The organism is Bradyrhizobium sp. Rc3b, assembly GCF_900114915.1.
Taxonomy (GTDB): Bacteria; Pseudomonadota; Alphaproteobacteria; order Rhizobiales; family Xanthobacteraceae; genus Bradyrhizobium.
On the sequence record NZ_FOUS01000010.1, the window covers coordinates 1 to 56,892 of the forward strand.

Sequence of the window (56,892 nt, forward strand, 5' to 3'; positions counted from 1 at the left end):
CGGTTGAAAGCGGAAGGCAAAAAGCCCCGCATCGCGTTCCGTCCCAACAGACATCATCCGGAACTGCCGCCAAGGCTCAAACGCTACAACCGCCTCATCGCACGCCGGCGAGCCCAGGTCGAGACCACCTTCGCCACTCTCAAACGCCGCATGCGACTGACTTGCATCCGCTACGTCGGTCTGATGAAGGCAAGCGGGCAGGTCCTGCTCGCCTCGATCGCCTTCAACATGAGGCGGTGGGCCACGATCGCGGCCTGAACCGCCCGCCGAGGGCGAACACTACAGACCTCGCTGGCAATTGCCGTAACCACGCCCCTCTCTCCTCATGTCCTCAGCCTCCAAGACCGATAACGCAACAGGCCCCTTGTGGGAGAAGGTGGATCGCTGACGCGAAGCGGCAGCGAGACGGATGAGGGGTCTGTCTCCGCGGATAAAGCCCCCTCATCCGCCTTCCCTTCGGGAAGGCACCTTCTCCCACAAGGGGAGAAGGAAGGTCACCGCGTCCTGCGAAACGTCAGATTGATCCGCTTCCGCCCCAGCAGCGCATGCTCACCTTCCGCGAGCGGCGCGACGCCGTGATAGGCAAGCCGGCTAGGTCCGCCCCAGACCACGACATCGCCATGCACCAGGCGGAAGCGGCACGGCTTGTCGGCGCGCGCCAGGCCGCCGAACAGGAAGGTCGCCGGCAATCCGAGCGAGACCGAGACGATCGGCGCCGAATAATCCAGCTCGTCCTTGTCCTGATGCAGCGACAGCCGCGTGCCGGGCTCGTAGCGGTTAACGAGGCAGGCATCGGGCGCGAAGTTTTGAAAGCCGCCCTGCTCCGCCGCGCGGCGGGCGAGATCGCGGAGCACCGGCGGCATTTCGGGCCATGGCGCGCTGGTGCGCGGATCGATGGGGTCGTAGCGATAGCCGGTATGATCGGTGATCCAGCCACGCTCGCCGCAATTGGTCATCGCCACCGACATCAGATGACCACCGGGCGTGGTCATGCGACGGAACGGCGACTGCGCCACGATCGCGCGCACGGCGGCGATCAGCTCGGTCTCGATCGGCTTGACGAAGCCGCGCAGCAGCACGGCACCGTCGGCGATCTCCTCGCGCGACGGCTGCGCCTCGGCAACACTGTCGAACAGATCAGCCGTCAATCGCAGCACTCATTTGGCATCGTGGAAAATTACACCCAACGTGTGGCGCTGGCCGGACCTGATGCGGCTGACGCCATGGCGCAGATTAACGCGGTAAGTGCCGCGTGTCCCCTGTACCGGGCGGTGATGCACAGCGAAGGCGACGGCGTCGCCCTGCGCCAGCGGCACCACCTCGGCCCGCGACTGCATGCGCGGCCGTTGCTCGGTCAGCACGAATTCGCCGCCGCTGAAGTCGCGGCCCGGCTCGGAGAGCAGGATCGCGACCTGCAGCGGGAACACGTGCTCGCCATAGAGGTCCTGGTGTAGGCAATTGTAGTCGCCCGCCTCATATTGCAGCAGCAGCGGCGTCGGCCGCGCCTGCCCCGCCTCGTGGCAGCGTTTCAGGAACGCCGCATGCGCGGCGGGATAGCGAATGTCGATCCCCATCGCCTCGTTCCAGCGATTGGCGACGCCTTGCAAATGCGTGTAGAGCGCCGGGCGCAGCTGCGCGATCAGATCGGGCAGCGGATAGGAGAAATATTTGTACTCGCCGCGGCCGAAGCCGTGGCGGCCCATGACGATGCGGCTGCGAAACTGCGTGTCGTCCGGGTAGAGCGCGGCAACGGCGCGGCACTGGTCCGGCGTCAACAGGCCCTTCAGGACGGCGCAGCCCTGGGCCTCCAGTTCGGCCGTGATCTGAGGCCAGTCGAGGGCGTCGACGTGGGCGGTGAGATCGGGAGCGGATCGTTGGTCTGATTTTCGTGCGGTCATTGTCATAACAATCACCTTCGCAGCCGGACGTTCACTCCGCCACCCGATTTCCGATAGCTCTCTCCGCGTCATTGCGAGGAGCCCTTGCGACGAAGCAATCCAGACCGGTTCCGCAGAGAGATTCTGGATTGCTTCGCCTCGCTCGCAATGAAGCGGAGAGAGCGACGCTGCAACGACGGAGGAGAGTTAGGCGCGACGGCGGAGGTCAAGCAGACCAGTTTCGTAGGGTGGGCAAAGGCGCTCTTGCGCCGTGCCCGCGTCTTGGCAAGACGTGGGCACGCTTCCGCCGTCGCTCTTCGAGCTATGGCGGACAAGTCGCTTTGCCCACCCTACGGGACCATCGCTTGTGGAGCTAGCCTCTCACCGGCAACGTCGCCACGTCATAGCCATGCCTGATCGTCCGCTTCAGCACGGGGTCTTCCAGCTCGAAATCGAAGCGCTCCGCCGGGCGGACGCCGCCCTTGGCTGCAAACGTGCCGCCGAACATGGCGCAACCGTCGGGGAATTTTCCTCCTTCGAAGCCGCGTGCGATCAGGTCGTTCACCGGCAGCATCGCGTCCAGCGTGCCCTCCTGGTAGAGCACGCGCTCGCCCTTGATCGTGGCATAGGAGCGCAGGATCATCTTGTCCCAATGGCCGATGACGTCTTCGAGCTCCCACAGCGTGGAGGCGATCGGTTTGTCGCACATCTGCTTGGACACGGTGACGTTGTAGGCCTCGACCTTGCGGTCGGTGTGGTCGGAGCCGCAACCGACGAAGATGCGGCCCTGCCAGCCGATCAGCACGAACTCGACCTCGCCCGAGGAATCCCCGCCGGTGCATTCGATGCTGTCTTCCTGGGTCAGCCGCCGCGCCGAGGCGCGGTAGTAGATCGGCGTCGAGGCCGGCGGCGCGATGCCCATCTCCTGCAGCTCTTTGATGTGCTTGTCGCGCGCGACGGGGTCGCGGCCGGTCCAGCCGGCGATGACCATCTGGTCGATCGCGAGTGTCAGCGGCGTGGTGGTATCCTGGGCATCGACGGTGAAAGTCAGGTCAAACACGAATGACGGCCTCCATGCCGGCAGCAAGTTCGAAAATACGATGGTCCGTTCCGCCAGCGCCCGCCAGCATCAGGCCGACCGGGACGTCGCCCTGGCGATGCGCCGGCAGCGAGATGGCGCAGCCGTCGATCATGTTGATCAGGGTGCAGTTGCGCAGTGCGCGGATGTTCTCGCGCGTGAACGCCTTGTCATCGGCAAGGTCGGCGATCTTCGGCGGCGTGTTGGGCGTGGTCGGTAGCACCAGCGCATCATAGGGCGCAATGCGCGCGTTGACGCGGGCGATCAGCGAGCGACGCTCGTTGAGGAGATCGATGTAGTCGGCCGCGCTCTGCGCCTCGCCGCGCATGATGCGGACCGAGACAAGGGGGTCGTAGACGTCGCCCTTGGCCGTGATGAGATAGCGGTGCCAGGCGTAGCTCTCGGACGCGGCAAAGCCCCCCTTGGCATTCATCGGGCCGATGTCATGAAACTCCGCCATCTCGATGCGCTCGATGATGGCGCCGTGATCGGAAAGCGTTTTCAGGGCGCGTTCGAACGTCTCGGCCACCTCAGCGTCGAGATCGTCGAGCGCGATTGTGGTCGGCACCGCCAGTCGCATGCCCTGGATCGGACGCGGCTTCAGCGGGGCGATCGGCTCGTTCGCGAGCACGGCGTCGAGTATGGCACAGCAACTGACCGATCGTGCCAGCGGCCCGATGCTGTCGAGCGAGAACGACAGCGGCACGGAGCCATCGAGCGGCACGCGCCGCTGCGTCGGCTTGTAGCCGACGATGCCGTTGAAGGCGGCCGGAATCCGGCAGGAGCCGCCGGTGTCGGTGCCGAGCGCGCCGTGTGCCATGCCGTCGAGCACGGACACCGCCGCGCCCGCGGAGGAGCCGCCCGGCACGTGGCCTTCGGCCCTGTTCCAGGCCCCCTTCGGCGTGCCGTAATGCGGATTGATGCCGATGCCGGAATAGGCGAACTCGGTCATGTTGGTGCGCCCGATCACGACGAAGCCGGCCCTGCGCAGCCGCGCCACCGTCGCCGCATCCTGCTCGGCCGGCGGCGAATCGTCGAGCGCGCGCGAGCCGGCGCGCGTCACCTGGCCCTTGATGTCGAACAGATCCTTGATCGAGATCGGGATGCCGGCATAGCGCGATGGCGCCGCCTTGGCCTTGCGCAAGCCGTCCATCGCGTCGGCCGCGGCGAGCGCGGCGTCCTTATCGACATGGAGGAAGGTGCGCTGCCCCTCCCCGGCGGGATCGGCGATCCTGGCGATGCAGGCTTCGACCAGCTTGCGGGCGGTGGTGCGGCCGCTTTCGAGGTCTTCGGCGAGCTTCGCCAGCGTCGGAAATTCGGGCATGTCTGTCTCACGGAATATTGTCGCGCGCAATCTATAGCGCTGCCTCAGTTCGACACAAGCATTGTGCGCATGATGGCATGCATGCGTATTGCTGGACCGTTGACGCCCCATGGTCGATTGTCGCATCAAGATCGAAACGGGCGGGCGTGAAGCCTGCCCTATCAAGATTTGCTTTCTGGGAGGGCGTTCCGACATGGCCGAACCGCAGCGCGCGCGACCAAAACCGACGCCGGAGACCCAGCATTTCTGGGACGGCACGAAGGCGGGCGAATTGCGCCTGCAGCGCTGCGACGCCTGCGCGCATGTCTACTTCCCGCCGCGCCCGTTCTGCCCGTCCTGCGCCTCGCGCAAGGTCAGCATCTTCAAGGCGAGCGGCAAGGGCTTCCTCTACAGCTACGTGATCAACCACCGTCCGGCCGCGCCAGGCTTCACGCCACCTTATGCGATCGCGGTGGTGGAGCTTGCCGAGGGACCGCGGATGATGAGCAACATCATCGATTGCCCGCAGACGCCCGAGGCGCTCGAGCTCGACATGAAGCTCGAGGTCGCCTTCCAGGCACTCGACGACAAGATCACCCTCCCCGTGTTTCGTCCGGCGAAGGGGTAGACCATGCGCAGAAACCAGGTTGCCGTCGTCGGCGCGGCCGAGACCACCGAACTTGGCGTCGTCCCGAACGCCTCGCAGCTCCAGCTGCACGCGGATGCGGCGCTCAACGCCATCGCCGATGCCGGACTGAAGCTCTCCGACATCGACGGCTTTGCCACCGCGGTCGAGACGCCGCAGCAGGTCTGCCACTATCTCGGCATCAAGCCGACCTGGGTCGACGGCACCTCGGTCGGCGGCTGCTCCTTCATGCTGCACGTTCGGCATGCCGCGGCGGCGATCGAGGCGGGCCTGTGCAAGACCGTGCTGATCACGCACGCCGAGAGCGGCAAGTCGATGATCGGCAAGGCGCCGCGCTCGATCCCCGCCGACAGCCTGCAAGGCCAGTTCGAGGCGCCGTTCGGGGTCTACGGGCCGCCGAGCATGTTCCCGATTCCCGTGCTGCGTTTCATGAAGACCTACGGCATCACGCATGAGCAGCTCGCCGCGGTCGCGGTGGTGCAGCGGGAATGGGCCGCGAAGAATCCGCGCGCGATGATGAAGGATCCGATCACGGTCGCCGACGTGCTCAATTCGCGCATGATCGCCTATCCGTTCCGCCTGCTGCAATGCTGCCTCGTCACCGACGGCGGCGGCGCGCTGATCCTGACCTCGGCCGATCGCGCCAGGGATTTTCCGCGCAAGCCCGTCTACATCATGGGCACCGGCGAGAGCGTGGAGACGCCGATGGTCAGCCAGATGGAGACCTTCAACTCCTCGCGCGCGTTCAAGACCGCAGGCCCCCTCGCGTTCAAGGAAGCCGGCATCGCCCACAAGGACGTCGACCACCTCATGATCTACGATGCGTTCGCGCATCTGCCGCTGTTCGGCCTCGGCGACCTCGGCTTCATGCCGCATGAGGAGACCGGCAAGTTCATTGCCGACGGCAACACCCGGCCCGGCGGGAAGCTGCCGCTCAACACCAATGGCGGCGGATTGAGCTACATGCATTCGGGCATGTACGGCATGTACGCGCTGCAGGAGAGCGTGCGCCAGATGCGCGGCATCGCGCCGGCGCAGGTGCCGAACGCGAAGATTTCGGTGTGCCACGGCGTCGGCGGCATGTTCGCGGCAAGTGGCACGATCGTGTTTACGAACGAGAGGTAAGGCACCGTCATTCCGGGCGCGCGCAGCGCGACCCGGAATCTCGAGATTCCGGGTCTGGTGCTTCGCACCATCCCGGAATGACGGGCACAACAGGAGGCATCCCATGACTAAATCACTGCAGGACAAGGTCATCATCGTCACCGGCGCTGGCCGCGGCATCGGTCGCGAGATCGCGCTGCTTTGTGCGGCGGAAGGCGCCAAGGTCGTGGTCAACGATCCCGGTGGAGCCTCGGATGGCGCCGGTTCGAACGCGGCGCCCGCCGAGGAGGTGGTCGAGGAGATCAAGAAGCGCGGCGGCACCGCGGTTGCCAATTTCGAGTCGGTCGCCGAAGCCATCCCCGCCAGCAAGATCGTGAAGACCGCGACCGATCATTTCGGCCGGCTCGACGGCGTCGTCAACAATGCCGGCATCTTGCGCGACATGATCTTCCACAAGATGAGCGTGGAGGCGTTCGAGGCCGTCATCAAGGTGCATCTGATGGGCTCGTTCTACGTCAGCCACGCCGCCGCGCGAATCTTCCGCGAGCAGGAGTCGGGCTCCTTCGTGCACTTCACCTCGACCTCCGGCCTGATCGGCAATTTCGGCCAGGCCAACTACGCCGCCGCCAAGCTCGGCATCGTCGGGCTGTCGAAGTCGATCGCGCTCGACATGGGCCGCTTCAACGTCCGCTCCAACTGCGTCTCGCCGTTCGCCTGGACCCGCATGATCGGCACCATTCCGACCGAGACTGAGGCCGAGAAGGCGCGGGTCGAGAAGATCAAGCAGATGGGTCCGGAGAAAATCGCCCCGCTCTGCGGCTATCTGATCTCCGATGCCGCCAAGGACGTTACCGGGCAGATCTTTGGCGTGCGCATGAACGAGATCTTCCTGTTCAGCCAGAACCGTCCGATCCGCTCGGTGCAGCGGAGCGAAGGCTGGACGCCGCAGTCGATCGCGGAACATGGCATGCCGGCGCTGAAGGGCTCGTTCTACGAGCTGGACCGCTCCGCCGACATCTTCACCTGGGATCCCGTCTAGCCGCATTTCCGGCATCCCAGCCCTGCGATCTCCGGTTGTCTCGGCCGGAGATCGCCCCGGTTTACGCCCGATTGCGGGCGAATGGTGTCCTCCCAACGAAACTTTGGGAGGAAACCATGACAAGAACACTGACCAACTCCGACGACACCTCTGTAACGGGCGGCCTCGGCCGCCGCACGCTGCTCAAAGGCACGGCGGCTCTCGCCGCATCCACTGTCCTCGCCTCGCGAGCCGACGCCCGCGACTTCGGCGCCAATGCCGAGCCGCAGCGCTATCCCGACCCCGACATCATCGCCATCGACCCCAAGCGCTTCAAGGCCAAGGTCGGCAACACCGCGATCAAGCGGCTCTACACCGGCTGCCTGTGGGCGGAGGGGCCGGCGTGGAATGCGCAGGGACAATATCTCGTCTGGAGCGATATCCCCGCCAACCGGCAGCTGCGCTACCTCGACGACGATGGCCACATCTCCGAGCAGTTCCACAAGCCGTCGAACGAGGCCAATGGCAATTCGTTCGACACCGAGGGACGCCAGCTCAGCGCCGAGCGCACGCGCCTCGTCCGCTACGAGCACGACGGCTCGGTGACGGCGCTGGCCGAGCAGGCCGGCGGCAAGCCGCTCAACGGCCCGAACGACATGGTGGTGCATCCCAACGACAAGTCGATCTGGTTCACCGATCCCGGCTACGGCGCGATCAGCATCTACGAGGGCAAGCTGGCCAATACCGGTTCGCTACAGCCGCACCAGAAGGAAGCCGTCTATCGCATAGACGCCCAGACCGGACAGGTGGCGAAGGTCGCAGACGAGCCGTTCAAGCCGAACGGCATCGCCTTCAGCCACGACTACAAGAAGCTCTATGTCTGCGACACCGGCATCACGCATTACCCTGAGGCCAAGAACGTGGTGTGGTCCTACGACATCGACGGCGCCAAACTGTCGAACCCGAAGAAGCTGATCGACATGACGCTCGACGGCAAGTCGGGCTTCCCCGACGGATTGCGCGTCGACACCGAGGGCAACATCTGGGTCGGCGCCGGCTGGGTCGGTCCCGGCTATGACGGCGTGCAGGTGTTCGCGCCGAACGACGGCGCGCGCATCGGACAGATCCTGCTGCCCGAGACCTGCGCCAATGTCTGCTTCGGCGGCAAGAAGCGCAACCGCCTGTTCATGACCGCGAGCCAGTCGCTGTACGCGGTCTATGTGGAGACGCAGGGCGCGCATTTCTGTTGAGATAGGCGAATGGTGGGTGGCGAATGGCGAATAGAATCCATTCGCTACTCCCTATTCGCCATTCGCATTTACCCCGTATTCCGCAGCCCCGCCGAAATCCCGTTGATCGTCAGTTGAATCCCGCGCAGCACCTGCTCGTCCGGGTTCTGCGCGCGGTGCTCCTTCAACAGCTCGACCTGCACGTGGTTGAGCGGATCGAGATAGGGGAAGCGGTGGCGCACGGAGCGCTCCAGCAGCGGATTGCCCTGCAGCAAGCGGTCCTGCCCCATGATGTCGAGCAGCGTCTCGATGCAGGAATGCCATTCGCGGCGGATGCGGCCGAATATCTTCTCGCGCAGGGCTTCGTCCGGCACCAGCTCGGCATAGCGCGAGGCGATTGCGATCGAGCTTTTCGCGAGCACCATGTCCATGTTCGACAGCAGCATGCGGAAGAACGGCCATTCCCTGTAGAGCTCCTTCAGGAACGGCATGCCCTGTTGCGGATGCTCCGCGATCCACTGCTCGACCGCGCTGCCAAAGCCGTACCAGCCGGGCAGCATCAGGCGGCATTGCGCCCAGGAGAACACCCAGGGAATCGCGCGCAGGTCTTCGATCGCGCGCGTCTTCTTGCGCGAGGCCGGACGGCTGCCGATGTTCAGCGTCGCGATCTCGTTGATGACGGTGGAGGCCCAGAAATAGTCGACGAAACCGTCGGTCTCATAGACGAGGCCGCGATAAGCTCTAAACGCGAGGTTCGACAATTCGTCCATCGCGGTCAGATATTCGCGGCGCGGCGCGCTCTGGCGCGGATTGAGCAGGCTCGCCTCCAGCGTTGCGGCGGCGAGGATCTCCAGATTGTTGCGGCCGACCTCGGCGTTGGAATATTTCGACGAGATGATCTCGCCCTGCTCGGTGATACGGATCTGGCCGTTCACCGCGCCGCCGGGCTGCGCGATGATGGCGTCATAGCTCGGCCCGCCGCCGCGGCCGACCGAGCCGCCGCGGCCGTGAAACAGGCGCAGCCGCACGTGATGCCGCTCGAACACGTCGACGAGACCGATCTCGGCCTTGTAGAGCTCCCAGCCCGAGGTGACGAAGCCGCCGTCCTTGTTGCTGTCGGAATAGCCGAGCATGACCTCCTGCACGCTGCCGCGGCTGTCGACGAGGCGGCGGTAATCGTGCAGCGACAGCATGCGGTCCATGATGCCGCTGGAGGCCTGCAGATCCTCGATGGTTTCGAACAGCGGCACGATGTTGATGGCGCTGCGCCCGGAGGGATGGACGAGGCCGACCTCTTTCAGCAGCACCGCGACCTCGAGCATGTCGGACATGCCCTTGCACATCGAGATGATGCATTGGGGAATGGCGTCCGAACCGAACATCGCATGCGCTTCAGCGGCGGCATGGAAGACGTTGAGCTCGCCCATGGTCTCGTCGCTGTACTTGACGAAGGGCGAGACCAGCGCGCGCGTCGAGCGCAATTCATTGGTGAGCAGCGAGATGCGCGCCTCTTCGCCGAGCGCGAGATAGGACATGCCGGGATTGGCGGCGTCCATCAGCTCGGCGATGGTGCGTTCGTGTACCGCCGAGTTCTGGCGGATGTCGAGGCGGGCGAGATGGAAGCCGAAGCAGTCCACCGCGCGCCTCAGCAGCCGCAGCCGGCCGCGGGCGATGACGCGGGCATTGTTGGAGATCAGCGAGCGGTGCAGCACATCGAGATCGGCCTGCAGCTCCTTCACGCTCGCATATGGCGCGCCCTTGCCGACCGGCCGGCGCGTGATCTCGACCGCGAGCTTTTCGGCCGTCGCGGTCAGGCGCGCGTAGATGCCGGAGACCGCCAGACGATAAGGCTCGCCACTCCGGTGCGGCGAGGTATCCGGCGAGCGCTCCGCCAGGTTGCGCAGCTCTTCCGAGACGTCGGCAAGATGCGCCGCGATCGACAATTCCGAGCCGAGCACGTGCAGCTCGTTCAGATAAAACTGCATCACCCGGCTCGACTGCAGACGCAGCGTGCCGCGCATCACGTCGGCAGTGACGAAGGGATTGCCGTCGCGGTCGCCGCCGATCCAGCTGCCCATCCGCAGGAACGAGGCGAGCTCGGAGGCGGCCTGCTCGCCGCCCTCCTCCAGCCGGTCCTCCAGCGCGTTGACCAGCCGCGGCACCTCGCGCAGGAAGGTGTAATCATAGAACGACAGGCCGTTGGCGACCTCGTCGAGCACGTTGAGCTTGGTCCGGCGCAGCAGATTGGTCTGCCACAGCGTCAGCACCTCGCGGCGAAGCTGCTCGTCGCTGGCATCGGCCTCCTCCGCGGTCAGCGCGACGCGCTCGCGGCGGTCGAGCAGGCCTGCGACCTCCATCTCGCGGTCCATCGTGCTTTTGCGGCGCACCTCGGTCGGATGCGCGGTCAGCACCGGGCTCACCAGCGCGGACTTGAAGAAGCTGCGGAGTTGATCGGGCTTGATGCCGGCGTCTCGGGCATGGGCGAGCGTTTCCGCCAGCACGCCGGAGCCGCCGTTCTTCGCGGCGCTGCGGGCGCGCATCTGGCGGATGTTGTTCTGATCCTCGGCGATATTGGCGAGGTGGGAGAAATAGCTGAAGGCGCGGACGATCCGCACCGTCTCGGAGGTCGACATGCTGTCGAGGATCTGCTCGAGCTCGCGGCGGGCGAGCCGGTCCTCGTCGCGGTGGAACCGGATCGAGGTCTGCCGGATGCGCTCGACCAGATCGAACACATCGGCGCCCTCCTGATCGCGCACGGTGTCGCCGAGGATGCGCCCGAGCAGGCGGATATCATCCCGCAGGCGGGCTTCCGCTTCCGTCACCTGAACGTCCTCGGGACGGTTGGGGCGAGGCTCAGTGGCGTCGGACGGTATGGTCTGGAGGGACATGGCTCGCTCCTCTTCAAGAGCTCCCTTGAAGAGCTTCCTGGGCTCCTCGGCCCAGCGGAGTGTGCGATATTTTTCTACCGCAGTGCAAGACGAAGTTGGAGGCGGTGCAAACTGGCGGCCACGCTCGTGTCCCGGACGCGCCTGCAACGCTTAAGCGGTGCTGCGCAGAGCCGGGACCCCAAAAGCCACACCGTCCCTGCCGCCTTCCGGGCCCCGGCTCAGCAGCGCACCACGCCGCGAAGACGCGTCGCGCTCGCTGCGTCCGGGGCACGAGGCTTTCTCTTTGTACCGATAAGCACGCCTTCGCCTTCTCGCGGCGTATTCCGCCCGAGCTTTGCTGTCCGTTTCGCCCTCATCGAGAACAAAGGGCGCAGGGAAGGCCGGGCGCCGGCTGGCACCCGATGGTCCGCACGCGACAAGACGCACGCGGGGTGACCACAGGTGACGCCGGGACATCCCGGCCTTCCCTGCGCAATGGTTTTACGGCTTATGGCGCGCTCTCCCCGGGGAGCGATGCACTATTGCCCCCGTCGTCTTGCGGATGACTGATGTGCGCGCCCGGTTGGGCCGCTGCATCACCGCAAGCCTTGACGCACAGACCCCGGGCGTCAGGACCACACGCTTTTGCCGTCCGCGGACGTCCTTCCCCGGACAGCCGGAAGCTCGCGCGTGCTCGCCCCCGACGCCGAAAAGAAACGCTGTGACCGCGCCGTGTCGTGCCGCGGATCGCAACGGCTCACGGGATTTTGCCCGCCCTGCCATCACCTCGCGCGCCGGCGCTGCCGCGTCCATCGCATCCCGGCCTACGTATCGTGACGATCGCGAAACGCCCCTTTGACGGGCCAGGATGAAATGCGGTTTAGCCGAAACAACGAATTCGGTCAATCAGAATATTTTGCGGCGCCGCTCCTTGACCTGCATGTGGTGTGTTTTGCCCGATGGGTAGCGCGAGGGATTGAGGTGGAGACCTCAGCGCTAGGATGGGTAGAGCCCTTGCGAAACCCATCCCCGTGCTGAGGGGCAAGCCGAATGTCGCGCAAGTCTCGCTTGGGTCCCGACGAGCTAAAGCCGCTCAAGGCCTACGGCCTCAAGCCTTACGTGCGATCAGTTCGCAGGGGGCAATGATGCCGTTGGAGATACACGTGATCATGTTGCGTATTTGATCTTGCCGTTTCTCGCCCATCAGCGTGTGCAAGCCCAGCGATCCAGCAACGCCGCCGGCAAGCGAACGGGCTTTCAATTCGGCGAAATAGGCAAGCGCGAAGTCCTTTCGGTTGCGTTCCGACAGGATTTCGAAGCCTGCTCGCTCCAATGCACGCTTGTAGCGCTCCGGACCGCTGACCATGTTCGAATCGCTTGTCGTGGCCCATGGCACAGGAAACAGCAATTCGCCCTCGGCTGTCCGCATGACGTCATAGACTGCGAAAAGCGCTCCCGGTTGCAAGACACGCGCGATTTCAAGACAGAGATTTTCCTTGTCTTCGATATTCATGCCGACATGAAGCATGTATGCCTTGTTGAAGGTCGCCTCCTGAAACGGCATCGCAAGCGCGCTGGATTGATGGAGAGTAACGCGATCATCGAGCCCCAGCCATTGGCATAGTCGGAGTCCAGTCTCGACGTAGTCCGGCGTCAGATCGACTCCGCTGACCCGGCACTTATAGCGGTCGGCGAGAAAGCGGGCTGGACCTCCCAGACCGGAGCCGACATCCAGGACATGGTCCGCGGCCGTAATCCCGAGCTGCGCCATCAGTTCCTCGGTCGCTTTCCGGCCGCCGATATGGAATTCGTCCACCGCGGAGAGATCGTCGATCGTGACCGTATCTGTCGTTTTCCCCATCTGAGCGAGACCGCTTTCGATGACCTCGATCAGTCCGCCGCGAGCATAATGATGCGCAACCGTGTGTTCGGCGGACGTTCTCGACGGATGGATCGTCATGAGGCCTTGATCCCGGCATCGCGAATGACTTTTCCCCATTTCCGGTATTCAGACGCCAGGTATGCGGCGCATTCGTCGGAAGAGTTGGCGACCGGCAGGTATCCGAGACCGGCGAGCCGATCCTTGACTTCAGCTCGATCGATCAGCTTGGCAATTTCGCGCCGGAGGATGCCGATATATTCCTTCGGCGTTCCTGCCGGGACGAGAACGGCCGTCCAGATGTCCGCCGCGATGTCGGGATACCCGGCCTCGGCAATGCTCGGAACGCCCGGCAGCGCCTCGGAATGGGTTTTGCTGGTCAGCGCGAGCGCCCGCAACTTGTTCTCCCTGACGTGCTGTATGGCGGGTGGCAGCGCGCCGAACGACACGGGCGTATGGCCCGCGAGGGTCGATCCAATGGCCGCACCGCCGCCATTGAAAGGAACGTGCACGATGTCGAGTTCAAGTGAAAGCCGAAAGAGTTCTCCCAACAGATGAGGCGGTGTGCCCGCTCCCGGCGAAGCGTAGCTGAATTTGCCCGGGCTGGCCTTGATCAGTTCTACGAGGTCCTTGACCGACTTTGCCTGAATGGACGGATGGACCGTAAGCAAAGTAGGAGCGGTCGCCGCCAGCGTGACGGCATCAAAGCTCTTTTGGACGTCGTAGGGAACAGTTTCGAAGAGCGTGGGATTCGCGACATAACTCGGTGAAGCCACAAAGATCGTATGACCGTCGGGCTGGGCCCTGGCAGCTTGCCCTGCACCGATATTGCCTCCGGCCCCACCAATATTCTCGACGAAGAATTGCTTGCCGAGCTGGTCGGAGAGTCCTTGCGCAATGACACGCGCCGCCACATCGTTTGGACCTCCGGCAGCAAACGGCACTATGACGCGCACCGGTCGGACTGGATATTGCTCCGCGAGCGCCGGCCGTGACAAGGCGGCTGCCGCGAGGGTCGTGCATGAGGCTGTCAGGAAGCGGCGGCGGTTCAATCGCATGTGGGCCTCCATGAATGGTCGCCCCAACGATAAGCTTCCAGAGGCATACAAGCTATAATATGCTGCCATCAACTTCCATATTTAATGGATATGGCAAATGGAGCTGAGGCATCTACGCTATTTCATCGCTGTAGCGGAGGAAAAACATATCACGCGAGCCGCTGAACGCCTCGGAATGCAGCAGCCGCCGCTGAGCCAGCAGATCAAGGCCATCGAGCGGGAACTCGACGTGCAGCTTTTTCTACGCAAAGCCCGGGGCGTGGAGCTGACTGACGCGGGCCGTGCTTTTCTGGAGGAGGCGCGCGCGACATTGATGCATCTCGATCGGGCTTTCGACTCGACCCGGCGCGCGTCGCGGGGTGAACAGGGGCGCCTGTGCGTCGGGGTCACCTCCACGACGCCGTTTCATCCGGTCGTGCCGCGCGCCATTCGCGCATTTCGCGAAGCCTGTCCCATGGTGGCTCTGACTTTGGAGGAATGTCTGAGCAACGAATCCGTCGATCGCGTAAGGAACGAACAAATGGACGTAGCTTTCGTTCGCGCTGCGATGGGCAATGGACAAGGGCTGGCCGTCACGTCGCTGCTTGACGAACCAATGGTCGTGGCGCTGCCAAGCAGCCACGTGCTAGCTCAAACCAAAACCGAGGCGCCGGTTTCGCTTGATCGACTGTCCCGCGAGACTTTCATCCTGTACGGACCGCCGGGGACGGGAATGTACGATTCCACCATTGCCGCATGCCGGGCAGCCGGCTTCAGCCCGCGGATCGGTAACCTCGGGGCGTCCACGCAATTGGCGCCCCGCATCACGTCGACGCTGAGTCTGGTCGGCGCTGGCCTTGGCATCACGTTTGTCCCGGCCTCGCTTCAACGTATGAACATGGAAGGCGTGATCTACCGCTCGATCAAGGGATCCAACCGACCTATGGCTACGCTCAAGCTTGCCTCCCGCCGCGATGACAAGTCCGCAGTCGTGAAACAGTTCATCAATTTCGTCAGGAAGGAAGCAAAGGACTACGCCGTCGGCACCTAGGATGGGTTGAGCACTTGCGAAGCCGTGATGGGTTTCGCTTTTGCTGTGGCCATCCTACGAGCAGCTAAATACTGCATGGGATGGGACTATCGGTCGACCTCACGATGAGCATGCAAAGCGTAGATCCGTCATTCCTGTCATCCTGGTTAATGCGCTTAGTTTGGGGTGGACTGCTTCACGCCCTCAGCGGAGCGGTCATCGCCTTATACGAACGAGGATATGGGGCGGCGTAGCGCCATCTTCTTGTATGTGGTGCCGTCGGCGGTTGCACTGCCTGTCTTCGTGCTTGTGCCAAGCCTTCTGTGCTATCTTGGCAAACGAGAGGAAGCCCGCTTTCTTGCGCGGGCTTCAATCCCTGGTCCTCTAATTCTTGGCGGTGGTCATCCCTTCGGCGGCCATTTAAGCGGTGAAGAAGGACGGTTCTCGCCTGTCGGCAGGCGGAGAGGGCAATAATGTTTGCGGCAGTCGTAGTTGTCGTTCTGCTGGTCGTCTTGTTGGCACCTTCATGGGGCGTGCTTTATTTTGAACGGGCGACGTTTGGGCAAGCGATGGAAGCAGCGTGGCGCGTCTGGATCGCGCAAGTGATTGCATCGATCACCCTCACCGTCCTTGCCGATCATCTGGGTTTCATGAATCCAGCGGGCTATACGGTTGGGATATGCCTCTTGGTTGGACTTGCAGGCGCTCTCTTCCTCCGGTCCAGAGCACGCAGGATGGGTTGAGCACTTACGAAAGCCATCCTGCTTCGTCACAGGCGGAGTGATTGATGGATTTCGCTGGCGCTCTACCTATCCTACGGGCTGAGTCCGTCTGCATTGCGCAATGTCGCGACGATACCCTCTTGATCACAAGAAACACTGTGCGGCCGAAAGGCCGCCCGTTGCCATCGACCGCCAGGAATTCCGGTCAGCAACTGCCTGGACGTTGAGCTGGGCCTGGATAGGGTTGTCAGCTCTGGCAATCTGTTCGCCGTCTCAATGGCCCTTGGTACAGCCGAATTTTGCAATCTTGGTACTGGTCTCATGACCAAGCGTGACGCATCTAACTGCTAGTACCACGAACGAAGCGATCCCGATCGGCAGTCTCAGTGGGAGCCCCGGTCAATGCAGACCGCGGACACTTTCACACTGTCTGGCAGTTTGTGGATAGCCGTCGCGGCTCACACTGACTGCAACCATTGGGTCAAGAGACAATGACTGAGGAGACAATCCAATGAAGGCGATCGTTGTAACGGAACAGGCCGCGGGAACGGCGGGGATGAAGCTGGTGGACCGGCCCGAGCCGCAGGCTGCGATAAACGACGTCGTGGTTCAGGTTCATGCGTCGGGATTCGTCCCGACTGAGCTGACGTGGCCTTCGACCTGGACTGATCGCCTCGATCGCGACCGAACACCATCGATCCCTGGACACGAGCTGGCCGGAGTGGTCACTGCTCTTGGCTATGGAACGACAGGGCTGGTGTTGGGACAGCGGGTGTTCGGCCTGGCGGACTGGTATCGCGACGGCACGCTGGCCGAGTATGTGGCGATCGAGGCGCGCAATCTTGCGCCGCTGCCGGGCGACGTCGAGTTCACAGTGGGGGCGAGCCTGCCGATCTCGGGGCTGACCGCATGGCAAGGGCTGTTCCAGCATGGCCGTCTCAAATCGGGGCAGAGCATCCTGGCACACGGCGCGGCCGGCGCAGTCGGGTCGATGGTGACGCAACTCGCACGAGAGGCCGGCGCCTACGTCATCGGCACCGGACGCGCCGCTGACCGTCAGATGGTGCTCGATTTGGGCGCAAACGAGTTCGTCGACCTCGACAAAGACTCCCTGCAAGACGTCGGCAAGGTCGATCTGGTGTTCGATGTCATCGGCGGTGACATACAGAAGCGGTCGGTAGAACGCATTCGAGCCGGAGGAACATTGGTGACCATCGTCGGGCCGGCCGAGGCGCGGCCCTCCGATGGATTGGCGGTCGACTTCGTCGTCGAGGCGGACCGCGCCCAACTCAGTGAGATCGTCCAGCGGGCGCGGGACGGACGACTGCGGACGAACATCGGCAAGGTCTCGACCTTCGACGATGCGGTCGCCGCCTTAAATCCGACCGGGCGACGCAAGGGAAATACGATCATTCGCGTTCGTCCCTGAGGGAGCATGCTCATTGATGTCCGCAGCGCGCAGGATGGGGTGCACTTGCGAAACCCATCCTACGAGCCACGCCTCAGGCCGGCACGATCACCTTGCCGATCGGCCACAGCGCGATGCCTGCGAGCTTGAGATGGGCCCAGGCGAAGGGGATGCCGATGATGGTGATCGCGAGCGCCAGTGCGGTCAATAAGTGGCCGAGCGCCAGCCACCAGCCGGCGAGCACGAACCAGATGATGTTGCCGATCACGCCGAGCGGCCCGGTGCCGATATCCTCGACACCGGTCACGTCGTAGCGGCTGACCGCCCGCGAGCCGAACGGCAACAGCGTGTAGACGGCGATGTTGAACGCTGCCCGCGCCCAGGGCAGGCCGATGATGGTGATCGCCATGATGACCGCGGCGATCACCCAGCCGAACGCCATCCAGGCGCCGCCGAAGAGGATCCAGAGGATGTTGAGCAGCATGGAAACGGGGGTCATGGGATGATCCGGAGGTGGATGATCCCGTGCATATAGGCATGAAATCTGTCTCTGCTAAGATGGCCCCGATGTCCGATCCCCTCCAAGCTCATAATCCGTGACGCCGGCTGCGTTCGGCGCGCAGCGATGTGCCGACAAACCCAACATCCTCGATCCCGCGCGAGATCTCCTTTGAGCAGAGCCAAAGCGTCAGCGCGGCGGCGCCGATCGCGGCCAGCCCCGAGATGACAACAGGACTAGGGCAGAATGTGGCGAGTAAGTTGTCGAGCGGGACAGACCCGGTGGGCCAGCGCGGGCTGCAAGACGATGCCAGGGCCCAACCGGACAGCATCACGGCGGCCGCGTTCACACCGGCCAAAATCGCCACGACGATCGCAAGGCCCTTCTTGACGGAGAGTGCGAGATCAATCGTCTTCACGACGGCGCAATACGCGACCACGGCGACGAGAGCCGGGACCCATCCAGAACCCCCGGCTGCGATCGCCTGGGCCTGACCGCTCCAGGCCCACAGCGCAACGACGCACCCGAGCAGTGTCAGATTGACCTTCACGGCTTCGGGAAATTTGCAGCGAAGCACCCACACATTCGCTTTCTCGATCAGGTCCAGCACTGCGCAGGCGATCAGCCCGGCCGCAAAACCACCGAGATGCACGCCCCAGTCGATCCGCGAATTGCCGAGCGCAAACGCGATGTTCAATCCGATATTGATCGCGAAGAAGTCGAACCTGACGTCGAGCTTACCGAGGATCCACAGGCAGAGCAGCGCTCCGAGGATGCCTGAGGTGGCGCCGGACGCGCCGACCGTCAAATACGGCGTCGAATGGATGCCATTGCCGATGACGGCGCCGAACACCATCGCGCACAGGTAGATGACAAGGAAATAGGCCGGCCCGACCCGCCGCTCGAGATGTGCGCCCCACAGCACCAGGCACAGCATGTTCATGGTGAGGTGGACGAAATTGACGTGCAAGAAGCCATAGGCGACGAGGCGCCAGTATTCGTGCCGCGCGATCGCGGTCGCATACATGCCGCCGTAGCGATACAGCAACTCCGCCGGCGCCGCCGGACCGCCCGCCTGGATGAAACAGAACCCCGATGCGAGGACCGTCACCGTCATCAGCACGTAGACGGCGGCATGGGGGACTTCGAAGAAACCGGCACGGTATGAGGGCATGGATGATCGCAGGGGATTGGCGTGGGAACGCCAACCTAGCCGAGCCGCTCGATGATTGCTACTCCAACGCGTACCAGACGCCCCCGGCTACCGCCCCTCGAATTTCGGCTCGCGCTTCTCCATGAACGCCTTCATGCCCTCGGCCATGTCCTGGGTTTTGAACAGCGGCAGGAGCTGGAGATAGACGTGGTGGACGTGGTCGTGGAAATTCTCGTTCAGACCCATCCGCATCATGCGCTTGGAGGCCTGCACCGCCAGCGGCGCGTTGGAGGCGATCTCACGGGCGATGGCCGTGGCGCGGGTCATCAGCTCGGCATCCGGCACGACCTCATTCGCAAGGCCCCATTCCAGGCACTCGCGCGCGCTCAGCGTGCGACCGGTGAAGATCAGCTCGGCCGCCTTGGCCCAGCCGAGCATGCGCGGCAGCAGCCATGTGCCGCCGGATTCCGGCACCACGCCGCGCTTGACGAAGGCGGCCGCGAGCTTCGAGGACTCCGCCATGATGCGGATGTCGCAGCCGAGCGCGGTGTCCATGCCATAGCCGGCCGCGCCGCCGTTGACGGCGCAGATGGTCGGCTTGTCCATCGCCTGCAACACCGTCGGCGGCGTGTTGCGCAGGTTGATCGTGGTCGGCGAGGACGCCGCGCTGAGGCCGTTGCCGTCGCGCTCCTTGCGCAGGTCGAGCCCGGCGCAGAACGCCCTGCCCTTGCCAGTGAGGATGACGACGCGGACATTCTTGTCCTCGTTGGCCTCGGTCAAAAGGCGCGCGAGGTCGTTCAGCATCGGACCGGAGATGGTGTTCATGCGCTCCGGCGCGTTCAGGGTGATGGTCGCGATGTGGTCGGCGACGGTGTAGAGGACTTCGTTGGTGGCGTCGGTCATGACAGGTGTTTCCTTGTCCCTGATCTCATAGGGTGAGCAAAGGCGCGTTTGCGCCGTGCCCACCAATCTTTCCGGATCACATTCAGAACGTGGGCACGCTTCCGCCTTCGCTCTTCGAGCTACGGCGGACCAGTCGCTTTGCCCACCCTACGGCACCGCCTCAGATCTTCCGCCCCGCCTGCTCCCAATAGGGATCGCGGAGGCGGCGCTTGAAGATCTTGCCGGAATCTTCGCGCGGCAGGCCGCTGCGGATCTCGATGTGTTTTGGAACCTTGTAATCGGCCAGATGCGCCTTCAGCGCGGCGCGGACGTCGGCGGCTGCGAGCGCGACGCCGGCTTGCGGCTCCACCACGGCCATCAGCGCCTCGCCGAATTCGGCGTCAGGGATGCCGAACACCGCGCAATCATGCACGCCGGGGACAGCGTGCAGCACCGATTCGATCTCGGCCGGGTAGATGTTGACGCCGCCCGAGATCACCATGTCGCGCTTGCGGTCGCAGATGAAGACGTAGCCGTCCTCGTCGATGTAACCGACGTCGCCTGAGGTGATGAAGCCGTCGCGGTCGATCTCCGCGCGCTTCTCCGGCTTGTTGTGATAGGTGAAATCGGCAAGCGCGGCCATGCGGGAATAGATCTCGCCGATCTCGCCGACGCCGAGCACGCGGCCGTCCTCACCGAGGAAGCGCAGCTCGGCACCGGGCGAGATTTTGCCGACCGTGCCGGGCTTCTTCAGCGCGTCCTCGGAGGTCGCGAACGTCACCGCGCTGGACTCGGTCGAGCCGTAGAATTCGTAGATCACCGGCCCCCACCATTCGATCATGGCGCGCTTGACGTCGGCCGGACATGGCGCGGCGGCGTGGATGACGTGGCGCAGCGAGGAGACGTCGTACTTCCTCCGCACCGCCTCCGGCAGCTTCATCAGGCGGATGAACATGGTCGGCACCATGAAGATGGTGTCGATCTTGTACCGCTCGATCAGCTCGAGGAACTCTTCCGCCTCGAAGCGCGGCATCAGCACCAGCGCGCCGCCGAGCTTGCCGGCGCGGATGCCGAACGAATTCGGCGCGGAATGATACAGCGGGCCCGGCAGGATCGCGCGGGCGCCGGGCTTGAGCCCATAAATCATCGCGCGCATGCGTTCGCCCGCCGCCTGCTGCTCCGGCGTCGGAGCGTTGCGGCGTACGCCCTTGGGGTGGCCTGTCGTTCCCGAGGTATAGATCATGTTCATCGGCTGCGGCACGACCGGGCCGTCATAGGGCTGGAATTGCGCGAGCCAGGATTCGAAATCAATGGCGAAATCCGGCGTCTTCAGATGATCGGGATTGATCCTGTAGCTGGACAGGATCTCCGGCGGCGTCGGCACGCTGAGCACGGTGACGCCCTCAGGGATCGCATCGCGCAGGGCATGCAGCATGTCGGCGTGCCCGATCAGCACGGACGTGCCGGTGTCGTTCAGGATGTAGGTGATCTCTTCCGGCTTGAAGTGCCAGTTGATCGGAACGCCATAGGCCCCGAGGCGCATCGCGGCGTAGGCGGCCTCCAGGAAGGCGATGTCGTTGCGCATCAGCATGCAGACGCAATCGCCTTGGCGGACACCGATCCTGGCGAGGCCGGAGGCGATGCGGTCTGCGCGGGCTCCGACCTCAGTGTGGCTGCGGCGGCGGTCGCCGGAGACGATGCCGAGGAAGTGGGACGTTTCGCTCATTGTTGTTTTTCTTCTTGCTGGAGTTGCCCCTCATGGTGAGGAGGCGCGAAGCGCCGTCTCGAACCATGAGAGCCCGTGGCCATCCCTCGAGACGCCGCTGCGCGGCTCCTCGGGATGAGGACCGAGCTAATCCGCATACTTCGCCGCGCGCTTCTCCAGATTGGAGCGCACCGCTTCGGTCTGGTTGGCGCTGCCGATCAGCTTCTGCTGCTCGACCGACTCCGCCAGCAGTGCCGGACCTGGATCGACCGAGAGATTGTTCAGCAGCCGCTTGGCCGCGCGGATCGCATCGGGGCTTTTTCCCGCGATCTCGCGCGCGACTTCGAGCGCCGCCGCGCGCGGGTCGTCGCAGATGCGCGTGGCGAGGCCGTAGGTCATCGCCTCCTGCGCGGAGAAGATGCGGCCGGTGTAAGTGAGGTCGCGCAGGATGTCGTCGCGCACGAGGCTCGCAAGGATCGGCGTGCCCGCCATGTCAGGGACGAGCCCCCATTTGATCTCCATGATCGACATCCGCGCGTCCGCGGAGAGGAAGCGCATGTCGGCGCCGAGTGACAGCTGGAAGCCGCCGCCGAAGGCGACGCCATGCACGGCCGCAATCACGGGAACCGGAAGCTGACGCCAGCCCCACACCGCCTGCTGCGGGAAGTTCGCCTGGCCGTGGGTCCGCTTGGTGAGATCGCGATTTTCGCCACCCGGAATTCCATTGCCGCCCTTCTCCTTCATGGCGGCAAAACGCCCCATGTCGAGACCGGCACAGAAGGCGCGGCCCTCGCCGGAAAGGACCACAGCGCGCACGCTCTTGTCCTTCGAAAGCCGGTCGGTTGCGGCGACAAGGGCCTCGAACATCGCCTGATCCAGCGCATTCATCTTGTCGGCGCGCACCAGGCGCACGTCGGCGACGCCTTCCGAGATCGAGATCGAGACGCGCTCTTCCATGGATCAATTCTCCTCTGGTTCTTGCCTGTTCTTGTTCAGTGCCGCTTTACAGGACGCCGGCGGCCGGATTTAGTCAATCGACCAATTAACTGACATTCCGTACGGGAGAAACAGCCATGTTCAAGGAAAATCTTCTGGCCGGACGGCGCATTCTCGTGACCGGCGGCGGCACTGGACTCGGCAAGTCGATGGCGGCCCGCTTCCTCCAGCTCGGCGCCGAGGTGCATATCTGCGGCCGGCGCAAGATCGTATGCAACGAGACCGCGACCGAGCTGATGGATCTGTATGGCGGCCGCGTCACCAGCCACGGCGTCGACATCCGCAACGCACTCGCGGTCGAGGAGATGGTGGAGACCATCTTCCGCGACGCGCCGTTGACCGACCTCATCAACAACGCCGCCGGCAATTTCATCTCGCGCAGCGAGGAGCTGTCGCCGCGCGGCTTCGACGCCGTCGCCAACATCGTCATGCACGGTACGTTCTACGTGACGCAGGCGATCGGCAAGCGCTGGATCGCGGCCAAGCAGCCCGGCAACGTGGTGTCGATTACCACGACCTGGGTGCGCAACGGCTCGCCCTACGTGGTGCCGTCGGCGATGAGCAAGTCGGCGATCCATGCCATGACGATGTCGCTCGCGGCCGAATGGGGCCGCTACGGCATCCGCCTCAACACCATCGCGCCCGGCGAGATCCCGACCGAGGGCATGAGCAAGCGCATCAAGCCGGGTGACGAGGCCGGCGCACGCACCAAGGCGATGAACCCGATGGGCCGCGTCGGCACCATGGAGGAACTGCAGAACGTCGCGGTGTTCCTGATCTCCGGCGGCTGCGACTGGATCAACGGCGAGACCATCGCCATGGATGGCGCGCAAGCGCTCGCCATGGGCGGCAATTTCTACCAGCTCCGCGACTGGAGCGACGACGACTGGAAAACCGCGCGGGAGAGCATCATGGCGCAGAACGAGAAGGACCGGGCGAAGCGGGGGTAGTTGTCTGGCGCGAATGCGGGGCATGTAAGGGGCTGACGTCTTCGCCCCACCCTCACCTGTCGTCCCCGCGAAGGCGGGGACCCATAACCACAGGGAGGAGTGTGGCGCGAGACGGTAACTCCGAGTTATCGTAAAACTTCTCCCTGTGGCTATGGATCCCGGATCTGCGCGCTTGAAGCGCGCTTGTCCGGGACGACAGCCGGGCCCCATCTTGTCTTCACCCGCGGATGACGCCAAACTCCGCGGCATAAAAACAAGACTCCACGGGAGAAACATGTCCACACAGCCATTGGCAACTCTCGCCGACATGGTGCGCGAGCGCGCCAAAAGCCGCGGCAACGCCATCGCCTATGAGTTCGAGGGCCGCACCACCAGCTTTGCCGAATTCGATGCGAGGACCAACAAGGTCGCCAACGCGCTGATTGCGATGGGCGTCAACAAGGGCGACCGCATCGCCTATCTCGGCAAGAACAGCGACCTCTATTTCGAGCTGCTGATGGGCGCGATGAAGGCCGGCGTGGTGATGGCGCCAGTGAACTGGCGGCTCGCGGGACCCGAGGTCGCCTTCATCGTCGACGATTGCAAGGCCGCGGTGCTGTTCGTCGGGCCGGAGTTCATCACTCAGGTCCGCCAGATCAGGGACCAGCTACCGGGCGTGCGCACTGTCATCACCACCGAAGGCGGCGCGCCGGAATGGCAGGATTTTCCGGCCTGGCGCGATGCGCAGAGCGGTGACGATCCCGGGGTGCCGATCGCGACGCGCGACATCGCGATCCAGCTCTACACCTCGGGCACCACGGGCAAGCCGAAGGGCGCGATGCTGAGCCACGCCAACTTCCTCAACCTGGTGCAATCAGGCAATGCCGAGGACAAGCCGGAGTGGAACCGGTGGTCGACCGACGACGTCTCGCTGGTGGCGATGCCGGTCTTCCACATCGGCGGTTCCGGCTGGGGTGTGATGGGCCTATATCACGGCGCCCGCGGCGTGATCGCGCGCGAATTCGATCCGACCAAGATTCTGGATTTCTTCGAGCAGTCGGGCATCACAAAGCTGTTCATGGTGCCGGCGGCGATGCAGTTCGTGGTGCGGCAGCCACGCGCCAGGACGGTGGACTTTTCACGATTGAAATACATGCTCTATGGCGCCTCGCCCATACCGGCGGCGCTGCTGAAGGAGTGCATCGAGGTTTTCAAATGCGGCTTCGTGCAGCTGTATGGGATGACCGAGACCACGGGCACCATCGTCGCGCTGCCGCCAGAGGATCACGTCGAGGGGCTGGAGCGGATGCGCTCGGCGGGCAAGGCGCTGCCGGGTATCGAAATCGCAATCCTCGACCTCGACGGCAAGCCGTTGCCGCCACGAGAGGTCGGCGAGATCGCGACGCGCTCGGGCTCCAACATGGCGGGCTACTGGAATTTACCGGAGGCGACCGCCGCGACGCTTCGTTCCGACGGCTGGCTGCGCACCGGCGATGCCGGCTACATGGACGAGGACGGCTATCTCTACATCCACGACCGCATCAAGGACATGATCATCTCGGGCGGCGAGAACATCTATCCCGCCGAGGTCGAGAGCGCGCTGTGCGATCATCCTGATGTCGCCGAGGCCGCGGTGATCGGCGTGCCCGACGACAAATGGGGCGAGGCGGTGAAGGCCGTCGTGGTGATGAAGCCGGGCAAAGAGGCGAGCGTCACCGACATCATCAACTTCACCCGGACGCGCATCGCCGGTTACAAGACGCCGAAGAGCGTGGAGTTCCTGCCGGCGCTGCCGCGGAATCCGAGCGGCAAGATCCTGCGGCGGCAGTTGCGCGAGCCGTATTGGGCGGGGAAGGATCGACGGGTGAATTGATCCGCGGTGCCGTAGGGTGGGCAAAGGCGCAAAGCGCCGTGCCCACCATCTCGCTCCGTATTCAAGGTGTGGTGGGCACGCTTCCGCCTACGCTCTTCGAGCTACGGCGCGACAAGTCGCTTTGCCCACCCTACGATTGCAGTGCAAGCCTCAGTGCTTCCCCGGCCCCATATAGCCGAACAGGAACCCCGCCACCTTCCGCATCTGGATCTCCTCGCTCCCCTCGGTGATGCGATACCTGCGGTGATGGCGGTAGATGTGCTCGAACGGCTTGTGGCGTGAGTAGCCCATGCCGCCATGGACCTGCATGGCGCGGTCGGCGGATTCGCAAGCGAGGCGGTTTGCCCAGTAGTTGCACATCGAGACGCGATCCGAGAGCGTGCGCTCGATCTGCTCCTCGGTGAGCTGGTCCATCTCCCAGGCGGTCTTGCGGATCAGAAGGCGCAGCATCTCGGCCTGCGTCGCAAGCTCGACCAGCGGGAACTGGATCGCCTGGTTCTCGGCGAGCGCCCGTCCGAACGGCTTGCGCTCGCGCGCGTATTTCACACTCTCGTTGATGCAATAGACGGCCGCGCCGAGCGAGCTCGCAGCTTGGCGGATACGGTTCTGATGCACGAAACACTGCGCCAGCGACAGGCCGCGGCCGACCTCGCCGAACAGCGCGTCCTCCGGTACGAACACGTCGGTAAAGCTGACGCGGGGGTGGTCGGTCGGCATGTTGAAGGTCCACATATATTCCTCGACCTTGACGCCAGGGCTCTTGGCCGGCACCAGGAAGCAGGTGATGCCGCGGGCATCGCCGTCATTACCGCCAGTGCGCGCAAACAGCGCGCAGTGGGTGGCGACGTGCATGCCCGTGGTCCACATCTTCTCGCCGTTGATGATCCAGCCCTTGACGTTGTCGCGGATCGCCGGCACCGCGCGCGTCTCCATGTGGGTGGCGTCGGAGCCGTGATGCGGCTCGGTGAGGCCGAAGGTGATGCGGTACTTGCCCCTGATCGAGCCGTCGATCATCGCCTTCTGATCGTCGCGGCCATAGCGATCGAGCATGGTGACGACGGGGAAGTTGCCGACGATGGAATGCTCGTTCTGCAGATCGTTGTGCAGGCCGAGACCTTTTGCGGCAAAATGCTCGCGGATCACCGCCATCCAGAGATTGGAGCCATCCTTGCCGCCATATTGCCTCGGCACGGGAAAGCGCAGATGGCCGGCGGCATCCGCGAGATCTTTCGCCTTGCGCAGCAAAGCCTCCCATTCATGCCGCGGCAGGCCGCCATTCTCGAAATCGGTGCGCGCCCATTCACGGCGATGATCGAAGAAGCGGATGTTGTCGTCGGCCTCTTCCAGCGGCTTGATCTCGCGTTCGATGAAACGGTCGAGCTCTCCGAGATAGGCGACGAGATCGGCTGGCAATGAGAAATCCACAGGTTCTCTCCCGGATTGATTTTATCGTTTTGCGTTAAGGCGCTAGGCGCATTTCCGCTTCGTGCGATTAAGCTGAGAAGAGCGCGTGCAAGTCAAGCAAAGCGAGGCGTGTGACGCGCGCAAGGCGCACCAGCGCAATTCGATGGTGCCCCGGCGCCGACGCGCGGTAATATGCCGGCAATATTCCTTCGGAAGAAAATGCGGGAGCGCGCGATGGAGCTGAAATTCTCAAAGGTGGAACGCAAGGGGCCGATCACGATCGTCACGCTGTCGCGTCCCGAGGTCTACAACGCGCTGCACACCGATGCGCATTTCGAGCTGCAGAAGGTGTTCGACGATTTCTCCGCGGATGCCGAGCAGTGGGTCGCGATCGTCACCGGCGCCGGCGACAAGGCGTTCTGCGCCGGCAACGATCTGAAATGGCAGGCAGCGGGAGGAAAACGCGGCTGGGACAAGGGCGGCTTTGCCGGCCTCACCGCGCGCTTCGACTGCGACAAGCCGATCATCGCCGCGGTGAACGGCGTCGCGATGGGCGGCGGCTTCGAGATCGCGCTCGCGTGCGACCTCATCATCGCCTCGGAGAATGCGACTTTCGCCCTGCCCGAGCCGCGCGTCGGCCTTGCCGCGCTCGCCGGCGGCCTGCACCGGCTGCCGCGGCAGATCGGGCTGAAGCGCGCCATGGGCATGATCCTCACCGCACGCCATGTCAGCGCCAAGGAAGGTTTTGAGCTCGGCTTCGTCAACGAGGTGGTGCCGCAGGGCGAGGCGCTGTCGGGCGCGCTGCGCTGGGCGGACATGATCACCAAGAACTCGCCGATGTCGATCCGGGCCTCCAAGCAGGCGATCCAGAAGGGGCTCGGCGTCTCGCTGGAGCAGGCGATCGAGGAGCAGCGGGACTATCCGGCGGTGAAGGCGATGGCGGCCTCGCAGGATTACATCGAGGGCCCGAAGGCGTTCTCGGAGAAGCGGCCGCCGAAATGGGTGGGGAAGTAGGACCGTCCCTCCCGTCACGACAACGGATTTCGCCAACATAACCGCTGTCATGCCCCGGCTTGACCGGGGCATCCAGCACGCCGCGGCCTCTCAGTATATCGCTGCCCTCTCTGGAATACTGGATCGCCCGGTCAAGCCGGGCGATGACAGCGGAGAATGTGGCGCTGCCTACCCGCCTCGCCCCAGCTCCCGCTTGTACGAGGCGTAGTTCGGCTGATCGACCGCCAGCTTGTCCATCGTGGTCGCCCACAGGTGCTCGGCGAGGCCCGGTGTTGCGAGGTCGAGCTCGCTCTTGGCGATGCGCTCGGCGAGCGCGTGGTTGAGATCGGCGACCGAGCCGTCGATGCCGAGCAGCGAGCGCAGGCGCTCGACCTCCGCAGCATCACTCCCCTCCTCCCGCGTCAATTGCCGCGTGACGAGATCGAGAATGTTGATAGCGACGCGCAGCTTGAAGGCCTGGTGGCCGGAGATCAGCGGGGTGATGTCGTTGCGCAAGAAATCGGCGACTGACTTGGTCAGCTCGATCGGGGTCGGTTCGTCCTGCATCGCTCAGCTCCCGCGCGGCGCCAAGAGCCGCAACAGATCGATCTCGGTCTCGCTCGCGCGGCGGCCGATCATCGCGCGTTCCATGGAATGGTCAGGCCCCTCGCGAAAGCGCTGCATCATGCCGCCGCACATGATGCCCCAGCGCAGCGTGCCCATCACTTCCCAGAATTTCACGCGCGCGGGATCGACCTGGCGGCCCGCGGCCTCATAGCCCGCGAACAGCTCCTCGCGCGAGCCAAAGCCGCCGACGGGCTTGTCGATCTCGCCGAAACGCCAGGAGTTGACGCAGACCCAGCCGAGATCCTCCATGGGATCGCCGAGATGGGCGAGCTCCCAGTCGAGCACGGCGCGGACGCCATCGCGGCCGATGATGAGATTGCCGTTGCGGAAATCGCCGTGCACCAGCGTCTCCTCGGCCGACGGACCCGGATCGTTGTCGCGCAGCCAGCGCAGCGCCAGCTCGAACACCGGCTTCGGCCAGTTCAGGCTGCGATAATCGCGCTCGAACTCGGAAATCTCCTGGGTCGCCGACCTGCTGCGCAGCTCGGGCAGCTTGTCCTTTGGCAGCCTATGAAGGCCAGCAAGAATGCCGCCGATCTGCCGCGCGAGATGCGGCCGCGCCGCCGCATATTCGTCATCGCGAAGAATCTTGCGCGCGATGGTCTCGCCCTCGACCCTTTGCATGATGAAGCCGGTGCCGAGATCATCCTCCGGCACGAGCACATGCATCACGCGCGGCGACGGCACGCCGGCCTCATAAGCGAGCTGCATCAGCTGCGCTTCAGCCGCAAGACCCGCTGCGCGCGTCGGCGCTGCGCCATAACCCTTCGGCGAGCGGCGCAGGATCGCGCCGATCCCGCCATCGGGATGCGTGATGTCGAAGCGCCAGGTTTCCTGACTGGCGCCGCCCGACAATCTGGCCGCGCCGGTGATGCCGGTCGCGCCCTTGCACCAGCGCCGGACGCTGCGTGAAAGCTCGGCTTCGATCATTTGCCTTTGAACTGCGCGGGACGCTTCTCCAGGAACGCGCCGACGCCCTCGCGGAAATCCTGGGTATCGCCGGCGCGGAGCTGGCACTGGAATTCGAGGTTGAGCTGATCCTCGAAGGAATTTTCGGGGCTGTCCCAATAGAGCTTGCGGATCAGCGACAGCGCCACCGTCGGGCCGCTGGCAAGATCGCGCGCGAGCTTCATGGCCTCCTCCATCAGCACGCCGTCGTCATAGACGCGGTTGACGAGGCCCCATTCCAGCGCCTTCTCGGCCGGCAGCCGCTCGCCCATCAACGACAATTCGATCGAGCGCGCGCGGCCGACGAGGCGCGGCAACAGCCAGGTCGAGCCGCAATCCGGCACGAGGCCGATGCGGCGGAAAGCCTGCAGGAAGTAGGACGAACGCGCGCATAAAATCATGTCGCCGAGCAGCGCGAAGCTCATGCCGGCGCCCGCCGCCGGGCCGTTGACCGCGGTCACGATCGGGCAGTGCAGATTGCGGATGCGGCGCAGGAACGGATGAAAGCCGGTCTCCAGCGTCAGGCCGGCCTTGGTCTTCTTCGACTGGTTGTTGCGCCCTTGCAGATTGGCGCCGGTGCAGAACGCCCGGCCCGCGCCGGTCAGCACCACGCAGCGCACCTCGTCCTTCTTCTCCTCGATCGCATCGAGCGCCTCGGCGAGACCACCCAGCATGTCCACGGAGACCGCGTTCATCACCTCCTGATGGTCGAGCCTGAGGACTGCGACCGAGCCATCGAAATCGAGCGTGACGTGTTTGAACTGCATGGTTTCCTCGTCAGTTGCGGCCTGCGTCAGTTTCGCAGACCGGAATTCGTTTTGTCGGGGCGCATATTTGATTTTTGGCGCGGTCTTGTCCATGGTGATCAGAGCATAGCAAGCAATCTTGCGCGCAGCGGCTGATGCGCCGATACCCAAAAACAGGAAACGCGCCATGAACCTTTTCGACCTCTCCGGCCGCGTCGCCGTGATCACCGGCGGCAATGGCGGCATCGGCCTCGGCATCGCACAGGGGCTCGCCGGCCAGGGTTGCAACGTCTCGATCTGGGGCCGCAATGCCGACAAGAACAAGGCTGCTGCCGCGAGCATGGCGGGGCTATCAGGCAAGGTCGATACCCGGGTCTGCGACGTTACCGATCCGGCTTCGGTCAACGCCGCGATGAAAGCGACGCTCGACACCTTCGGCCGGGTCGACGGCTGTTTCGCCAATGCCGGCATCGGCGGCGGCGGCCGGCGCTCCTTCATCGAGCGCACCGAGGAAGAATGGCGCACGATGTTTGCGACCAATCTCGACGGCGTGTTCCACGCCTTCCAGGCCGCGGCAAGACACATGACCGACCGCGCCAATGCCGGTGATCCCTTCGGCCGGCTGGTGGCAACTTCCAGCCTCGCCTCGATCTTCGGCACCGCGCGCAACGAGCATTATGCCGCGACCAAGGCCGCGATCAACGCGCTGGTGCGCGCGCTCGGCGTCGAACTGGCGCGCCATGGCGTCACCGCGAACGCGATCCTGCCGGGCTGGATCAAGAGCGACATGACGTCGGGTCTCATGACCAACGAAAAATTCGTCGCCAACGTCATGCCCCGCATTCCGGTGCGCCGCTTCGGTGAGGCATCCGATTTCGGCGGCATCGCGGTGTATCTGATGAGCAAAGCGTCGTCGTATCATACGGCCGATACGTTCGTGATTGACGGCGGCTATACCGCGTTTTGATTTTCGTAGCCCGGATGGAGCGCAGCGCAATCCGGGACAGCCAAAAGCAAGCAAGACCCGGATTTCGCTGCGCTCCATCCGGGCTACAACATTGAGGGAATGGGCAAATGTTCTCACACATCATGATCGGCACCAACGACCTCGACAAGGCCAAGTCGTTCTACGACGACCTGCTGAGCACGCTCGAAGTGCGGCCGGCCAGGGTCGACGGCCACCGCATCTTCTACATCACCAAGACCGGCGTGTTCTCGGTGTCGAAGCCGATCAACGGCGAGCCGGCGACCTGCGCGAATGGCGGCACCATCGGCTTTGCCTGCAATTCGCCGGAGCAGGTCGATGCGTGGCACGCGGCTGGCGTCGCAGCCGGCGCAAAATCGATCGAGGATCCGCCGGGCATCCGCCAGGGCCCGGGCGGCAAACTGTATCTCGCCTATTTACGTGACCTCGACGGCAACAAGATCTGCGCGATGCATCGGATGCCGGCGTGATCTAGCCACATCCTCGATGTCATTCCCCGCGAAAGCGGGGAATCCAGTACGCCGCGGCTTCTCGATTCAATCACTGCCGCCTCTGGGATACTGGATCGCCCGATCAAGTCGGGCGATGACAACGGAGAGTGAGGCTCGCGCCTGCCGCCTCACTCCACCCCATTCAAACAACATTTCAAACGCCCTCGCGATATTCCATCGCGTGGCATGGCTCCGCGTGAAAAATACGCGCTCGCGCTTTGGCGGCGCTGCGACTATTCTTGCGCCCAGAACGATCTCAGCGTCCCCGGGAGGAACAATGACAAAACACACCTATATTCCCCGCACCACCAACTATACCCTCAATCCCGGCGACGAGCTCAACGACCTCCGGATGTCGGACCAGGTCCGGCCGCTCTACGATCACGTCAAGAAGTTCATCCGCGATACCGTCGAGCCGATGTCGATCGAGTTCGCCAAGGCCGGCGAAGGCAAGGAGGACCGCTGGAGCTTCACGCCGAAGCAGCTCGAGGTGCTGGAGAAGGCCAAGAACAAGGCCAAGCAGGAAGGCCTCTGGAACTTCTTCCTGCCCGACGACGAGACCGGCCAGGGCCTGAAGAATCTCGACTACGCCTATATCGCCTCCGAGCTCGGCAAGAGCCCGCTGGCGTCCGAGAGCATGAACTGCTCGGCGCCGGACACCGGCAACATGGAGGTGCTGGAGCGCGTCGGCACCAAGGAGCAGAAGGAGAAGTGGCTGAAGCCGCTGCTCAACGGCGAGATCCGCTCGGCCTATGTCATGACCGAGCCGAACGTCGCCTCCTCCGATGCCAAGAACATCTCGACGACGGCAAAGCTCGTCGGCGACGAATGGGTGATCAACGGCGAGAAGTACTACATCTCCGGCGTCGGCGATCCCCGCTGCAAGATCCTGATCGTGATGGTGAAGACCAATCCGGACGCGGCGCCGAGCAAGCAGCAGTCGCAGATCCTGGTGCCGCGCGACACGCCCGGTGTCGAGGTGCTCGGGCCCATGTATGTGTTCGGCCAGGACCACGCCCCGCGCGGCCACATGCACATGCGCTTCAACAATGTGCGGGTGCCGAAGGAGAACATGCTGCTCGGCGAAGGCCGCGGCTTCGAGATCTCGCAGCTCCGCCTTGGCCCCGGCCGCATCCATCACTGCATGCGCACCATCGGCAAGGCCGAGAAGGCGCTCGATCTGATGGTGCAGCGTGGCCTCACCCGCGAAGCCTTCGGCAAGAAGATCGCCCATCTCGGCGGCAACATGCAGATCATCGCCCAGGCGCGCTGCGAGATCGAGGCGATGCGGCTGATGGTGCTAAAGGCTGCCAAGGCGATGGACGTGCTCGGCAACAAGGAGGCCCGCGTCTGGGTCTCCATGGTCAAGGCCATGGTGCCGGAGCGCGCCTGCAAGATCATCGACCAGGCGATCCAGATGCACGGCGCCACCGGCATCTCGCACTGGACCCCGCTCGCAGAGATGTACCAGGACGTGCGCCATCTGCGCTTTGCGGACGGCCCGGACGAGGTGCACTGGATGGTGGTCGGACGCCACGAGCTGAGCATGGCGTAAAAGGTCCTCCTCTTCCCGCTCGGGAAGAGCCGTAGGGTGAGCAAAGGCGCGCACTTCGCGCGCCGTGCCCACCATTGTGGCCTACGCGTGAGGTGGTGGGCACGCTTCGCTTTGCCCACCCTACGGGAATCTTTTCCGCCAGGAGCCATCATGGATTACGCCGCCAGCGACCTTACGCCACGCGAGCGCTACAAGGTGCTGACCTCCTTCATTCTGCCGCGGCCGATCGCGTGGGTGACCTCGATCGGGCCGACCGGCGTGGTCAACGCCGCGCCGTTCAGCTTCTTCAACGCATTTTGCGAGGATCCGCCGCTCTGCATGTTCGCCGCAAACCGCAAGCCGAACGGTCAGGACAAGGACACGTTCCTGAACATCCAGCGCACCGGCGAGTTCGTCGTCAACATCGCCGACGAGCCGCTGGCGAAGGCGATGCACGAGAGCAGCGGCGACTTTCCGCCCGAGATCGGCGAGCCCGACCATCTCGGCCTGAAGCTTGCGCCCTCGACCAGCATTGCCGTGCCGCGGCTGGCCGACACGCCCTGGGCGATGGAGTGCAAGCTCTGGAAGCTGATCGACGTCAACGACGATCGCCGCCTGATCATGGGCGAAGGCATCCACTTCCACATCCGCGACGAGCTCTGGGACGACGAGGCAATGCGAGTGCACATGGACCGCTATCACCCGATCGGCCGCATGTTCGCCGACCGCTACTGCCGCACCGACGATCGCGTGGTGTTTCCGGCGGCGGAAGGCGTGAAGAAAGCGTAGGGCGGATTGGCCCGCGGCTGCGCGAAGCGCAGTCCGCTGGCGTAATCCGCCGAACTTTCGCGTGACGAAGATGGCGGATTACGCCTGCGGCTAATCCGCCCTACGCGCCTGGATCAGCCTTCGTAGGGTGGGCAAAGGAGCGTCAGCGACGTGCCCACCATCCCTCCATGTTGCGCTGGAAACCGTGGGCGCGCTTCGCTTTGCCCACCCTACGGCATCGGTGAGCGACGTTACGCAGTCTTCGCCGCTTCGACCTTGTCCTGCGTCTTCGTCTCGAAATCGCTCGCATCGTGCCGCTCGTGCAGCTGGCTGGCGGGATCGCCGGAGACGCGGTTGACCATGCGCCCGCGTTTCACGGCGGGGCGCTGCGCGATCTGGTCGGTCCAGCGCTGCACGTTCTTGTAGTCCTGCACCGAGAGGAATTCGCCGGCGCCATAGACCAGCCCCTTGGCGAGCGCGCCGTACCAGGGCCACACCGCCATGTCGGCGATGGTATACTCCTTGCCGCCGAGATATTCGTTGTCGGCAAGGCGCCGGTCGAGCACGTCGAGCTGGCGCTTGGTCTCCATCGCGAAACGGTCGATGGCGTATTCGATCTTGAACGGCGCATAGGCGTAGAAATGGCCAAAGCCGCCGCCGAGATAGGGCGCGCTGCCCATCTGCCAGAACAGCCAGGACATCGCCTCGGTGCGGCTCTTGATGTCCTTCGGCAGGAAGGCGCCGAACTTCTCGGCGAGATAAAGCAGGATCGAGCCGGACTCGAACACCCGGATCGGCTCCGGACCGGAGCGGTCCATCAGCGCGGGGATCTTGGAGTTCGGGTTGATGTCGACGAAGCCGCTGCCGAACTGGTCGCCGTTGCCAATTCTGATCAGCCAGGCGTCGTATTCGGCCCCCTTATGGCCGAGCGCCAGAAGCTCCTCCAGCATCACCGTGACCTTCACCCCGTTCGGCGTCGCCAGCGAATAGAGCTGGAAGGGATGCTTGCCTACCGGCAGCTCCTTGTCGTGGGTCGGACCGGCGATCGGGCGGTTGATGCTGGCGAACTGCCCGCCATTTTCCTTGTTCCAGGTCCAGACTTTGGGCGGCACGTAGGCGGGGGTATCGGTCATGCGAGGAGCTCCGGCGGAAAGATGCGCCTGCATTAATTAGCCCGCGAATGGCCGATGACAAGCCCTCCGAGTTGCATTGCCGGGCGGGGCATCTCACCGTTTCGTCATGGCAGGCTCCTCCCGTCATCCGGCCGCCCGCAGGGCGAGCTCGGAATGACGGCGTCAACTGGGACGCAGCGGCCTTCGGGTAGAGCGCGACGCCTACACACAAGATGCCTCGCCGAATCCGGCCTGTCATCGCCAGTGACGATCGGCTAGCGTCACCTTGCTTCGCGCGCGAAAGCAACGAGAACGCGAAGACCGCCGGGAGAGAGAGCCATGAAATCGCCGATCTGCGACATGCTGGGCATCGAGTTCCCGCTGCTGGCCTTCAGCCATTGCCGCGACGTCGTCGCTGCCGTCAGCCGCGCCGGCGGCTTCGGTGTGCTCGGTGCCACCGTGCACACGCCCGATACGCTCGAACGCGAGCTGAAATGGATCGACGATCACGTCGACGGCAAGCCCTACGGCATCGACGTGCTGATCCCCGAAAACATCTCGACCTCGGGCGAAAAGGACGTCACCTGGAAGAGCCTGGAGGCGCGCGTGCCGCAGGAGCACCGCGCCTACACGCGCGAGCTCCTGAAGAAGTACGACATCGAGCTGACGACCACGGAGGTCGCAGCCGATCAGCCGCAGCCGTTCGACGGAAAGACGGCGCTGCAATTGCTCGAGGTGTCCTTCAATCATCCGATCCGCCTGATCGCCAATGCGCTGGGCGTGCCGCCGAAGGCGATGATCGAGATGGGCAAGAAACACGGCGTGCCGGTCGCAGCGCTGGTCGGCGCCAAGGAGCACGCGCTGCGCCAGGTCGCGGCCGGCGTCGACATCCTCGTCGTGCAGGGCACCGAGGCTGGCGGGCATTGCGGCGAGGTCTCGACCATGGTGCTGGTGCCCGAGGTGATCAAGGCGATCAAGCCCATCCGCGACGTGCCGGTGCTGGCGGCCGGCGGCATCATGACGGGACGGCAGATGGCGGCGTGCATGGCGATGGGCGCGGCCGGCGCCTGGACCGGCTCGGTGTGGCTTGCGACGGTGGAAGCCGAGACCACGGAGATCTTTCGCGAGAAGATGATCGCGGCCTCTTCCCGTGATGCAGTCCGCTCGAAAGGCCGCACCGGCAAGCCGGCGCGGCAGCTCCGCTCGGTCTGGACCGATGCCTGGGACCGCGCGCCGGACAGCCCCGGCGCACTGCCGATGCCGCTGCAGAGCATCGTCAGCCGCGATGCCTTCAATTCGATCGACCGCGCGGCGGCGAGCGGCAACGCCAAGGCGCGCGATCTCGTCAGCTATTTCGTCGGCCAGGGCGTCGGGCTCATCGACAGCGTGAAGTCGGCGGGCGCGGTGGTGCAGGAGTTCAAGGAAGATTTCGCCGAAGCCGTCGAGCACATGAATGCGCTGGTGGCGGAGTGATTGCCGGTGGCCGGCATCGCGCCCGTGGCCCATCCTTCGAGGCTCCACCGACGGCGCGTTGCGCCGCCGGCCTCGCACCTCAGGATGACGCTTCCTCCGTAGCCGTCACCCTGAGGTGCGAGCCGCGTGGTGCGAAGCGCCGCGCAGCGAGCCTCGAAGGGCGACGGCGTGCCCGAGATCTGAAACGTAAAGCAAGAAGACATGACCAATATTCCCGAAGACCGCATCCCCGTCATCGTCGGCATCGGCGAGATTGTCGATCGCCCGAAAGACATCACTGACGGCCTCGAGCCGCTCGACCTGCTGGAGCAGGCACTGCGGCGCGCGGAAACAGATGCCGGCGCAAAGTTGCTCGGCGAGGTGCAGTCGCTCGACGTCGTCAACTTCCTGAGCTGGCGCTACCGCGATCCGGAGCAGCTGTTGGCGCAGCGCCTCGGCATCACGCCCGCGCATTGCTATTACGGCCCGGTCGGCGGCGAGAGCCCGATCCGCTACATCCACGAAGCCGCCAAGCGCATCGCACGCGGCGAATGCAGCGTGGCGGCGGTGTGCGGCGCGGAAGCGCAATCGACCGCGACCAAAGCGGAACGCACTGGGGCAAAGCTGCCGTGGACACCGTTTGCCCATGATGTCGAGGAGCCCAAGCGCGGCGCGGCGTTCCAGAAGCCGCTGGCGGTGAAGCTCGGCGTGTTTCGTCCCGTCACCGTCTATCCGTTCTACGAGGCCGCCTCAGCCGCGCATTGGGGCCAGACGCCGCACGAGGCGATGGCGGAATCCGGCACGCTGTGGTCGCGCTATTCGGAAGCCGCCGCGCAAAATCCCAATGCCTGGCTGAAGCGGCGTTATGCGCCCGAGGAGATCACGACGCCGACCGCGGACAACCGGCTGATCGCCTGGCCCTACAACAAGCTCATGGTCGCCAACCCCAGCGTCAACATGGGCGGTGCGCTGCTGCTCACCAGCCTCGCCAAGGCGCGTGCGCTCGGCATCGCGGAGGACAGGCTGGTCTATCCGCTCGGCGGCGCCTCGGCGGAGGAGCCGCGCGACTATCTGTTGCGCGACCAGTTCTACGAGAGCCATCCGCAGAACGCGGTGCTGAAAGCGGTGATGGACCTTGCCGGCGGCGACGGCAAGAACTTCGACGCCATCGAGCTCTATAGCTGCTTCCCCTGCGTGCCCAAGATGGCGCGGCGAACGCTCGGCCTTGGCGCCGACGTGCAACCGACCGTGACCGGCGGCCTCACCTTCTTCGGCGCCCCGCTCAACACCTACATGACGCATGCGGCCTGCGCGATGGTGCGGCGTGTGCGCGAGGGCGCAAAACTTGGCCTTCTCTACGGCCAGGGCGGCTTCGTTACCAAGCATCACGCGCTGGTGGTGGCGAAGGCGGGGCCGCGCGAGGCGTTGGCGCAGGAGACGAGTGTGCAGGGCGAGGCCGACCGCAACAAGCGCGCGGTGCCGGAGTTCGTGACTGAGGCAAGCGGCAAGGGCAAGGTCGAGAGCTTCACGGTGCTCTACGGCCGCGGCGGCGAGGTCGAGCATGGCGTGGTGATGCTGCGGACGGAAGATGACAGGCGCACGCTGGCGCGGATTCCGGCGGGCGATAGCGCCACGCTGGCGCATCTACTCGACATGGATCGCACGCCGGTGGGATCGCTCGGCGAGATCGCAATGGCGGCGGATGGCGCGCCGGAGTGGAAGGTTTCGTAGGGTGGGCAAAGCGGAGCGTGCCCACCGTCTTCATGTGATCAGGAAAGATTGGTGGGCACGGCGCAAGAGCGCCTTTGCCCACCCTACGAGAGCTGCGTCCGGGGCACGAGGCCGCCCTACCCCTTCGGCGCCTGCTTCTCCGACGCGGTCGTCGGCTTGCCCTTCGCACCCGCACCGACGACGCGGACCTGATCGCCGTCCGACAACCCGTCCGGCGGCGCCGTGATGACGCGGTCGTCCGCGGTGATCCCCGAGGCCAGCTCGATCTCGCGGCCGAGGTCGCGGGCGATGGTCACTGGCTTGAACAGAACCTTGTCATCCGCACCGACGGTGGCAACGCGCAGGCCGCTGCTGTTGAAGATCAGCGCGCTGGCGGGGATGCTGAGCGGCGCGGTATCGCGCTGGAGGTTGAGCTTGACGCTGGCATAGCCGCCGGGCATCAGCTCGCCTGAGGAATTGTCGAGCCCGAGCTGCATGCGCGTGGTGCCGGAGGCGATATCGACGGCCTGCGAGGACGCCTCCACCGTCGCCTGGAAAGTCCGGTTCGGATACTCGGGCAGTGTGATCGTCGCCTTGGCGCCGATCTTGATCGCCGGCACGTAATTCTGGGGCACGTTGACATAGACGCGCAGCTTGGTGATGTCGGAGATCACGAACATCGCCGGGCCCGAGCCGCCACCGGCATTGATCAACGCGCCGACATCGGTGTCGCGCGCGGTGACGACGCCGTCGAACGGCGCGGTGATCTTCTTGTAGCCAGCCAACGCTTCCAGCCGCTCGACATTGGCCTTGCCCGAATTGACGGCGGCATTCTTGTTGGAGAGATCGGCGGTGCGCTCGTCGATCTCCTGCGCCGAGACGAAGTTGGAGGCGACCAGCGTCTTGCGCCGGTTCAGCGTTGCTTCCGACAGCCTGGCGCTGGCCTGCTGGCTGGCGAGGTCGGCTCTAGCCTGAAGCAGTTGCTGATCGAGGTCCGGCGCCTCGATCTCGGCGATCACCTGCCCGGCCTTGACGCGGGCGCCGATATCGGCGCTCCAGCTCTTCAGATAGCCCGACACGCGCGCGAAGATCGGCGCGCGATAATAGGCTTCCAGCCGGCCCGGCAGATCGATGGTGGCGTTGAGCGCCTTGGCGCTGGGCTGGGTCACCGCGACGCTGGGAACGGCCTGATCGTCGGTCCATTCCTTCAGCCTGGAGCCCTGCTCCTCGCGCGCGCGGATGCCGGTGCCGACGACGAGGCCGGCCGCGATCAGCGCCACCACGCCGAAGATGCCCAGTTTCCGGTGCGAAACCGGGGAGCGGGGGTCAGTGGGCGACATGCGGGGTCTCCAATGGGGCGGCGGCTTTGGCGCCTTGCTTTTTGTGGACCATACTGAACACCACGGGAACGAACATCAGCGTGGCGAAGGTTGCAAAGATCAGGCCGCCGATCACGGCGCGGCCGAGCGGCGCGTTCTGCTCGCCGCCCTCGCCCAGCCCCAGCGCCATCGGCGCCATGCCGATGATCATGGCAAGCGCGGTCATCAGCACGGGGCGGAACCGGACGAAGCCGGCTTCGAGCGCCGCGGCGACGGGATCGCCAAGCTCCTCGTAGCGCTCGCGTGCAAAGGAGATCACCAGCACGCTGTTGGCGGTCGCAACGCCCATGCACATGATGGCGCCGGTGAGCGCGGGGACCGACAGCGTGGTCCCGGTCGCGAACAGCATCCAGACGATGCCGGCGAGCGCGGCCGGCAGCGCCGTGATGATCACGAACGGATCGGACCAGGACTGGAAGTTCACCACGATCAGGAAATAGATCAGCACGACGGCGCCGAGCAGGCCGAACAACAGGCCGGTGAAGGCGCTGTTCATGGTCTGCACCTGTCCGAGCAGCACCACGGAGGAACCCTTCGGCACCTCCTTGGCGGTCTCGGCAACCACCTTGCGGATATCGGCGGAGACCGCGCCGAGATCGCGGCCCGAGGTCGTCGCAAAGATCTGCACCATCGACTGGATGTCGTATTGCGAGACAACCGCGCTCGAGCTCGAACGCTTGATGTCGGCGATGCCGCCGAGGATTGGTGACTGCGCATTGCCGGCCGCGGTGATCGGCAGCGTCTGCAGCGCGCTCAGCGAATCGATCTGGTACTGCGGCGTCTGCATCACGATCGAGTAGGACACGCCGTTCTCGGGGTTGAGATAGTAGGTCGGCGCCACCTGCGAGGAGCCGGCGAGATTGACCACGAGGCTGTTGGTGACGTCGCGCTCGGTCAGGCCGACATATTGCGCGCGGGTGCGGTCGACATCGATGTTGAAGGTCGGAGCGTTCGGCGATTGCTGGATCCGCGCATCTGCAACGCCGGGGATCCTGCGGACTTTTGCCAGCAGATTGTTGGCGTAAGCGAAATTGGCACTGAGATTGGCGCCGCGGATCTGGAGATCGATCGGCGCCGGCGCGCCGAAATTCAGGATCTGGCTGACGATGTCTGCAGGGAGGAACGCGAAGCTGACGCCGGGGAACAGCCGCGGCAATTGCTCGCGCAGCACGCGCACGTGTTCCTCGGTCGGCTTGTGGCCCTCCCTCAGCTTGATCTGGATGTCGCCGTCCTGCGGGCCGATCACGCCGGTGTTGTTGTAGGTCATGTTGATGCCGGAGATCGGCATGCCGATGTTGTCGGTCATGGTCTCGATCTCGCCGGGGATCAGCTTGCGGACCGCCTTCTGCACGTCGGCGAGCTGGTTGGCGGTCTCCTCGACACGGGTGCCGACCTGGGTGCGGACATGCATCAGGATGTTGCCGGCGTCGACCGCGGGAAAGAAATTGCGGCCGAGGAACGGCACCAGCGCGAAGGAGGCGCCGACCACACAGAGGAAGCCGATCACGAACACCGCGCGGTGCGCCAGCGCCAGCCCGAGGAAGCCATGGTAGCCGCCGCGGATGCGCTCGAACCGTGCCTCGAAGCCACGCTGGAACCAGACAAAAGGATTGCGCGATTTCGGCGGCCCGCCTTCGTGATGGACATGCGCCTGCAGCAGATAGTTCGCCATGGTCGGCACCAGCGTGCGCGACAGGATGAACGACCAGATCATCGCGAACATCACGGCTTCCGCCATCGGCACGAACAGGAAGCGCGCGACGCCCGAGAGGAAGAACATCGGCACGAACACGATGCAGATGCAGAGCAGCGACACGAAGGCCGGCGTCACGATCTGGTTGGCGCCGTCGAGGATCGACTGCTCGACCGGCTTGCCCTGCTCCAGATGGTAATTGATGTTCTCGATCGTGACGGTGGCGTCGTCGACGAGGATGCCGACTGCGAGCGCAAGGCCGCCGAGTGTCATGATGTTGAGCGTCTCGCCGATCGCCGACAGCATGATGATGGCGCCCAGCACCGACAGCGGAATCGACACCGCGATGATGATGGTCGAGCGCCAGCTGCCGAGGAACAACAGGATCATGACGCTGGTGAGCAGCGCCGCGATCACGCCCTCGACCGCGACGCCTTGAATCGCGCCGCGCACGAACACCGACTGGTCGCCGATGAAGCCGATCTTGAGCGCGTCCGGGAGCTGGTCCTTGACCTCGATCACCTTCTGCTTGATGCCGGCGATGATATCGAGCGTCGAGGTCGCGCCCGCCTTCAGCACCATCATCAGCACCGAGCGGTTGCCGTCGACATGGACGATGTTGGTCTGGGGCGGATTGCCGTCGCGCACGGTGGCGACGTCGCGCACATAGACCATCGCGCCGTTCACCGTCTTGATCGGAAGGTTGCCGAGCTCGTCGATCCTGAGCGGCGAGTTGTTGAGCTGGATGTTGTACTCGAACTGGCCGATCTTCTGGGTGCCGACCGGCGTGATCAGGTTCTGCGCGGCGAGCGCATTGGCGACGTCCTGGCCGGACAGGCCGCGGGCCTGCAGCGCGGTGGGATCGAGGTCGATCTGGATCTGGCGCTGCTTGCCGCCGAACGGGTACGGGATCGCCGCGCCGGGCACGGTGACCAGCGGCGTGCGGAGCTGATTGATGCCGATGTCGGCGAGGTTCTGCTCGGTGAGCCCGTCGCCCGACAGCGCCACCTGGATGATCGGGACGGTGGAGGCCGAGTAGTTCAGGATCAAGGGCGGCGTCGCGCCCGGCGGCATCTGCTTGATCAGCGTCTGCGAGATCGCGGTGACTTGCGCGTTGGCGGTACGGATGTCGACGTTGGGCTGGAAGAAGATCTTGATGATACCAAAGCCGTTATAGGAATTGGCGGTGATGTGCTCGATGTCGTTGACCGTGGTCGTCAGCGCACGCTGGAACGGCGTCGTGATGCGGCCGGACATCTGGTCGGGCGGCAGGCCGGTGTACTGCCAGACCACGCCGATCACGGGAATGCGGATGTCCGGAAAGATGTCGGTCGGGGTCCGGAGCGCCGCGAGCGGTCCGATGATCAGCAGCAGGAGTGCCAGCACGACGAACGTATAGGGCCGGCTCAGGGCAATACGGACCAGAGCAATCATGCGCCAGGCAAATCCGGGTCAAGCGAGGATACGGAATCTGCCCCCACGGCGATCCCCATTTCCCTTTACCCGAGCACCGCCGGAAACGCTAATAACCAGAACTATCCTGCATTCACTTCCCTGCTACCGCACTGCGAAATCGACATCGCAGCTATGCGGCGGCCTGTCTCAGGCGGCGCGGACGGAGTTCAGGAACTTGCCGACCTCGAACTTGAGACGGTTGGAATCGCGGGACAGCATCTGCGCCGCCGACAGCACTTGCGAGGATGCCGAGCCGGTTTCGGAGGCGCCGCGCTGGACGTCGCCGACATTGGACGAGACCTGCTGGGTGCCCTGGGCGGCCTGCTGAACGTTGCGGGCGATCTCCTGTGTGGCCGCGCCCTGTTGCTCCACGGCCGCGGCGATCGCCGCAGCAATCTCCGACAGGCGCGCGATGGTGCCGCTGATCTCGCCGATGGCACTGACCGAATCCTGCGTCGCCGCCTGAATGCCGCCGACCTGCTGGCCGATCTCGCCGGTGGCCTTGGCCGTCTGCTCGGCGAGCGCCTTGACCTCGGAGGCCACGACGGCGAAGCCGCGACCCGCCTCGCCGGCCCGCGCCGCCTCGATCGTGGCATTGAGCGCCAGCAGATTGGTTTGGCCGGCGATCGCATTGATGAGCTCGACGACGTCGCCGATCCGCGATGCGGCCCGCGACAATTCGCTGACACGTTCGGTGGTGGCATGCGCCTGGCTGACCGCCTCGCTCGCGATCCGGGAGGAGTCCTGCACCTGGCGGCCGATCTCGCGCACCGAGGACGACATCTCCTCGGCCGCCGAGGCGACCGAATGAACGTTGCTGGAGGCGGCTTCCGAGCCGGATGCGACCACTGTCGCCAACTCCTGCGCGCGGGCCGCGGTCGAGGACAGCGTCGAGGCGGCCGCCTCGAGCTCGGTTGCGGCCGACGACACGGTCTCGACGATCTCGCCGATCGCGGCCTCGAAGCCGTCGGCGAGCTGGGTCATGTCGGCCTTGCGCTGCGTCTCGGCACGGCGCTGCACCGCCTGCACCTCGTCGCGGCTGAAGCGGATGATGGTCTGCACGGTCTGGAGGTTGCGCAGCGCCTCGCCGATCTCGTCGTCGCGCTCGATCACGATGCGGTTGTCGAGCTTGTCCTGCACGAGGTTGACCAGAGTGCCGTTGAGCTGCTGCATCGGCCCCTGGATCGCGCGCATGGTTGCAAGTCCCGCGAAACCGACGACGAGGGCGCCAACGACGGCCAGCGCGGACAGCATCAGGCTGGCCGAACCGCCGGAGGCGAGCGCGCCGCCGATGCCGAGCGCGAGCATGAACAACGTCTGGAGCGCCATCGTCGTGACGAGGCGCGCCCTCAGCGTGCCGGTGAAGACGCTGAAGCGGTCGAGCCACGAGCGGCGACGGATGATGCCGGCGTCGACGCGATAACCGTGCGGCTTCTTCTCGCGGATCGCGCCGTAGACCTCCTCGGCGAGCTTGCGCTGATCGGCCGGCAGTTTTGTGCGGATCGAGGTGTAACCCTTGACCTGGCCATTCTCCCGGATCGGCGAGGCAGTCGCCAGCACCCAATAGAAGTCACCGTTCTTGCGGCGGTTCTTCACCGCGCCAAGCCACGGCTTGCCGGCCTTCAGCGTGTCCCAGAGATTGTCGAACGCCTCCGGCGGCATGTCGGGGTGGCGTACGATATTGTGCGGCTGGCCCATTAGCTCGGCCGATGTGAAGCCGGCGGCCGCGATGAAGTCCTCGTTGAAGTAGCTGAGCTTGCCCTTGAGATCGGTGCGCGAAACGATCAGCGTCTCGTCGCTGACCGGATATTCGACATCGGTGACGGGAAAATTCTTGCGCATCGGAGCCCCAAATGAATTGATTATTTGTTCATTCCAATTCGGACGGCCGCTGTTCGAGTCGTCTTTGCGTTATTCTCATAAAGCGAATTTAACCAACCATGAAAGGGGAACCCCGTGCGCCTACGGGTGCTTCCCCATGATGCTACCTTTAGGCGAGATCATGCTACCGGCAGAAAAAGAAAACGAGCGGCGCTTTTGGCGCCGCTCGTTCCTGGAGGGATAGCTGTGTGCGAGAACTTACGCCGCGCGGACGTTGGTCAGGAACTTGCTGACCTCATTCTTCAGCCGCCCCGAATCGTTCGACAGCATTTGCGCCGCCGACAGCACCTGCGAGGAGGCCGTGCCGGTCTCGGTCGCGCCGCGCTGCACGTCGGTGATGTTGGAGGAGACCTGCTGGGTGCCCTGCGCGGCCTGCTGCACATTGCGGGCGATCTCCTGCGTCGCTGCGCCCTGCTCTTCCACCGCCGCTGCAATCGCCGACGAGATCTCCGAGAGGCGCTCGATGGTCGAGGAGATTTCCTTGATAGCGCCGACGGAGTCGTTGGTCGCCGCCTGGATGCCGGAGATCTGCTGACCGATCTCGCCGGTCGCCTTGGCGGTCTGCTCGGCGAGCGCCTTCACCTCGGAGGCCACCACGGCGAAACCGCGGCCAGCTTCACCGGCACGTGCTGCTTCGATGGTCGCGTTCAGCGCCAGCAGATTGGTCTGGCCGGCGATGGTGTTGATCAGCTCGACGACATCGCCGATGCGGGACGCCGCCTTGGACAACTCGCTGACGCGCTCGGTGGTGGCGCGCGCCTGGCCGACGGCATCGCCCGCCATCCGAGCCGATTCCTGCACCTGACGGCTGATCTCGCCGACCGACGAAGCCATCTCCTCGGTCGCCGAAGCCACCGACTGCACGTTGGTCGAGGCTTCCTCCGAAGCGCCGGCAACGGTGGTCGCCAGCCGCTGCGAACGGTCGGCGGTCGAAGTCAGCGTCGAGGCGGAGGCCTCTAACTGGGTCGAGGCCGACGACACGGTCTGGACGATCTCGCCGATCATGGTTTCGAATTCGCGGGTGATGTTGTCGACGCGGCGGCCGCGCTCGATCTTGGCTTCGGCATCCGCGGCCGCAGCCTCGTCGGCGGCCTTCTTGGCGATCAGCGCCTCCTTGAAGATCTGAAGCACGTCGGCCATGGCGCCGATCTCGGTCTTATCGCCCCGGTGCGGGACTTCGGCGGACAAGTCGCCCCTGCCCAGCGCCTGCATCGGCTCGATGATCGAGTTGATGCCCTTCGAGACGTCCTGGACGAGATAGAAGCCGACGCCGATGCCGATAATGACGGCGGCGCCGAGAATGACCGAGACCAGCATGAAAGCATAGGAGTAGCTGTCCGCAGCATCCTGAGCCGCCTGATCGCCCCCCTTGGTGTTGAGCTCGATGTCCTTCATCAGGACCTCATCCGACGCAAGACCGATCTTGTTGACGGTCTTGGTATTCAGCTCCTGCGCTTCGTGCGGGACCTTGCCGGCCTCCTTGCGCGAGAGCGCCATCACCTCCTCGGTGCCCTTCTTGTAGTCGTCCCAGAGTTTTGACCACTGGTTGTAGAGCGCCCGCTCCTCCGGCGAGGTGATCATTGCCTCATACCGGCCGCGGATCTTGGCCAGCGCTTCGATCACCGTCACACCCGTCTTCTCGTTGGCGAACTTCTCGTCCAGCGTTTCAGACAGCATGTGCTGGCGGACCACGTTGCGATAGGTAATGACGCTCGCCCGAAGTTCGCCGAGCACCCGCACACTGGGCATCCAGTTCGTGGTGATGTCGGTGGTGTTGGCGTTCATCGACCGCATTTTCATGACGGCCAGGAGACCCATGCCGGCCATTGCGACAAGCAGGAACGCCACGACACTGATGATCTTGGCGCGGATGGAAATGGTGGCGAGCATAATCGGGTCTCTTTGTGCTGGCGCGGTGCGCGTCCGGAAGTTTTACGAATCAACCAAAGGGAGCGGCACCAACATCCAACACCAGAGCACCTGCGCAGATGTTAACTACGACTCCGTACGAGTACGGAGCCTCAAAGAGATGAACACGTCGCTAAAAATGCTCTGCGCTCAGCGCATGAGCCTAAGCGCATCGGAGAAAAATTCAGCGCCGCCGAAGTTTCCGGACTTCAGAGCGAGCAGCATGTCGGCTTGCGCGCCCACCGCATGCAGCACCGGGACACCTGCCGCGATTTCTACTCCCACGAGAAATCCGGGAATCTTCAACCGATCGACCACGGCACCGGAGGTCTCGCCGCCGGCAACGATCAGTCGCCGCACCCCTGATTTTACAAGGCTCTCCGCGATGTCGGCCATGGTCTGCTCGATCGCATGGCCGGCTGCGTCGCGGCCGTGCCGCGCCTGCAGCGCGGCGACCTGATCGGGCGTCGCGCTCGAGACGATCAGCACCGGACCTTCCGCAAGCCGCGGCCTCGCCCAGTCCAACGCACGCTGTGCTTCGCCGGCCCCCGTAATGATACGGTCAGGATCGAGATGAAGCACCGGCATGACGCGCTCGGCGTTGGCGATCTGCTGAAGCGTCGCCTGAGAGCAGCTTCCGGCGAGGCAGGCCGCCGGTCCACCGACGGCAGCGCCGGTCTCGCCGTTCGCCCTGGCCGATTTGACTTTACCCGTCGACACCAGCGCACGCGCGAGCCCGAGGCCGATGCCGGAGGCGCCGACCGACAGCCGGTGTTCGGCGGCAACGAGGCCGATGGTCTCGAGGTCGCGGTCGAAGACCGCGTCGATGATGGCAGCGCCGATGCCCTTGTCCGCCAGCTCGGCCAGCCGTGCCCGCACGGCGTCTGCGCCGCGGGTGACGGTGGCGAGGTCGACGAGACCGATCTGCGTCCCGCTCTGGCGCGCCAGCACGCGCACCAGGTTGGAATCGTGCATCGGGTTGAGCGGATGGTCCTTCAGCGGGCTCTCGTTGAGCGGCACGGCGCCGACGAAAAGGTTGCCCTGGTAGACGGTGCGGCCGGTCTCCGGGAAGGCTGGCGTCACCAGCACGGCACCTTCGCCGCTATCGGCACGCAGCGCGTCCATCACCGGACCGATATTGCCTGAAACGGTGGAATCGAAGGTCGAGCAGATCTTGAACAGCACGTGGCCGGCGCCGCGGCCGCGCAGCCACTGATCCGCCGCACGCGAACGCGACACGGCAAGGCCGGCCTCGATCGAGCGGCTCTTCAGCGACACCACGACGGCATCGACCTCGGGCAGCGCGAGATCGTCCGCGGGCACGCCGATGGTCTGCACGGTGCGCAGGCCCGCGCGTGTCAGAGTGTTGGCGAGATCGGAAGCGCCGGTGTAGTCGTCGGCGATGCAGCCCAACGCAAGTGTCACGGCTTCACTCCTGCATAAGGCTTGAACCAGGCAAGGCCATCGGTGGTCTTGCCGCGCGGATTGTACTCGCAGCCGACGAAGCCGGCATAGCCGAGCCGGTCGAGCTCTTCGAACAGGAACGGGTAGTTCAACTCCTCCCCGTCAGGCTCGTTACGCGAGGGGATGCTGGCGATCTGGATATGGCCGATGATCGGCATCATCTCGCGCAACCGCATCGTGACGTCGCCATGGATGATCTGGCAGTGATAGATGTCGAACTGGAGCTTGAGGTTCGGAAGCCTCAGCTCCTGGATCAGATCGCGCGCGAAGCCGAAATCGTTGAGAAAGTAGCCGGGTACGTTGCGCGCATTGATCGGCTCGAGCACGATGTCGATGCCGTGCGGGGCGAAGAACTCCGCAGCCCATGCCACCGATTTGTAGAACGCCTCGATCGCGACGCGCTCGCCGCGGTTGGCGATGCCGGCCATCAGGTGCAGGCGCTTGACGCCGGTCGCCTTGGCGTAAGGCAGCGCCGTCTCCAGGCCCGCCTTGAGATCGGAGAAGCGCGAGGGGAGCGCCGCAAAGCCCTTCTCGCCGGCGTTCCAGTCGCCCGGCGGCAGGTTGAACAGCGCCTGGGTCAGGCCGTTGCGCTTGAGGCGCTCGCCGACCGCCTCGGCGGGATGCTCATAGGGAAAGAGAAACTCGACCGCAGTGAAGCCGGCTGAAGCGGCGGCATCGAAGCGATCGAGGAACGGCACCTCGGTGAACATCATCGAGAGATTGGCGGCGAAACGGGGCATTGGAGTCCTCTTCGTTACTTGTCGCCGGGCAGCTTGACGCCGGTGACCTGCGCATACATCCGCGCCACCGAGGCGTCGTCGTCCCGGCCCATGCCGGCGGCTGATGTCATCAGAAACATCTGGAGTGCGGCAGCGGAGACCGGCACCGGGAACCTGGCACTGCGCGCCATGTCCTGGATGATGCCGAGATCCTTGACGAAAATTTCGACCGCGCTGCGCGGCGTGTAGTCGCCGTCCAGCACGTGCGGCATGCGGTTCTCGAACATCCAGGAATTGCCGGCCGAGGCCGTGATCACCTCGTAGACCTTGCGGATGTCGAGGCCCTGCTTGGCGGCGAATGCCATCGCCTCCGAGGCGGCGGCGATGTGCACGCCGGCGAGCAGCTGGTTGATCATCTTGAAGGCAGCGCCCTGGCCAGCGGCATCGCCGAGCTCGTAGAGCTTCGCGGCCATGGCATCGAGCGCGGGCCGTGCCTTCGCGAACGCTGTGGGGCTGCCGGAGGCGAGGATCGTCAGCTCGCCTTGCGCGGCGCGCTGCGCTCCGCCGGAAATCGGAGCATCCAGATAATGCCGGCCGGTTGCCTCCAGCTGCTTGGCAAGACGTCGCGCCACGTCCGGGTCCATCGTGGCGGAGGATACGAAGACGCTGCCTTCGGGCATGGTCTCGGCGGCCCCATCCTTGCCGAACAGGACGGCTTCCGTCTGCGCGGCATTGACGACGACGCTGACGACGATGTCCGCGCCCTTGGCCGCCTCGGCCGGCGTTTTGGCACCCGCACCGCCATCCTTCACGAAACGCGCCACCGCCTCGGCCGAAACGTCGTAGCCGGTGACGGCGTGACCGGCGCGCTTCAGCGAGGTCGCCATGCCAAACCCCATCGAGCCGAGCCCGATGACCGCGATGCGCTGATTTTGTGACGTGGAGGCGGACATGCAACTAACCCTTGCGAACGTTTCCCGGACGGCCGGCTTTTGCGGCGGCTCGGCGAACCGATATCACGGCTTGGCCGCGCTGCCAAAGCGTGAGACAAGCGGACATGACGGCCATGAGAACCGACACGAGCAACGAGACGAGGCTGCGCGAGGATATCTGCCGGTTCGGCCGGTCCCTGTTCGAGCGTGGTCTGACGCCGGGCTCCTCCGGCAATATCAGCGTCAGGCTCGATGGCGGCGGCTGGCTGGTGACGCCGACCAACGCCTCGCTCGGCTTTCTCGATCCCGCAAAACTGTCACGGCTGGACGACCAGGGACGGTTGGTATCGGGCGATGCGCCGACCAAGGAGGTTCCGCTCCATACCGCGCTCTACGACACGCGCGGCAGTGCGCGCGCGATCGTGCATCTGCACTCCACCCATTCGGTCGCGCTCTCGATGCTGCCCGAGATCGACCCGCGCGCCGCGCTGCCGCCGATGACGGCCTATTATCTGATGAAATGCGGCGCCACCGCGCTCGTCCCGTACTACCGCCCCGGCGATCCCGCGGTCGCCGACGCGATCAAGGGACTGGCGGGGAAATATTCATCGGTGCTGCTCGCCAATCACGGCCCGGTGGTTGCCGGCGACACGCTGGAAGCGGCGGTGTTCGCCACGGAGGAGCTGGAGGAGACGGCGAAGCTGTACCTGCTGCTGCGCGGGATGAACCCGCGCTATCTGTCGCCGGAACAGGTGGCCGATCTGGTGAAGGTGTTCGGGGTGACGCTGCCGGAGCATGGGCACGGCGATTGAGCCCCGCTCTAACCTCGTCATAACGCAGCGAGGCAAGAATCCCTCCGCGGAAAGACTCTGGATTGCTTTGCTACGCTCGCAATGACGCGGGGTGTGGCGACGGAGTAGCCCACATGAGCGGAGCGATATGCGGGACCTGCGGACCGGAATTGATTTGCATTGCCGGGATCGCGAGCACATGATCCCCCTGTAATTGACTGAAGGAGTTGTTTCATCGATCGCTGGGAGAATTGTCATGGATTTCAAAGTATCCTGCGCCTTCCTCTCTGCCGCCTGCTTTATTGTCTTGTCACTTTCCGCAAACGCCCAGACGTCCGGGCGCGGCGGCGTCCCCGATCTCAAGGTCGAGGCCAACTGCAAGGCAACTCAGGAGATCGACAAGTCGCTGACCGAGCCGCAGTCCTACGAGGCCTGCATGAGCGACGAGCAGACCGCACAGCAACAGCTCGGGTCCATCTGGACGACAACGCCGGAGACAATTCGCATCCAATGCTACACCGAGGCCTCCGCCGGTGGCATCGAAAGCTATGTCGACCTGCTCTCATGCATTCAGATGAATGGCTTCGGGCAACCTTCGGCACCAGCGCCGACGCTGCGTGGCGCAAGCAAGAACCGGAACAAGAAACAATCAGGATAGGGATCGTAGCGAGCGGCTACAATCCGAGATACGCCTTCCTCACGTCGGGATTGCCCCTGATCTCAGCCGCGGGGCCCTGCATCAGCACGCGGCCGGTTTGCAGGATGTAGGCGCGGTCGGCGATCTCCAGGCACTCGGCCATGCGCTGCTCGACGATCAGAACGGTCATGCCGGCATCGCGGATGCGCTTTACGGCCTGAAAAATCTCGTCGACCAATTTCGGCATGATGCCCTGCGAGGGCTCGTCCAGCATCAACAGGCGCGGGCGCGTCATCAGCGCGCGGCCGATCGCCAGCATCTGCTGCTCGCCGCCGCTGAGCGTTTCGGCGCGCTGCTCCAGGCGTTCAGCCAGGCGTGGAAACAGCTGGAAGACGAGATCGAGCGGTCCTTCGCGGTTCGCCTCGCCACGGTAGAGATAGCTGCCGAGACGCAGATTGTCGCGCACCGACAGGCGCGGGAACAGGCGGCGATTCTCCGGCACATAGGCAATGCCGGTCGCCGTGATGTGGTGCTGCGCCATGCCGTCGAGGCGCTTGCCGTCGAACGTCACGGTGCCTGAGCGCGGACGCTCGGCACCGGCGATGGATTTGAGCAGCGTCGACTTGCCCGCGCCATTGGCGCCGGCGACGCAGACGATCTCGCCCTTCTGAACCTCGATCGAGATCGAGGAGATCGCGACTAGGCCTTGATAGGCGGTCGTGACTTCACGCACCGACAGCATGACGATCTCCCAGATATGCGCTGATCACCTTGGGATCGCGAACGACATCGGCGGGCTTGCCCTCGACCAGCACCTTGCCGAGATCGAGCACGATGGCGCGGTCGACCAACGGCATCACGATTTCCATGACATGCTCGACCATCAACACGGTGATGCCGGCATCGCGCACCTTGCGCACCAGCGCGACACCGGTCTGCGCCTCGGTCGGCGTCAGCCCGGTGAGGACTTCGTCGAGCAGCAGCAGTTTCGGCTCGGTCGCGAGCGCACGGGCGACTTCGAGCCGGCGTTTCTCGGCGGGCACGAGGTCGCTGGCAAGCACGTCGGCGCGCGCAGCGAGGCCGGTGAACTCCAAGACCTCATGCGCCTTGCGACGGGCTTCGCGCATCACGGTGTTGCGCACCAGCGCACCGACGATGACGTTGTCGATGACAGTCATGGTCTCGAAGCTCTTGACCACCTGGAAGGTGCGCCCTACCCCGCGCTGGCAGCGTTCGGCCGCCGGCATGTGGGTGACATCCTCGCCGTCGAATAGAATCGAGCCTTGCGTCGGCGGCAGAACGCCGGCGATGAGATTGAACAGCGTCGACTTGCCGGCGCCGTTCGGGCCGATCAGGCCGACGATCTCACCGCGGCCGACCGAGATCGAGACGTCGCTGTTGGCGACGAGGCCGCCGAACCGCTGCCAGACGCCGCGGGTTTCAAGAAGCGCGGTCATCGTGCGGCCCCCGTCTTCTTCGGGCGTGAGAACAGGCTGAGCAGTCCCCGCGGCAAGGCCAGCGAGATCAGGACGATCAGCGTGCCATAGACGATGAGGTCGACGCCGCGCCCGGAGCCCCCGAACTTGAAGCGGGTCAGCTCCGTCAGCGGGATCAGAATGGCGGCGCCGAGCACCGGGCCCCACAGGGTGCCGATGCCGCCGAGCACGGCGGGCAGCGCCATTAAGAGCGAAAACTGGAAGCCCATGACGCTTTCAGGATCGATGTAGGAGACGAACTGGGCATAGAAGCTGCCACCCACCGCGACCAGGAAGGCGGAGACGGCGGCCGCGCCCATCTTGGAATTGAAGACGTCGACACCGAGGCTTTCGGCCGCCTCCGGATTGTCCTTCACCGCCCGCCACCAAAATCCCCATTTGGAGTTCTCCAGCCACCAGGTGACGAACCAGGCGAGGCAGCACAGCGCCAGCGCGAAATAGAAGTACGGCAGCTTGGTGCGCAGAAACTGGAATTTCAGCCAGCTGTCGCCGCGGATCGGGATGGTGATGCCCATCGCGGCGCCGGCCCATTCCCAGTTGTGGAACAGAAGCAAGCCGATCTCGGCGATGACGATGGTGGCGATCACGAAGTAATGGCCGCGCAGGCGGAAGAAAGGATAACCGAGCCCCATCGCGATCAGCGCCGACACCACGCCGCCCGCCAGCATGCCGAACCAGGGCAGCACGCCGAACTTCGTGAACAGCAGCTCGGTGGTGTAGGCACCCAGGCCGAAATACAGCGCGTGCCCGAGCGAGATCTGCCCGCAATAGCCGGACAGGATGTTCCAGCTCTGCGACAGTCCCGCATACATCAGGGTCAGGATCAGGATGTTCTGGACGACGACGTCCTTCACGAACAATGGCGTCAGCGCGGCAATCACGGCGAGCACCGCGGCGATGATGAGGTCGCGGCGGCGCCGCGCAGCAAAATCCTTGTCCATCAGATCGATCCGAACAGGCCGCGCGGCCGGATGAAGACGACCAGCAGGTAAACCGCGTAGATGCCGACCGATTTCAGCGACGGCGGCAGCACCAGCGCGGTGACCGCTTCGACGAGGCCGACGATGATGCCGCCGGCAAAGGCGCCGAACACGCTGCCGAAGCCGCCGAGCGCCACCGTGACATAGGCGATCAGCGCAAAGGACGCGCCGACATCGGGATAGATATAGAAGAAGCTTGCCATGATCGCTCCGGCGAGACCGACCAGCGCGGCACCGAGGCCCCAGCCGAACGCGAACACGCGGTTCTTGTCGATGCCGACCAGCGCGACCGCACCGGGATCTTCACGGGTGGCTTCCAGCGCGCGGCCGAAATCGGTGCGATGGATGAAGAAGTAGAGGCCGGCAAAGGCGAGAATCGAGACCAGCGCGCCGACCAGCTGCGGCTCCGGCAGGAAGATGCCGGCGACCGAGATGGTTTTGCCGCCGAGCCAGGATTGCGGAATGCTGCGATAATCCGGCGTGAAGAAGAACTGCGCCAGGCCCCGCATCACGATGGCAAGGCCGAAGGTGGTGAAGATCTGCACCATGCCGGCGTTGGCCTTGGCCCGCATGGCAAAGCGTACAATGAGCAGGTAGATCACCGCTCCGAAGATAAAGAGCGCCGCGGCGACCAACGGCGCCGACAGCAAGGGGTCGATCGCGAAGAACGCGAACAGGAAGAAGGACAGGTACATCGCGATCATCAGGAACTCGCCATGGGCGAAGTTCGTGACGTCCATCAGGCCGAAGATCAGCGCGAGGCCGACCGCGATCAGTCCGTACAGCAGGCCCATCAGAAGGCCGCTGGCAAGACTCTGAATAATGGCTTGGGCTGTCAAAAGTCTGTCCCCCGAAATAGATCCTCATCCCGAGGAGCGCGCACAAGCGCGCGTCTCGAAGGATGGCCCAGCCCTCGTCCTTCGAGACGCGGGCTACGCCCGCTTCTCAGGATGAGGGCGGGAGCTGCATCTGAGCTCCCGCGTCCCAGTCTTACTTCATCGGCCAGACCGCTTCCGCGATCGCGGCCTGCGGCGGGAAGATGGTGACGAACTTGCCGCCGATATACTGCAGCAGAACCGGGTCGGCGTCGTTGTTCTGGCCCATCTCGTCGAACTTGACGCGCTTCCAGGGCATGATGGTCTGCTCGCCCGGGATGTCGGTCGCGGCCAGCGCATCACGGATCTTCTCGCCGTCGGTCGACTTGGCGCGGCTGATGGCGTCGGCAAGGATGATCAGGCCCATGAACTGGCGCGAGGTGAGGTCGTTGAAGTCCTTGCCCGACCGCGTCTTGAACATCTCGTTGATCTTGCCGACCATCGGGCGCTTCTGCGCGAGGTCGAGCGAGAACGTGCCGCGCGAAATCACGCCTTCGAGCTTGTCGCCGACGGCATCGTACAGCGCCTTCTCGGAGAAGCCGGCGTCCTGCGCCACGATCGCGTTCGGCTTGTAGCCGAGCTCGGCCATGGTCTTGACCAGGAGGATGCCGTCGGTGGTGTAGCTCGAGGGCATCAGCACGTCGGCATTCGCGGACTTGAGCTGCTGCACCTCGGCCGAGAGCGAGGGCGAGTTGGCGCGATACTTGATGTCGGTGACGATCTTGTAGGCGCGCTCGCCGGCGATCTTGGCCTGGGCGTTGCCGGAATCGGTGCCGAAGATCGTGTCCTCGTGGAACAGCGACAGCGTCTCGATCTTGGTGCCCTTCTTCTTCATGGCGTCGAAGAAGTCGAACATCGCGGCCGAATACATCTCGTCATGCGGCGCGGCGCGGAAATAATACTTCAGGCCGCGGCGATGCAGGCTCGGCGAGGAGTTGTCGGCGGACACGAACGGGACCTGGTAGCGCTCGCAGATCTGGCTGACGGTGACGGCGACGGCGCTCTGATAGGTGCCGATGATGGCGGAGACCTTCTCCTGCGTGATCAGGCGCTCGGCTTCGGCTCGGCCCTTCTGCGGATCGGCCTGGTGATCGGCGAACACGAGGCGGACTTTTGCGCCGCCGAGGCCCGGCAGGCCCTCGCCCTTCGCCAGCGGCAGGTCGAAATCGGTGTCCTTGTTGATGACCTCGAGCGAGGTCTCATAGGCTTTCTGCGCGTCGACGCCCTGCTGCGCGCTGCCGCCGGAGAACGGATAGATGACGCCGATCACGACTTCCGAAGTCTGTGCGCGCGCCGCCAGCGGCACAAGTGCAGCGGTCGCGGTGGCTCCCAACAACACGTCGCGGCGAGTGATCGTCATGGCAAAGTCCCCTGTTACTGAATTTCGTCTGATCGGATGAAGCGATTGATGGATGCGGTAAAGCCCGAAGAAGCAGCAAACGCTGCCCCCTAAATCACGGCCATGGTCCTGTTCTTGAGATCCGTCACCAGCATCAGGCCGGGCGAATGCGTGATCGCGAACGGAAGCTTGGCGGCGTTGATCACCGATTGCGGCGTCACGCCGCAGGCCCAGAACACCGGAATCTCGTCGTCGGCGACCGGCACCGGATCGCCGTAGTCCGGCTTGGCAATGTCCTTGATGCCGATCAGATGCGGATGGCCGAGATGGACCGGCGCGCCGTGCACGGCGGGATAGCGCGAGGTGATCTGCACCGCGCGGATCGCATCCGCCGGCTTGAAGGGACGCATCGAGACCACCATGGGACCAGCGAACGGACCGGCCTCGCCGCAGGCGATGTTGGTACGATACATCGGCACGCGCACATTGCGCTCGATGTGCCGGATCGGCATGCCCTCGTCGAGCAAGGCTTCTTCGAACGAGAAGGAGCAGCCGAGCACGAAGGTCACGAGATCATCGCGCCAATGCTTCGTCACATCGGTCGGCTCGTCGACGACCTCGCCGTCGCGCCAGACGCGGTAGCGCGGCACGTCGGTGCGGATGTCGAGATCGGCGCCGAGCGAAGGGATGTGCGGACTGCCGACATCGGACATGCCGATGATCGGGCACGGCTTCGGATTGAGCTGGCAGAAGCGATGAAAGGCGCTGGCATATTCCGCCGGCAGGATCGCCAGATTGCCCTGGACGAAGCCGGGGGCGACGCCGGCGGTGGAGGCGACCAGCCCTTGCCGATAGGCAAGCCGCGCCTTGCGGCTCGGAAGGGCGTCGGGCGTTTCAGTTTGCTGCACTGCCACCAAAACAGTCATGTAATCGACCTGCCTATAAACTCGACAAAGACAGCCAACACCAAGCGTGCTATAAAGTCTAATCGTCCTTTCTAATCGATATCGATAAATTCATTTTATCGACGAGGAAAATCCTTCCAATGCTGGACTTCAGGTCGATCGAGACTTTTCTCTGGGTCGTAAAGCTCGGCAGCTTCCGTGGCGCTGCAGCACGGCTCAATACGACCCAGCCGGCGATCTCCCAGCGCATTGCCCAGCTCGAGCGCGAGATGGGCGTGAAGCTCCTCAACCGCGACCACCGCGTCGCCTCGCCGACACCGAGCGGCCGGCAGATGATGGTCTATGCGGAGAAGCTGATCGGCCTGCGCGCCCAGATGATGGCGGAGATCGGCGATCGTTCGGCGATGCGGGGCGTGATGCGGCTCGGCGTCGC

The 56,892-nt window shown here is 64.5% G+C and carries 50 protein-coding genes (1 of these 50 only partly in view); 20 read left to right on the plus strand and 30 right to left on the minus strand.

The genetic code is table 11. The features are described 5' to 3' along the window. Positions 1–258: transposase (locus tag BM190_RS23205; protein ID WP_143109070.1), on the plus strand; the 258-nt coding region annotated here is incomplete at its 5' end. 236 nt (positions 259–494) lie between these two features. Here BM190_RS23205 and alkB read toward each other — a convergent pair. From alkB to BM190_RS23225, 4 genes are all read right to left on the minus strand, one after another. Then, a complete protein-coding gene (gene alkB, locus BM190_RS23210; RefSeq protein WP_092259955.1) occupies positions 495–1,148 on the minus strand; it encodes a DNA oxidative demethylase AlkB in 654 nt (217 codons plus the stop codon). A gap of 9 nt (positions 1,149–1,157) precedes the next feature. Next, positions 1,158–1,904, minus strand: a complete 747-nt coding sequence (locus BM190_RS23215; RefSeq protein WP_092259395.1) for a 2OG-Fe(II) oxygenase — start codon at positions 1,902–1,904, stop codon at positions 1,158–1,160. Positions 1,905–2,250: 346 nt separating this feature from the next. Further along, positions 2,251–2,937 (minus strand): DUF2848 domain-containing protein, encoded by a 687-nt coding sequence (locus BM190_RS23220; protein WP_092259398.1) that lies wholly within the window; start codon positions 2,935–2,937, stop codon positions 2,251–2,253. Next, positions 2,930–4,279 carry an amidase gene (locus tag BM190_RS23225; RefSeq protein WP_092259401.1) on the minus strand — a complete coding sequence of 450 codons (1,350 nt, stop codon included), beginning with the start codon at positions 4,277–4,279 and terminating at the stop codon, positions 2,930–2,932. The genes BM190_RS23220 and BM190_RS23225 overlap by 8 nt, the downstream gene beginning before the upstream one ends. A gap of 193 nt (positions 4,280–4,472) precedes the next feature. Between BM190_RS23225 and BM190_RS23230 the strand changes: the two genes are divergently transcribed. The 4 genes from BM190_RS23230 (at position 4,473) to BM190_RS23245 (ending at position 8,276) form a co-directional block, all read left to right on the plus strand. Continuing rightward, the gene (locus BM190_RS23230; RefSeq protein ID WP_038957112.1) at positions 4,473–4,886 is read left to right on the plus strand and encodes a Zn-ribbon domain-containing OB-fold protein; all 414 of its coding nucleotides are present in this window, start codon (positions 4,473–4,475) and stop codon (positions 4,884–4,886) included. A gap of 3 nt (positions 4,887–4,889) precedes the next feature. Continuing rightward, positions 4,890–6,029 carry a thiolase C-terminal domain-containing protein gene (locus BM190_RS23235; protein ID WP_092259404.1) on the plus strand — a complete coding sequence of 380 codons (1,140 nt, stop codon included), beginning with the start codon at positions 4,890–4,892 and terminating at the stop codon, positions 6,027–6,029. Between the two features lie 103 nt (positions 6,030–6,132). Next, the gene (locus BM190_RS23240; RefSeq protein WP_018315654.1) at positions 6,133–7,047 is read left to right on the plus strand and encodes an SDR family oxidoreductase; all 915 of its coding nucleotides are present in this window, start codon (positions 6,133–6,135) and stop codon (positions 7,045–7,047) included. Between the two features lie 116 nt (positions 7,048–7,163). Then, positions 7,164–8,276 (plus strand): SMP-30/gluconolactonase/LRE family protein, encoded by a 1,113-nt coding sequence (locus BM190_RS23245; RefSeq protein WP_092259407.1) that lies wholly within the window; start codon positions 7,164–7,166, stop codon positions 8,274–8,276. 68 nt (positions 8,277–8,344) lie between these two features. Here the strand turns inward: BM190_RS23245 and ppc are convergent, their stop codons facing one another. The 3 genes from ppc to BM190_RS23260 form a co-directional block, all read right to left on the minus strand. Then, positions 8,345–11,143 (minus strand): phosphoenolpyruvate carboxylase, encoded by a 2,799-nt coding sequence (ppc, locus tag BM190_RS23250; RefSeq protein ID WP_092259410.1) that lies wholly within the window; start codon positions 11,141–11,143, stop codon positions 8,345–8,347. A gap of 1,087 nt (positions 11,144–12,230) precedes the next feature. Further along, entirely contained in the window at positions 12,231–13,082 is an 852-nt protein-coding gene (locus BM190_RS23255; RefSeq protein ID WP_092259413.1) for a class I SAM-dependent methyltransferase, read from the minus strand. Beyond that, positions 13,079–14,059, minus strand: a complete 981-nt coding sequence (locus tag BM190_RS23260) for a Bug family tripartite tricarboxylate transporter substrate binding protein (RefSeq protein WP_177237242.1) — start codon at positions 14,057–14,059, stop codon at positions 13,079–13,081. Before BM190_RS23260 ends, BM190_RS23255 begins: the two co-directional genes overlap by 4 nt. A 97-nt stretch (positions 14,060–14,156) precedes the next feature. On the opposite strand from BM190_RS23260, the gene BM190_RS23265 reads away from it, so the two are divergent. From BM190_RS23265 to BM190_RS23275, 3 genes are all read left to right on the plus strand, one after another. Then, positions 14,157–15,089, plus strand: a complete 933-nt coding sequence (locus BM190_RS23265; RefSeq protein ID WP_092259419.1) for a LysR family transcriptional regulator — start codon at positions 14,157–14,159, stop codon at positions 15,087–15,089. 452 nt (positions 15,090–15,541) lie between these two features. Next, on the plus strand, positions 15,542–15,811 hold the full coding sequence (locus BM190_RS23270; RefSeq protein WP_092259422.1) for a hypothetical protein: 270 nt from the start codon (positions 15,542–15,544) through the stop codon (positions 15,809–15,811). Positions 15,812–16,301: 490 nt separating this feature from the next. Further along, the gene (locus tag BM190_RS23275; protein ID WP_092259426.1) at positions 16,302–17,219 is read left to right on the plus strand and encodes an NADP-dependent oxidoreductase; all 918 of its coding nucleotides are present in this window, start codon (positions 16,302–16,304) and stop codon (positions 17,217–17,219) included. A 73-nt stretch (positions 17,220–17,292) separates the two neighbouring features. Here the strand turns inward: BM190_RS23275 and BM190_RS23280 are convergent, their stop codons facing one another. From BM190_RS23280 to BM190_RS23300, 5 genes are all read right to left on the minus strand, one after another. Beyond that, positions 17,293–17,697 (minus strand): YccF domain-containing protein, encoded by a 405-nt coding sequence (locus BM190_RS23280; RefSeq protein WP_018315647.1) that lies wholly within the window; start codon positions 17,695–17,697, stop codon positions 17,293–17,295. A gap of 88 nt (positions 17,698–17,785) precedes the next feature. Beyond that, positions 17,786–18,871: a rhomboid family intramembrane serine protease gene (locus BM190_RS23285; RefSeq protein WP_092259429.1), complete on the minus strand. Its 1,086-nt coding sequence runs from the start codon at positions 18,869–18,871 to the stop codon at positions 17,786–17,788. 87 nt (positions 18,872–18,958) lie between these two features. Continuing rightward, entirely contained in the window at positions 18,959–19,753 is a 795-nt protein-coding gene (locus tag BM190_RS23290) for an enoyl-CoA hydratase/isomerase family protein (RefSeq protein WP_177237243.1), read from the minus strand. 160 nt (positions 19,754–19,913) lie between these two features. After that, positions 19,914–21,458, minus strand: coding sequence for an acyl-CoA synthetase (locus tag BM190_RS23295; protein WP_092259435.1), 1,545 nt, complete (start codon positions 21,456–21,458; stop codon positions 19,914–19,916). A gap of 126 nt (positions 21,459–21,584) precedes the next feature. Then, a complete protein-coding gene (locus BM190_RS23300) occupies positions 21,585–22,394 on the minus strand; it encodes a crotonase/enoyl-CoA hydratase family protein (RefSeq protein WP_092259438.1) in 810 nt (269 codons plus the stop codon). Positions 22,395–22,510: 116 nt separating this feature from the next. On the opposite strand from BM190_RS23300, the gene BM190_RS23305 reads away from it, so the two are divergent. Further along, on the plus strand, positions 22,511–23,383 hold the full coding sequence (locus tag BM190_RS23305; protein ID WP_092259441.1) for an SDR family oxidoreductase: 873 nt from the start codon (positions 22,511–22,513) through the stop codon (positions 23,381–23,383). Positions 23,384–23,657: 274 nt separating this feature from the next. Next, entirely contained in the window at positions 23,658–25,235 is a 1,578-nt protein-coding gene (locus BM190_RS23310) for a fatty acid--CoA ligase (RefSeq protein WP_092259444.1), read from the plus strand. Positions 25,236–25,385: 150 nt separating this feature from the next. Here BM190_RS23310 and BM190_RS23315 read toward each other — a convergent pair whose 3' ends face one another. After that, positions 25,386–26,660 (minus strand): acyl-CoA dehydrogenase family protein, encoded by a 1,275-nt coding sequence (locus BM190_RS23315; RefSeq protein ID WP_092259447.1) that lies wholly within the window; start codon positions 26,658–26,660, stop codon positions 25,386–25,388. 213 nt (positions 26,661–26,873) lie between these two features. On the opposite strand from BM190_RS23315, the gene BM190_RS23320 reads away from it, so the two are divergent. Beyond that, complete coding sequence (locus BM190_RS23320; RefSeq protein WP_092259450.1) at positions 26,874–27,653, plus strand: enoyl-CoA hydratase-related protein; 780 nt, start codon at positions 26,874–26,876, stop codon at positions 27,651–27,653. Between the two features lie 168 nt (positions 27,654–27,821). Here BM190_RS23320 and BM190_RS23325 read toward each other — a convergent pair whose 3' ends face one another. From BM190_RS23325 to BM190_RS23335, 3 genes are read right to left on the minus strand one after another with little or no spacing between them, the layout of a single operon-like run. After that, the gene (locus BM190_RS23325; protein ID WP_092259453.1) at positions 27,822–28,199 is read right to left on the minus strand and encodes a DUF6285 domain-containing protein; all 378 of its coding nucleotides are present in this window, start codon (positions 28,197–28,199) and stop codon (positions 27,822–27,824) included. Positions 28,200–28,202: 3 nt separating this feature from the next. Then, the gene (locus BM190_RS23330) at positions 28,203–29,189 is read right to left on the minus strand and encodes a phosphotransferase family protein (RefSeq protein WP_092259456.1); all 987 of its coding nucleotides are present in this window, start codon (positions 29,187–29,189) and stop codon (positions 28,203–28,205) included. Beyond that, positions 29,186–29,974 carry an enoyl-CoA hydratase/isomerase gene (locus BM190_RS23335; RefSeq protein ID WP_038947737.1) on the minus strand — a complete coding sequence of 263 codons (789 nt, stop codon included), beginning with the start codon at positions 29,972–29,974 and terminating at the stop codon, positions 29,186–29,188. Before BM190_RS23335 ends, BM190_RS23330 begins: the two co-directional genes overlap by 4 nt. 166 nt (positions 29,975–30,140) lie before the next feature. Here BM190_RS23335 and BM190_RS23340 point away from each other — a divergent pair, with 166 nt between their 5' ends. The 4 genes from BM190_RS23340 (at position 30,141) to BM190_RS23355 (ending at position 33,752) form a co-directional block, all read left to right on the plus strand. Next, positions 30,141–30,920 (plus strand): SDR family NAD(P)-dependent oxidoreductase, encoded by a 780-nt coding sequence (locus BM190_RS23340; protein WP_092259459.1) that lies wholly within the window; start codon positions 30,141–30,143, stop codon positions 30,918–30,920. A gap of 107 nt (positions 30,921–31,027) precedes the next feature. Next, positions 31,028–31,408 carry a VOC family protein gene (locus BM190_RS23345; protein ID WP_092259462.1) on the plus strand — a complete coding sequence of 127 codons (381 nt, stop codon included), beginning with the start codon at positions 31,028–31,030 and terminating at the stop codon, positions 31,406–31,408. Between the two features lie 298 nt (positions 31,409–31,706). Next, positions 31,707–32,984, plus strand: a complete 1,278-nt coding sequence (locus BM190_RS23350; protein WP_028143270.1) for an acyl-CoA dehydrogenase family protein — start codon at positions 31,707–31,709, stop codon at positions 32,982–32,984. A 150-nt stretch (positions 32,985–33,134) separates the two neighbouring features. Then, complete coding sequence (locus BM190_RS23355) at positions 33,135–33,752, plus strand: flavin reductase family protein (RefSeq protein WP_092259465.1); 618 nt, start codon at positions 33,135–33,137, stop codon at positions 33,750–33,752. A 230-nt stretch (positions 33,753–33,982) separates the two neighbouring features. Here BM190_RS23355 and yghU read toward each other — a convergent pair whose 3' ends face one another. Beyond that, positions 33,983–34,864 carry a glutathione-dependent disulfide-bond oxidoreductase gene (gene yghU, locus BM190_RS23360; protein WP_092259468.1) on the minus strand — a complete coding sequence of 294 codons (882 nt, stop codon included), beginning with the start codon at positions 34,862–34,864 and terminating at the stop codon, positions 33,983–33,985. 318 nt (positions 34,865–35,182) lie between these two features. Between yghU and BM190_RS23365 the strand changes: the two genes are divergently transcribed. Both BM190_RS23365 and BM190_RS23370 read left to right on the plus strand, forming a co-directional pair. Then, entirely contained in the window at positions 35,183–36,316 is a 1,134-nt protein-coding gene (locus tag BM190_RS23365) for a nitronate monooxygenase (protein WP_018315632.1), read from the plus strand. Between the two features lie 201 nt (positions 36,317–36,517). Further along, the gene (locus tag BM190_RS23370) at positions 36,518–38,026 is read left to right on the plus strand and encodes an acetyl-CoA acetyltransferase (protein WP_092259472.1); all 1,509 of its coding nucleotides are present in this window, start codon (positions 36,518–36,520) and stop codon (positions 38,024–38,026) included. 116 nt (positions 38,027–38,142) lie between these two features. Here the strand turns inward: BM190_RS23370 and BM190_RS23375 are convergent, their stop codons facing one another. The 7 genes from BM190_RS23375 to ltnD all read right to left on the minus strand — a co-directional run bounded on the left by BM190_RS23375 (position 38,143) and on the right by ltnD (position 49,457). After that, positions 38,143–39,345: an efflux RND transporter periplasmic adaptor subunit gene (locus BM190_RS23375; protein WP_092259475.1), complete on the minus strand. Its 1,203-nt coding sequence runs from the start codon at positions 39,343–39,345 to the stop codon at positions 38,143–38,145. Beyond that, positions 39,332–42,511 carry an efflux RND transporter permease subunit gene (locus tag BM190_RS23380; protein WP_092259478.1) on the minus strand — a complete coding sequence of 1,060 codons (3,180 nt, stop codon included), beginning with the start codon at positions 42,509–42,511 and terminating at the stop codon, positions 39,332–39,334. Before BM190_RS23380 ends, BM190_RS23375 begins: the two co-directional genes overlap by 14 nt. Before the next feature lie 168 nt (positions 42,512–42,679). Beyond that, complete coding sequence (locus BM190_RS23385) at positions 42,680–44,374, minus strand: methyl-accepting chemotaxis protein (protein ID WP_092259481.1); 1,695 nt, start codon at positions 44,372–44,374, stop codon at positions 42,680–42,682. A 237-nt stretch (positions 44,375–44,611) separates the two neighbouring features. Then, the gene (locus BM190_RS23390) at positions 44,612–46,303 is read right to left on the minus strand and encodes a methyl-accepting chemotaxis protein (RefSeq protein ID WP_092259484.1); all 1,692 of its coding nucleotides are present in this window, start codon (positions 46,301–46,303) and stop codon (positions 44,612–44,614) included. A gap of 168 nt (positions 46,304–46,471) precedes the next feature. Then, positions 46,472–47,746 carry a 3-oxo-tetronate kinase gene (otnK, locus tag BM190_RS23395; protein WP_092259487.1) on the minus strand — a complete coding sequence of 425 codons (1,275 nt, stop codon included), beginning with the start codon at positions 47,744–47,746 and terminating at the stop codon, positions 46,472–46,474. Further along, positions 47,743–48,525, minus strand: coding sequence for a 2-oxo-tetronate isomerase (otnI, locus tag BM190_RS23400; protein ID WP_091953525.1), 783 nt, complete (start codon positions 48,523–48,525; stop codon positions 47,743–47,745). Before otnI ends, otnK begins: the two co-directional genes overlap by 4 nt. A gap of 14 nt (positions 48,526–48,539) precedes the next feature. Next, positions 48,540–49,457, minus strand: a complete 918-nt coding sequence (gene ltnD, locus BM190_RS23405) for an L-threonate dehydrogenase (protein WP_092259490.1) — start codon at positions 49,455–49,457, stop codon at positions 48,540–48,542. Between the two features lie 104 nt (positions 49,458–49,561). Between ltnD and otnC the strand changes: the two genes are divergently transcribed. Together otnC and BM190_RS23415 are read left to right on the plus strand one after the other, a co-directional pair. Continuing rightward, positions 49,562–50,248 carry a 3-oxo-tetronate 4-phosphate decarboxylase gene (gene otnC / locus BM190_RS23410; RefSeq protein ID WP_177237244.1) on the plus strand — a complete coding sequence of 229 codons (687 nt, stop codon included), beginning with the start codon at positions 49,562–49,564 and terminating at the stop codon, positions 50,246–50,248. Between the two features lie 235 nt (positions 50,249–50,483). After that, positions 50,484–50,885 (plus strand): hypothetical protein, encoded by a 402-nt coding sequence (locus BM190_RS23415; protein ID WP_018315622.1) that lies wholly within the window; start codon positions 50,484–50,486, stop codon positions 50,883–50,885. 16 nt (positions 50,886–50,901) lie between these two features. Here the strand turns inward: BM190_RS23415 and BM190_RS23420 are convergent, their stop codons facing one another. The 6 genes from BM190_RS23420 to BM190_RS23445 all read right to left on the minus strand — a co-directional run bounded on the left by BM190_RS23420 (position 50,902) and on the right by BM190_RS23445 (position 56,480). After that, positions 50,902–51,606 carry an ABC transporter ATP-binding protein gene (locus tag BM190_RS23420; RefSeq protein WP_018315621.1) on the minus strand — a complete coding sequence of 235 codons (705 nt, stop codon included), beginning with the start codon at positions 51,604–51,606 and terminating at the stop codon, positions 50,902–50,904. Further along, positions 51,590–52,321: an ABC transporter ATP-binding protein gene (locus BM190_RS23425; protein WP_018315620.1), complete on the minus strand. Its 732-nt coding sequence runs from the start codon at positions 52,319–52,321 to the stop codon at positions 51,590–51,592. The genes BM190_RS23420 and BM190_RS23425 overlap by 17 nt, the downstream gene beginning before the upstream one ends. Continuing rightward, positions 52,318–53,301: a branched-chain amino acid ABC transporter permease gene (locus tag BM190_RS23430; RefSeq protein ID WP_018315619.1), complete on the minus strand. Its 984-nt coding sequence runs from the start codon at positions 53,299–53,301 to the stop codon at positions 52,318–52,320. Before BM190_RS23430 ends, BM190_RS23425 begins: the two co-directional genes overlap by 4 nt. After that, complete coding sequence (locus BM190_RS23435) at positions 53,301–54,134, minus strand: branched-chain amino acid ABC transporter permease (RefSeq protein WP_244550725.1); 834 nt, start codon at positions 54,132–54,134, stop codon at positions 53,301–53,303. Before BM190_RS23435 ends, BM190_RS23430 begins: the two co-directional genes overlap by 1 nt. A gap of 196 nt (positions 54,135–54,330) precedes the next feature. Further along, positions 54,331–55,575: an ABC transporter substrate-binding protein gene (locus BM190_RS23440; protein WP_092259500.1), complete on the minus strand. Its 1,245-nt coding sequence runs from the start codon at positions 55,573–55,575 to the stop codon at positions 54,331–54,333. Positions 55,576–55,664: 89 nt separating this feature from the next. Next, a complete protein-coding gene (locus tag BM190_RS23445) occupies positions 55,665–56,480 on the minus strand; it encodes a putative hydro-lyase (RefSeq protein WP_092259503.1) in 816 nt (271 codons plus the stop codon). A 119-nt stretch (positions 56,481–56,599) separates the two neighbouring features. On the opposite strand from BM190_RS23445, the gene BM190_RS23450 reads away from it, so the two are divergent. Further along, positions 56,600–56,892, plus strand: partial view of a LysR family transcriptional regulator gene (locus BM190_RS23450; RefSeq protein ID WP_092259506.1) — the beginning only. 625 nt of this gene lie beyond the right edge of the window; the window shows 293 of its 918 coding nt (coding positions 1–293); the start codon lies at positions 56,600–56,602; its stop codon lies off the right edge, out of view.

What these genes read in the sequence shown, in the direction of transcription:
- BM190_RS23215 (WP_092259395.1), bottom strand. Translation starts at nt 1,904, where the DNA reads ATGACAATGACCGCACGAAAATCAGACCAACGATCCGCTCCCGATCTC.
- BM190_RS23225 (WP_092259401.1), bottom strand. Translation starts at nt 4,279, where the DNA reads ATGCCCGAATTTCCGACGCTGGCGAAGCTCGCCGAAGACCTCGAAAGC.
- BM190_RS23230 (WP_038957112.1), top strand. Translation starts at nt 4,473, where the DNA reads ATGGCCGAACCGCAGCGCGCGCGACCAAAACCGACGCCGGAGACCCAG.
- BM190_RS23235 (WP_092259404.1), top strand. Translation starts at nt 4,890, where the DNA reads ATGCGCAGAAACCAGGTTGCCGTCGTCGGCGCGGCCGAGACCACCGAA.
- BM190_RS23240 (WP_018315654.1), top strand. Translation starts at nt 6,133, where the DNA reads ATGACTAAATCACTGCAGGACAAGGTCATCATCGTCACCGGCGCTGGC.
- BM190_RS23245 (WP_092259407.1), top strand. Translation starts at nt 7,164, where the DNA reads ATGACAAGAACACTGACCAACTCCGACGACACCTCTGTAACGGGCGGC.
- ppc (WP_092259410.1), bottom strand. Translation starts at nt 11,143, where the DNA reads ATGTCCCTCCAGACCATACCGTCCGACGCCACTGAGCCTCGCCCCAAC.
- BM190_RS23255 (WP_092259413.1), bottom strand. Translation starts at nt 13,082, where the DNA reads ATGACGATCCATCCGTCGAGAACGTCCGCCGAACACACGGTTGCGCAT.
- BM190_RS23260 (WP_177237242.1), bottom strand. Translation starts at nt 14,059, where the DNA reads ATGCGATTGAACCGCCGCCGCTTCCTGACAGCCTCATGCACGACCCTC.
- BM190_RS23265 (WP_092259419.1), top strand. Translation starts at nt 14,157, where the DNA reads ATGGAGCTGAGGCATCTACGCTATTTCATCGCTGTAGCGGAGGAAAAA.
- BM190_RS23270 (WP_092259422.1), top strand. Translation starts at nt 15,542, where the DNA reads ATGTTTGCGGCAGTCGTAGTTGTCGTTCTGCTGGTCGTCTTGTTGGCA.
- BM190_RS23275 (WP_092259426.1), top strand. Translation starts at nt 16,302, where the DNA reads ATGAAGGCGATCGTTGTAACGGAACAGGCCGCGGGAACGGCGGGGATG.
- BM190_RS23280 (WP_018315647.1), bottom strand. Translation starts at nt 17,697, where the DNA reads ATGACCCCCGTTTCCATGCTGCTCAACATCCTCTGGATCCTCTTCGGC.
- BM190_RS23285 (WP_092259429.1), bottom strand. Translation starts at nt 18,871, where the DNA reads ATGCCCTCATACCGTGCCGGTTTCTTCGAAGTCCCCCATGCCGCCGTC.
- BM190_RS23290 (WP_177237243.1), bottom strand. Translation starts at nt 19,753, where the DNA reads ATGACCGACGCCACCAACGAAGTCCTCTACACCGTCGCCGACCACATC.
- BM190_RS23295 (WP_092259435.1), bottom strand. Translation starts at nt 21,458, where the DNA reads ATGAGCGAAACGTCCCACTTCCTCGGCATCGTCTCCGGCGACCGCCGC.
- BM190_RS23300 (WP_092259438.1), bottom strand. Translation starts at nt 22,394, where the DNA reads ATGGAAGAGCGCGTCTCGATCTCGATCTCGGAAGGCGTCGCCGACGTG.
- BM190_RS23305 (WP_092259441.1), top strand. Translation starts at nt 22,511, where the DNA reads ATGTTCAAGGAAAATCTTCTGGCCGGACGGCGCATTCTCGTGACCGGC.
- BM190_RS23310 (WP_092259444.1), top strand. Translation starts at nt 23,658, where the DNA reads ATGTCCACACAGCCATTGGCAACTCTCGCCGACATGGTGCGCGAGCGC.
- BM190_RS23320 (WP_092259450.1), top strand. Translation starts at nt 26,874, where the DNA reads ATGGAGCTGAAATTCTCAAAGGTGGAACGCAAGGGGCCGATCACGATC.
- BM190_RS23325 (WP_092259453.1), bottom strand. Translation starts at nt 28,199, where the DNA reads ATGCAGGACGAACCGACCCCGATCGAGCTGACCAAGTCAGTCGCCGAT.
- BM190_RS23330 (WP_092259456.1), bottom strand. Translation starts at nt 29,189, where the DNA reads ATGATCGAAGCCGAGCTTTCACGCAGCGTCCGGCGCTGGTGCAAGGGC.
- BM190_RS23335 (WP_038947737.1), bottom strand. Translation starts at nt 29,974, where the DNA reads ATGCAGTTCAAACACGTCACGCTCGATTTCGATGGCTCGGTCGCAGTC.
- BM190_RS23340 (WP_092259459.1), top strand. Translation starts at nt 30,141, where the DNA reads ATGAACCTTTTCGACCTCTCCGGCCGCGTCGCCGTGATCACCGGCGGC.
- BM190_RS23345 (WP_092259462.1), top strand. Translation starts at nt 31,028, where the DNA reads ATGTTCTCACACATCATGATCGGCACCAACGACCTCGACAAGGCCAAG.
- BM190_RS23350 (WP_028143270.1), top strand. Translation starts at nt 31,707, where the DNA reads ATGACAAAACACACCTATATTCCCCGCACCACCAACTATACCCTCAAT.
- BM190_RS23355 (WP_092259465.1), top strand. Translation starts at nt 33,135, where the DNA reads ATGGATTACGCCGCCAGCGACCTTACGCCACGCGAGCGCTACAAGGTG.
- yghU (WP_092259468.1), bottom strand. Translation starts at nt 34,864, where the DNA reads ATGACCGATACCCCCGCCTACGTGCCGCCCAAAGTCTGGACCTGGAAC.
- BM190_RS23365 (WP_018315632.1), top strand. Translation starts at nt 35,183, where the DNA reads ATGAAATCGCCGATCTGCGACATGCTGGGCATCGAGTTCCCGCTGCTG.
- BM190_RS23370 (WP_092259472.1), top strand. Translation starts at nt 36,518, where the DNA reads ATGACCAATATTCCCGAAGACCGCATCCCCGTCATCGTCGGCATCGGC.
- BM190_RS23375 (WP_092259475.1), bottom strand. Translation starts at nt 39,345, where the DNA reads ATGTCGCCCACTGACCCCCGCTCCCCGGTTTCGCACCGGAAACTGGGC.
- BM190_RS23380 (WP_092259478.1), bottom strand. Translation starts at nt 42,511, where the DNA reads ATGATTGCTCTGGTCCGTATTGCCCTGAGCCGGCCCTATACGTTCGTC.
- BM190_RS23385 (WP_092259481.1), bottom strand. Translation starts at nt 44,374, where the DNA reads ATGCGCAAGAATTTTCCCGTCACCGATGTCGAATATCCGGTCAGCGAC.
- BM190_RS23390 (WP_092259484.1), bottom strand. Translation starts at nt 46,303, where the DNA reads ATGCTCGCCACCATTTCCATCCGCGCCAAGATCATCAGTGTCGTGGCG.
- otnI (WP_091953525.1), bottom strand. Translation starts at nt 48,525, where the DNA reads ATGCCCCGTTTCGCCGCCAATCTCTCGATGATGTTCACCGAGGTGCCG.
- ltnD (WP_092259490.1), bottom strand. Translation starts at nt 49,457, where the DNA reads ATGTCCGCCTCCACGTCACAAAATCAGCGCATCGCGGTCATCGGGCTC.
- otnC (WP_177237244.1), top strand. Translation starts at nt 49,562, where the DNA reads ATGACGGCCATGAGAACCGACACGAGCAACGAGACGAGGCTGCGCGAG.
- BM190_RS23415 (WP_018315622.1), top strand. Translation starts at nt 50,484, where the DNA reads ATGGATTTCAAAGTATCCTGCGCCTTCCTCTCTGCCGCCTGCTTTATT.
- BM190_RS23420 (WP_018315621.1), bottom strand. Translation starts at nt 51,606, where the DNA reads ATGCTGTCGGTGCGTGAAGTCACGACCGCCTATCAAGGCCTAGTCGCG.
- BM190_RS23425 (WP_018315620.1), bottom strand. Translation starts at nt 52,321, where the DNA reads ATGACCGCGCTTCTTGAAACCCGCGGCGTCTGGCAGCGGTTCGGCGGC.
- BM190_RS23430 (WP_018315619.1), bottom strand. Translation starts at nt 53,301, where the DNA reads ATGGACAAGGATTTTGCTGCGCGGCGCCGCCGCGACCTCATCATCGCC.
- BM190_RS23435 (WP_244550725.1), bottom strand. Translation starts at nt 54,134, where the DNA reads ATGGGCCTGCTGTACGGACTGATCGCGGTCGGCCTCGCGCTGATCTTC.
- BM190_RS23440 (WP_092259500.1), bottom strand. Translation starts at nt 55,575, where the DNA reads ATGACGATCACTCGCCGCGACGTGTTGTTGGGAGCCACCGCGACCGCT.
- BM190_RS23445 (WP_092259503.1), bottom strand. Translation starts at nt 56,480, where the DNA reads ATGACTGTTTTGGTGGCAGTGCAGCAAACTGAAACGCCCGACGCCCTT.